This window comes from Microbacterium sp. ZW T5_56, assembly GCF_044987425.1.
Classification (GTDB): Bacteria; Actinomycetota; Actinomycetes; order Actinomycetales; family Microbacteriaceae; genus Microbacterium.
Genome location: NZ_JBJDRI010000037.1, coordinates 1 through 42,041, shown reverse-complemented (window position 1 = coordinate 42,041; position 42,041 = coordinate 1). Strand labels below are relative to the sequence as shown.

The following is a 42,041-nucleotide window of genomic DNA, read 5'->3' as shown; positions in this document are numbered from 1 at the left end:
CGCCCGTCGCGCCCGGCCGCGCCCGCCCGTCGCCGAGAAACCCAAGCAAGTCCGAGAAACCCCGCAATGCAGGGTTTCTCGGACTTGCTTGGGTTTCTCGCGGGGGGCGGGTACGACGTGGGGAATGTTCTCACAGGAGTTGACAAAAGCTGACAGCATATAACATGCTGTTCTCACCCTGACACAAAGGAGTGGAGCATGATGGTGACCGCACTGCCTGTCGGCCGCGGCACGGACAACGACGGGCGCAGCAGATGAGCGCTTCCGCCGGCATCGATGTCCGTCTCAGCGACATCACGAAGGAATATCCCGGCGTGGTCGCGCTCGGTGGCGTTTCGCTGGAGCTGCGCTCGGGCGAGGTGCATGCCATCGTCGGTGAGAACGGCGCGGGAAAGTCCACGCTGATCAAGGTGCTCGCCGGCGCCGTGCCCGCGACATCGGGCTCCATCACAGTGGAGGGCCAGGAGTTCACCAAGCTCACCCCGGCATTGGCCCAGAGCCTCGGCATCGCGGTGATCTATCAGGAGTTCACACTCGTGCCCAGCCTCACGGCGGCTGAGAACGTGTTCCTCGGGCACTTCCTCAAGCGCGGCGCGGTGCTGGATCGCAAGAACATGGATCGCATCGCAGCCGAGCAGTTCGCCCGTCTCGGCGTCCGCATCGACCCGCGAGTCCAGGTCGGGGAGCTGACCACCGGATATCAGCAGATCGTCGAGATCGCCAAGGCGCTCTCACGCAACGCTCGCCTCCTGATCATGGACGAGCCCTCCGCACCGCTGACCGCTGCCGAGGTGGAGGCGATGTACGGCGTGGTCGACGCGCTCAAGGCGCAGGGGATGACGATCGTCTACATCTCGCACCGCATGGACGAGATCTTCCGCCTGGCCGATCGTGTTTCGGTGCTGCGCGACGGTCAGTACGTCGCCACCCGCGACATCACCGACACCACGCGCCGAGAGCTCATCAACCTCATGGTCGGTCGTGAGCTGTCCGACGGCTACCCGCAGCGCGAGTCGGCGCCGGGTGAGGTGTCGCTGAGCGTCAGCGGTCTCACCGGCAACGGCGTTCACGACATCGGCTTCGAAGCGCACGCCGGTGAGATCCTCGGATTCGGCGGACTCATCGGTGCCGGGCGCACCGAACTCGCCGAGCTGCTGTTCGGAGCCAAGCCCCTGGAAGCGGGCGAGGTCACCCTCCGCGGCCAGTCCGTCGTGGCGCGATCACCCCGCGCCGCCATCGCCCACCGTATCGCTCTCGTTCCGGAAGACCGCAAGCGTCACGGCCTCGTGCTGGAGTTCTCCATTCAGGACAACATCACGCTGCCGCACGTTGCGGAATTCGCCAACGCCGGCGTCGTCGATCGCAAGGCCGAGCGGGCGCTGGCCGACAAGTACATGGCGGATCTGCGCATCAAGGCGCCGAGCCCCAACGAGATCGTCGGCAACCTTAGCGGAGGCAACCAGCAGAAGGTCGTGCTGGCGAAGTGGCTGTCCACCGCACCCGAGGTGCTCATCTTCGATGAGCCCACCCGAGGTATCGATGTCGGCGCCCGCGCCGAGATCTACCGGATCATGAACGCGCTGGCCGAAGAGGGCCGCACCATCCTCATGATCTCCTCCGACATGGAGGAGCTGATCGGCATGTCCGATCGCATCATCGTGCTACGTGAGGGAGTCCAGCAGGGCGTCCTCGCCAAAGAAGAGATCACCCAGGAGTCGGTCTTGGCTCTGGCTGCCGAAGGAGAGATCGTATGAAGTCCATGCTCATGGGCCGGATGAAGGACCTGGGCATCCTGCTCGTCCTCGTGGTCCTCGTCATCGCGTTCAGTGTTCTGAGCCCGAACTTCCTCGACCCGTCCAACATCTTCAACATCATGCGCCAGATCGCCACGCTCGGCATCGTCGCCGTCGGCTTCTCGTTCGTGCTGATCACCGGCGGTATCGACCTGTCGGTGGGCTACCAGATCTCGGTCAACGTGGTGGTCACGGGCATGCTCATGAGCCAGCTCGGGGTGCCGTGGTACCTCGCGGTGATCCTCTCGCTCGTGCTGGGTGTGGTGATCGGCACCATCAACGGCCTCATCGTCACCTTCACCGGAGTCGCGCCGCTGATCGTCACGCTGTCGATGATGATGATCCTCAACGGCATCAGCTACCTGGTGTCCAAGGGGCTGCCGGTGTTCGGCTTCCCGCGGGAGTTCTCCTTCCTCGGTCAGGGTGCTGTGGCTGGCATCCCGATCTCACTGCTCGTGCTGATCGTGGTGTGGGCCATCGGCCTGTTCGTGCTGAACAAGACCCCGCTGGGTCGCTACTTCTACGCGATCGGCAACAACGTCGAGGCTGCACGCCTCTCCGGCGTTCCCACTCGCGCCACGCTCATCACGGTCTATGCGCTGTGCGGTCTGTTCACCGCGATCGGCGCCATCCTGCTGCTGTCGCGCCTCAACTCGGCGCAGTCGGCCACCGGTGCCGGCTTCGAGTTCAGCGTGCTGACAGCTTGTGTGCTCGGCGGCATCAGTGTGATGGGTGGGCGCGGCAGCCTGTTCGGCGCGTTCGTCGGCGTGCTCATCGTAGGTGTGCTCGATAACGGTCTCGTGCTGCTGAACGTCAGCGAGTATGTCCAGCTGGTTATCAAGGGCGTCATCCTGCTCACCGCCGTGATCTACGACGCCACGTCGAAGAACAGCAAGGGACGCCGTAAGCAGATCGGTGGCGTCTCCATCTTCCGTCAGGGCGCGAAAGCCGCAGCCTGAATCCTCAATCCCGCATTCCCGCAATCACATCGACGACGCGATGACGCGTCACCGTCGTCACAACGAAAGGACCCCTCGTGAAGAAAATCGCGATCCTCGCAGCTTCTGCGGTCGCCCTCGCGCTGACGCTGTCCGGGTGCTCGATGCCCGGCGACGCCACCGGCTCTGGCGCCTCCAACACCGGCGGCTCCGACGCCGCCAAGGATGGCGCGTACACGGTTGGCGTCACCTTCTCGGACCTCAGCAACCCGGTGTGGGCCGAACTGGTCCAGGAGGCGCAGACCTACGGTGCCACCAAGGACATGTCGGTCACCTACGTCGACGCCGCCAACGACGCGGCCAAGCAGGTCAGCCAGATCGAGAACTTCATCCAGCAGGGTGTCGACGCGGTCATCATCTGCGCGGTCGAGTCCAACGCCCTCACCGACGTCACCAAGAAGGCGCAGGAGGCCGGCATCAAGGTGGTCGGCTACACGCAGGTGCTCACCAACTATGACGCCCAGTACCTTGTCGATGCCTACAACACCGGCTATGCCAACGGCGAGGCTGCGGCGAAGTGGATCAACGCGAACTTCGACAAGTCCGAGACGGTCGAGTGGGGCCTGATGGACCTGCCGCGCTTCCCGGAGATCATCGATCGCGCCAACGGCATCAAGGAGGCGATCGCCGAGCTCGCCCCGAACGCGAAGCTCGTCGCCACGGCTCCGGCGCTGACCGCGGAAGACGGTGTCGCCAACGCGGAGAACTTCCTGCAGGCGAACCCCAACATGAAGGTCATCGCCACGATCGGCGGCGGCGGTGCCGTCGGCGGCAACGAGGGCGTCAAGTCCGCGGGCATCACCGACTACTCGAAGTTCGGCTTGTTCGGCATCGATGCGACGGAGAACGAGATCCAGAACATCATTGATGGCGACCCGGAGAAGTCGACCGTCAGCCTCGGTGGTGGCAAGGCTCACGGCGATGCGCTGATCGACATCACGGCCGACCTGCTGGCTGGCAAGACCGTTGAGAAGGACCAGTACATGCCGATCAAGGTCATCGACAAGTCGAACGCCGAGGAGTACTACGCCGAGGTCTTCGGCAAGAAGTAACCACTCACCGGTCCCGCGGCAGCGCCGCGGGACCGGCTGTGGCACCCGGCGTCTGAGACCCGTGGTGCCGAGGATCGACAGCTGTATCGGGACGAGTCATCGGACCCGGTTGAAAGGACACCCCCATGACTCGCGTGTTGGCCGCCGGCGACCGCTTCATTCGCGCCTCCCTGTTCCGCGACGCTGTCGCCGCAGCGGTGCCCGAGCCCGTCGAGATCCGCGAACTGGAGTTCGCGTGGCCGGACGAGCCGTTCGGCCGCGTGGCCGAGGTCGATGAGGCTTCGGGTGACGAGGACCAGGTGATCGCCGCCCTCGAGGGCGCGACCGCCATCGTCACGCAGCTCGCCCCGATGACAGAGCGCGTCATGGCCGCCAGCCCCGAGCTCCGCCTGATCGCGGTGTCCCGTGGCGGCCCCACCAACGTCAACCTCGACGCCGCGCGTCGGCTCGGAATCCGCGTGGCGAACGTTCCCGGTCGTAACGGGATCGCGACGGCGGAGATGACCATCGGTCTCAGCCTCGCGCTGCTGCGTCGTATCCCGCTGGCTCAGGCCAGCATGCTGCGTCACGAATGGCGCGGCGACCTGTACCGTTCGGATGCCGTTGGCGGGGAGGTGTCGGGCGCTGTGATCGGTCTGCTGGGCGCCGGAGCGGTCGGCGGTCACGTCGCCCGGGTGCTCGCCGCCATGGGCGCACAGGTGCTGGTGTTCGACCCCTATCTTCCTGCGGGCGTGCTTGACGGCGTCATCGAGCGGGTCGCCGATGCCGATGAGCTGTTCCGGCGAGCCGACCTCGTGTCGGTGCACGCGAGGCTCACGCCCGAGACGCGCCACATCGTGGGGACCGAGGCGATCGCGCGGATGAAGCCGGGTGCGATGCTGGTCAACGCCGCCCGTGGCGGACTGGTGGACTACGACGCGGTCGCCGCGGCAATTGACGCCGGTCACCTCGGTGGTGCGGCATTCGACGTCTATCCGGATGAGCCGGTCGATTTCTCGCACCGGTTGTTCGCGCAGGCCGCAGAGGGCAAGGATGTGGTTGTGACCCCGCACATCGCCGGTGCCAGCCGCCAGACTGCCGAGCGCGCCGCCCACGGCGTGGCTGAAGAGGTGCGCCGCTACCTCGCGGGCGAGCCCGCGCTGAATCCGCTCGTCGATGGCGAGCGCTGACGTGACGATCGCCTTCCTCGGCCTGGACGTCGGTACGAGCTCGGCGAAAGTCGTGGCTGTCGATCGTGATGGCCGCCGCATCGCCGATGCCTCGACTCCGTATCCGACGCATGTGGACGAAGCGGCCGCCGAGCAGGACGCCCGGCAGTGGTGGGAGGCCGTGGTGGCTTCGGCTCAACGGGTGACGGCGGGGCTTGACATCCGTGCGATCGCCGTCACGTCTCAAGCGCCCACGCTCGTGGCCATCGACGCCGGCGGGAACCCCACGGGTCCTGCGCTGACCTGGCTCGATCGTCGTGCGACGGCGGAAGCGCATCGCATCGCCGAGATCGTGCCGGACTCGCGAAACGGCGCGGACGCCTTCTTCGGTACCGCGAAGCTGCTGTGGCTGGCGGAGCACCGCCCCGAGGCGCTGGAGCGTGCATCGGCCATCGTGTCGACGAATGGCGCGATCGTGCGTCGGCTCACGGGCGTCGCGGTCCTCGATGACACCACCGCGTCCCTGATGCAGGGCTTCGACGAGACCCTCGGCGACTTCCCGCCCGCGCTCCGTGCCGCTGTTCCGGCGCTCGGGCTGCTGCCGCCGATCGTGCCTGCCGACCATGTGGTGGGGGAGCTGCTTGCGGCTCCGGCCGCGGAGCTCGGTGTCTCACCGGGGATCCCCGTGGTGGCGGGTGGCATCGATGCGATCGGTTCGGCGCTGGAGGCCGGTGCGCTCGCGCCCGGCGATCCGCTGGTGGAGATGACCGGCTTCAGCAGTGTGACGATGCTGGCCGTTCCGCGCGGCACCGCGGTGCCCGGGTTCATCCACTCCCGACACTGCCTTCCCGACACCGACCTGCTCATCACCGCGCAGGTCTCGGCGGGTGCCGCCATCGACTGGGTCAACGGGCTGGATCCGACGCACGACCATCGCGACGCCGCCGAGATCCTGCGCCGTCCGCGGCCGGGTCGCGTGACGATGGTGCCGAGCCATGCGGGTGAGCGCACCCCGACCTGGAACGCCTCCGCACGCGGCGTGATCAGCGGGATCGATCTCGCCACCGACGTCACCGACCTGATGCTGGCGGTCATGGAGGGCAACTCCTTCGCCCTCGCGCGCGACCTGGACGCGATGCGGGACGCCGGCTTCGCGGTCGATCATCTGCTCTCGACGGGTGGCGGGGCGTCCTCCGACGCCTGGCTGCAGATCAAGGCCGACGTGCTGGGGATCCCGGTGATCCGTCCCGCCGCCGGCCACGGCGCGGCGCAGGGTGTGGCGTATCTCGCAGCGCGCGCGATCGGCGAGTTCGGTGGTGTGGAAGACCTTCGTGCGCTGGCGGGCGGTGTCGAGGCGGAGTTCCAGCCCGACCCCCGCCGGCATGAGCTGTATCGCGCTGCCGCGGAGCGCTTCGCTGCCGCCACCGCACTCAACGCCCCGCGCTGATCGAGCCTCGGGAGTTCGCCCACCCCAGGTACTGAGTCTCCCCGGTGTCCGGTGCCCGGCGTCTGGCCCCCGGTGCCCGTGCCCGGTTTCTGGTGCGCGGTGTGCGGTGCCCGGTGCCGGTGCCGGTGCCCGTGCCCGTGCCCGTGCCCCGTGCCCCGTGCCCGGTGTGTGGCGTCTGGCGTCAATGCGTCCGGCGCCTGACTGCCACCTGCCAGGTGTCGGGCTGCTGCGTGGAGCTGAGTGGTCTCCGTTGCCGCTGCTGCGGCGCAGACTTTCGACATCTTTTGAGAGCAGCGGTCGGGTCGGTCTCAGTTCGAGTCCCGATTGGCATCGCCCCCCTACAGCTTCTGAGACCAACCGTCAGGCCGACGTGGGTCGGAGGTCGGGATGACGAAGAGCCGGAGACCGGGATGACTGAGGTGGGGAAGGCGGAGGGTGCGCCGGAGGCCCCGGGCGACGAAGGGTCGGGCCTGAGGTGGGCACGACGCATGGGTGGTCTCAGTTGGGGTGTCGGCTGGTGCCGCCGCAGCCAGCTTCTGAAACCGACCGTCGGGCCGGAGCCTGGGGGCGACGACGGTGGGGCGAGGCTGCGGCCGCGGGCGACTAAGGGGCGGGCCGGAGGGGGAAGGACGTATGGGTGGTCTCGGTTGGTGTCCCAGCTGGTGTCGCTGTCGACAGTTTCTGAGACCAAACGTCAAGCCAGGGTTGGGATGGTGATGGTGGTCTCGGTTGGTGTCTTGCCTGGTGTCGCCGTCGACAGTTTGTGAGACCAACGGTCGGTCCGGGGTCGGGATGGCGAGGGGGTGGTCTCAGTTGGTGTCTTGCCTGGTGTCGCCGTCGACTGCTTCTGAGACCAAGCGGCGGGCGGCAGCCCGGAAACGACGGAGGGTGGGGCCGGAACACCGGCCCCACACTCCGTGGGAACTTACGCGCCCCAACCGGCCTGCTGGCCGCCGACGCGATCGGCCTCGATCTGCTCCTGGTACCCCGACGTGGCGAAGGCGGCCATCGGGTCGCGGGGGAGGCCGCGAGCCTCCCGCCAGTCGGCGAGAGCGGGGCGGACGTCGGTGTAGAAGGCGTCCATGAAGACGGCGTTGGCGCCGAGCACGTCGCCGGACACCTGCGCCGCACGCAGTGCGTCGGTGTCCACGGACAGAGCGCGGGCGGTCATCTCCTGCACGTTCAGCACCGAGCGGATCTGGCCGGCGATCTTGTTCTCCACGTTGTGGCACTGGTCGAGCATGAAGGCGACGTCGGGGTTGTTCAGCGCGCCGCCACGGATCACCTCGAACAGGATGCGGAACAGCTGGAACGGGTCGGCGGCACCCACGATGAGGTCGTCATCCGCGTAGAAGCGGGAGTTGAAGTCGAACGAACCGAGCTTTCCGAGACGCGCCAGCTGCATCACGATGAACTCGATGTTGGTGCCCGGTGCGTGGTGACCGGTGTCGAGGCAGACCATCGCACGGTCGCCGAGGGCCGCCACCTGCGCGTACGACGTTCCCCAGTCCGGAACATCGGTGTGGTAGAACGCCGGCTCGAAGAACTTGTACTCCAGCACCAGGCGCTGCTCACCCGTCAGGCGGTCGTAGATCTTCTGCAGCGACTCCTGCAGGCGATCCTGGCGACCACGCAGGTCGGCCTGACCGGGGTAGTTCGAGCCCTCGGCCAGCCAGATCTTGAGGTCGCGGGAGCCGGTGGCGTCCATCACGTCGATGCACTCGAGGTGGTGGTCGATCGCCTTCTGACGGATGCGCGGATCCTCGTGCGTGAGGGCGCCGAACTTGTAGTCGTCGTCCTGGAACGTGTTCGAGTTGATCGTGCCGAGGCTCACGCCGAGGTCCTCCGCGTGACGACGCAGCACGCTGAAGTCGTCGACCAGATCCCACGGAATGTGCAGCGCCACGGACGGTGCCAGCGCGGTGAGTCGGTTGACCTCGGCGGCGTCAGCGATCTTCTCGAACGGGTCACGCGGAGTGCCGGCGGTCCCGAACACCTTGAAGCGGGTGCCGGAGTTTCCGAACGCCCACGACGGCAGCTCGATCGACTGCTTCTCCAGTGCGGAGAGGGTTTCCGGGGTGAGGGACGACATCAGTTCTCGCTTTCGGTGGGGATGGCCCGGAGTTGATCCTCCAGGTTGAAGACTTCAGTGAGGGGGGTCGCGGCCTGATCCGCGCGCCCTTCCAGCCCGATGAAGAACGGCGCCATGTCCGCCTCCCATCGACCTGCGACCTCGGATGCGGCCAGGTAGTCGCGCGCGGCGGTCTCGTCGTCGCACTCGTAACTGCCGAACAGGGCGCTGCGCTCGCGGTCGAGGAAGATCGAGTAGTTCCGTCGTCCGGCGGCGGCGATCTCGGTGAGCATCTCCGGCCAGACCGGGCTGTGTCGGGCGACGTACTCGTCGAGCATTTCGGGCCTCACCTGCAGGATGAAGGCGTAGCGGGACATGGCACTCCTTTGTGTGAGCCGCGAGGGACGACGGGGCGCTGGACAAATCTGAATCGTTTCACGACGATAGTCTGAGTGTCCGGGGCCGTCAAGCGCCCCCGAGGAGGAACGGTCGCCGTGACGGTCAGCGTGAAGGATGTCGCCCAGGCGGCGTCGGTGTCGGTCGGTACCGTCTCGAACGTGCTCAATCGCCCACACAAGGTCGCTGCGACCACCGTCGAGCGAGTGCAGGCTGCGATCGAGGAGCTCGGTTTCGTGCGCAACGATGCAGCACGCCAGCTGCGCGCCGGGCGCAGCCGCTCCATCGGACTCGTCGTGCTCGACAGCGCGAACCCGTTCTTCGCGCAGGTCGCCCGCGGCGCCGAGGATCGAGCCGCCGCCGAGGGCATGGCCGTGCTGCTCGGCAACAGCGATCAGAGCGACATCCGAGAGGCCGCGTATGTCGACCTGTTCCGCGAACAGCGCGTGAACGGTGTGCTCCTCACGCCCACCGCGGACGACACGACCGCCGTCGTGCGGCTGGCCGAGGCGAACATCCCGCTCGTGCTCGTGGATGCCGAGCTGCCCGACACCCCGGTGCCGTCGGTATCGGTCGACGACCTGGAGGGCGGTCACCTCGCCGCCTCGCACCTGCTGTCGCTCGGTCGGCGGCGCATCGCGTTCGTCGGCGGACCGCTGTCGATCCGCCAGGTCTCCGATCGTCTCTCCGGTGCGCGCCGTGCGCTCGAGGAGTTCCCCGACGCCGTGCTCGAGGTGATCGAGCAGGATGCCATGACGGTGCTCGCCGGCCGAGCAGCGGGGGAGGCCATTGCACATCGACCCGCGAACGAGCGCCCCGACGCGGTGTTCTGTGCGAACGACCTGCTCGCCGTCGGTGTCATGCAGGGCGCTTCGCTCCTGGGTGACATCCGCATCCCCGACGATCTCGCGCTGATCGGCTACGACGACATCGACTTCGCGCAGTCCACCGTGGTGCCGCTCAGCTCGGTGCGCCAGCCCGCGCACGAGATGGGGGCGGTGGCGGTGGAGCTGCTGCTGGAGGCCGTGGCGTCGCCGAACGAGCCGCCGCGTCGAGTCCGCTTCCGTCCCGAGCTTGTCGTCCGGGCCTCCACGCGCGGGTAACGCGCTTCGCCCCGGTGGGGCGGTCATCGCATTGGAGAGAGTGCTTCGCCCTGGATCGGGCGGTCATCGCATTGGGGAGAGTGCTTCGCTCCGGTGGGGCGGTCATCGCGCTGGCGAGAGTGCTTCGCCCTGGATCGGGCGGCCACCGTGCCGGGTCCGCTTCCGAACTGAGCTTTCGTCCCGCGCCGCCAGACGCGGGTGGCGCGCGTCGCCCGCTCCACCCGCCACCGCGCGGGGGAGGGTTTCCCCCGGTGGAGCGGTCAGGGCGCAGGTTCGCTTCCGCCCGGAGCTTGTCATCCCGGCCCCAGCGAAGGCAGGGCGCTTCGCCGAGGAGAACGGTCACCGCGATGGGTTCGCCCCGTGGACCGGTCAACGCCCCGGGCCCGCTTCCGTCCTGACTCGTCGCCGGCCCCCACACGGACCACGCCCCACTTCCGCCCACTCACCTCACAGCACGTCCCCGCCCGCAGCCGATATGGCTTCGCCCCTCACTTTCATGGACGTGTCGAGCGTTGCCGATTTGTGATTTGACCGGGCCGATAGCCCATGCACTACAGTGAGCATGACTCGAACATGAATCGATTCAGATTCATGTGATACCTCATCGTGGAGGAAGCCGTGCAGACCAGCGACGCAGCTGTGCCAGGGAGCGACGCTCCCGTCGTTCTTGAGCTCTCCAACGTGGCCAAGTCGTTCGGCGCGGTGCTGGCACTGCGCTCCGGAACGCTGCGCGTGCAGGCGGGATCCATTCACGCCCTCATCGGCGAGAACGGGGCCGGCAAGTCCACGCTCGTCAAGATCGTGGCCGGCCTGTACCGCCGTGACAGCGGGGAGCTTCGCCTGGACGGCGAAGACGTCGACTTCGCGACGACCGCGCAGGCGAAAGCCGCCGGCGTCGCCGTGATCTATCAGGAGCCGACGCTGTTTCCCGACCTCTCGGTCACGGAGAACATCTTCATGGGGCGTCAGCTGACAGGCCGCTTCGGCAAGATCGACCGTCGGGCCATGCGCCACGAGGTCGAGCGCCTGTTCACCCGCCTCGGTGTGGCGATCGACCCCGACCGCCCAGCGGAGGGCCTCTCGATCGCCGATCAGCAGGTCATCGAGATCGCGAAGGCCGTCTCTCTCGACGCGAAGCTCCTCGTGATGGACGAGCCGACGGCCGCCCTGTCGGGCGTGGAGGTCGAGCGGCTGTTCAGCATCGCGCGGAGCCTGCGCGACGAGGGACGCGGACTCATCTTCATCTCCCACCGCTTCGACGAGGTCTTTGCGCTGTGCGACACGGTCACCGTGATGCGCGATGGTGCCTACATCTCCACCATGGCGATCGCGGAGACCACGCCAGCTGAGCTGGTGCGCCAGATGGTGGGGCGCGACGTCACCGAGCTCTTCCCGAAGATCGAGGCGGCCATCGGCGAACCCCTGCTGGAGGTGGCGAACCTCACCAGCCAGGGTGTCTTCCACGACATCAGCTTCACCGTGCACGCGGGGGAGATCGTGGGGCTGGCGGGCCTGGTCGGTGCGGGACGCAGCGAGGTCGCGCGCGCCGTGTTTGGCGTGGACGGCTACCAGGAGGGCAGCGTCAGCATGCGGGGCACTCCGGTGCGGCGCGGCAGACCGGTGGACGCGATGCGCGCCGGCATCGCGCTGGTACCGGAGGACCGCCGCAAGCAGGGACTCGTCGTCGACTCCGGCGTGGGGCGCAACATCACGATGGCGATCCGTCGCGGGCTCGCGCGCTTCGGGCTGATCACCACCGGCATGGAGAACAACGCCGCGCGCGTCTGGGCGAGCCGGCTCGAGGTGAAAGCGCACGCGCTCGACACCGTGGCAGCGACGCTCTCCGGCGGCAACCAGCAGAAGGTGGTGCTGGCCAAGTGGTTGGCGACCGAGCCCGAGGTGCTCATCATCGACGAGCCCACCCGCGGCATCGACATCGGAACCAAGTCCGAGGTGCACCGTCTGCTGTCCGAGCTCGCGGGCCGAGGCATGGGCATCCTCATGATCTCCTCGGAGCTGCCCGAGGTGCTCGGCATGGCGGACCGCGTCCTGGTGATGCGCGAGGGTCGCATCACGGCAGAGATCGACCGGGCTCAGGCCACCAGCGAGAACGTGATGTTCGCCGCCACACACGCATCGGAGCAGCACGCATGACCGCCCCGTCTACCACCCGAATCCCGGTCTCCGGTCTCACCAAGAACATCGGGGCGCTCGGCAAGGCGCGCGAGTTCGGCATCCTTATCGCGCTGGCGGTCGTGGTGGCCGCAGCCACCGCCAAGAACCCCAGCTTCCTGCTCAGCGCCGACGGCTGGCGCGATCTGCTGCTGACCCCGTCGATCCTCGTGCTCGTGGCGATCGGACAGGCGATCGTGATCATCACCCGCAACGTCGACCTCTCGGTCGGCTCGGTGATGGGACTGTCGGCCTACCTCGCCGGACGCCTGTTCATCGACGCTCCCGCGCTGCCCGTGCCGGTGGTGGTGATCTTGGCGGTCGCGTTCGGCGGTGTGCTGGGATTGATCAACGGTGCGCTGGTCGCGTACGCCCGCGTCCCCGCCATGGTGATCACGCTCGGCACGCTCTACGCCTATCGCGGCATCAACGTGATGTGGGCGGGCTCCACCCGCGTGAACGCCTCCGACATCCCGAAGGACTTCCTCGCCGTCGGCACCGGGCAGCTGCTGACGATCCCGATCCTCGCGATCGTGGCGGTGATCCTGCTCGTCATCGCAGCCTGGTACATGCGCAACACCCGAGGCGGGCGCGAGTACTACGCCATCGGATCCGACCCCGCCGCCGCCGAGCTCTACGGCCTCAAGGTCACGCGTCGCGTGCTCACCGCCTTCGTGCTGTCCGGCGCTCTGGCCGGCCTCGCCGGTGTGTTCTACGTCGCCCGCTACGGCACGGTCAGCTCGCAGGCCGGAGCCGGATGGGAGCTGGATGCCGTGGGCGCTGCCGTCATCGGCGGCGTCGCCATCACCGGCGGCGTCGGAACCGTGTGGGGCGCGGCCATCGGCGCGATGCTGCTGATGACCATCAACCGGGCGCTGCCGATCCTGGGCATCCCCGACTTCTGGCAGCGCGCCGTGGTGGGCGCTCTCATCATCGGTGCGATCGTGCTGGACCGCTGGCTCGCGGTGCGGCAGAGGCAGCGGCTCATCGAAGCAAGGGATCAGTCATGACCATCGCCAACACCGCATCCCCGTCGACCAACCGCGTCTCACACGACTTCGAGAAGCCGCTCTGGCGGCGCATCCTGATCTCGCGAGAGAGCGGCATCGTCGCCCTGCTGATCCTCGTCACGCTGTACGCGATCGTGGCTGTTCGCGGGTTCGGCCAGCCCATCACGCTGAACTACCTGCTGCTGGACGTCGCCCCGATCCTACTGATCGCGCTGCCGATGACCCTCATCATGATCACCGGAGAGATCGATCTGTCCGTGGGCAGCATGGTGGGACTCGCCAGTGTCGTGACCGGCGCCGGCATTCAGGCCGGGTTGCCGTTCGAGGTGGCTGCCATCCTCGCGCTGGTCGTCGGTGCCATCGGCGGCGCGGTCAACGGATTCCTGGTGACCGTGGTGGGGCTGCCCTCGCTGGCCGTGACCATCGGCACGCTGGCGCTGTTTCGCGGACTCGCGGTGGGTGTGCTCGGCACCACGGCCGTCACCGACTTCCCCGAACTGTGGAGCGCGCTGGCGAAGGCCAAGATCGCCGGCACCACCATCCCGTACATCATGGTGCCGTTCGTGATCCTGCTCGTGGTGTTCGTGATCATGCTGCACTTCACCCCCTTCGGGCGCGGGATCTACGCCATCGGCCTGTCCAAGGACGCGGCGCGCTTCTCCGGCATCCACGTCGAGCGCACCAAGTTCGTGCTGTTCATGCTCTCCGGCCTCGTCGCCGCCTTCGCCGGCATCTTCTTCACGCTGCGCTTCGGCAGCGCGCGAGGGGACAACGCGACGGGCCTGGAACTGCAGGTCATCGCGGCCGTCGTGCTCGGCGGGGTCTCGGTGTTCGGCGGGCGCGGACAGCTCTACAGTGTGGTCGCCGCGGTGCTCCTGATCGGTGTGCTCTCCAGCGCACTGCGCCTGGCAAACGTGACCTCCGACGTCATCAACGTGATCACGGGTGCGCTGCTGGTGCTCTCCGTGGTCGGTGCCAGCCTGCTGGCCTGGGTGCAGAAAGCCCGACGACGGCCCGGCCGTCTCCCACGCGTCGCAGCATCCACAGCATCCTGATGCTGCGCCCCGGTCGCCGGCACCTGCGACGACCGTCCGCACGACCCGAAAAAGGAAGAGAACAATGAAGTTTGCACGCAAGCGTGTCGCCGCCGTCGCGGCTGTCGTGGTCGCCGCGGCGCTCGCCCTCAGCGGTTGCGCCGACACCGGTACCCCGGCCGGCGAATCGACCGGCTCCGCAGGCAGCGGTGGCGGATCGAGCGAGAACCTGTCCATCACGTTCCTGCCGAAGAGCCTCGGCAACCCGTACTTCGACACCTCCAGCAAGGGCGGCAAGGCCGCCGTGGAGGAGCTCGGCGGCACGTTCGCCGAGGTCGGCCCCGCCGAGTCCACCCCGGACGCTCAGGTGAGCTACATCAACACCGCAACGCAGCAGGGCGTCGGTGCCCTGGTGGTCTCGGCCAACGACCCGAAGGCGATCTGTGACGCCCTCGACGAGGCGCGCGGCGCCGGCGTCAAGGTGGTTACCTTCGACTCCGACACCAACCCCGAGTGCCGCGACCTGTTCGTCAACCAGGCCACGGCCGAGGGCATCGCGAAGGCGCAGATCGACCTGATCGCCGAGCAGATCGGTGACGCGGGCGAGATCGCCATCGTGTCCTCGACCGCGAACGCAACGAACCAGAACGCGTGGATCGACATCATGAAGACGCTCCTCGCGTCGGACCACCCGAACATCAAGCTGGTGGATGTGGTCTACGGTGACGACGACGAGCAGGTCTCGTTCGACAAGACCGCTGCCGTGCTGCAGTCTCACCCGGACCTCAAGGGCATCATCTCGCCGACGACCATCGGCATCTCGGCTGCTGCCCGTTACCTCTCCACCTCGAACTACAAGGGCAAGGTGGCGCTCACGGGCCTCGGCACGCCGAACCAGATGCGCGAGTACGTGAAGGACGGCACCGTCACGGCCTTCGCGCTGTGGAACCCGGAGGACCTCGGCTACCTCTCCGCATACGCGGCGGACGCGCTGATCGCCGGCACCATCACCGGCAAGGAGGGCGACAGCTTCGAGGCGGGCAAGCTCGGATCCTTCACGGTGGGCGCCGACGCCACGGTGCTGCTCGGTGACCCGTACGTCTTCAACGCCGACAACATCGACGACTTCGACTTCTGATCGTCGACAAACGAGACATCGCCCTGGCCGCTCGGCCAGGGCGATGTCTCGTTTGCGTTCAGGAGGTGAGGGAGGCCACCCAGGCGGCGAGATGCGCCAGCAGCGGCTCGGCGGCCTCGGTATCCAGATCGCGGGGGTCGGCTCCGAAGACGCCGTGCAGCGGATGGGCGGTGTCATGACGGCCCGAACCGTAGGGATCCTCGCCCGCGGGAACAGGAAAGGCGACCGGATCCGGAAGCCGATCGACGCGCACCAGGGCGGGGTCGATCGCGTGCAGCAGCAGCGACTCGAAGCGACCGGCATGATCGGGCCGCACCGGAGGCTCCGGGACCTGCCCGATCGTGCGGGCGACGGCACGCAGCACACGGCCCTCAGCGTTCCACCCCTCGGCGATGCGGGTGACGAGATCCCGCTGCTCATCGGCGAAGTGCCCGCTCAGGATCACGGCGTGACGTACGCCGAGCTCATCGAGTCGGTCCAGCGTCTCCGCGAGCAGGGTCTCGATCGCCTCCGGACGCTCGCTCATGAGGGTCCACGGGTAGCGGCTGTGTTCGCCGCCCACGCCCTGATAGAAGGGCGGCAGCACGATCCCGCCGGCGAGTTCGGCAGCACGCAGGCAGATGCCGTGCGCCGTGAGCGCGTCGAGTCCGACCGGCAGGTGCGGTCCGTGGAATTCGAGGGAGCCGAGGGGCAGGTACGCCACCGAGGTCGTCGCGAGGCGATCCTCGATCTCGGCGGGGCTCAGCCGTTCGATGGCCGATGATCCGGTGCTCATACGTAGTAGTTCCTCTCCCATCCGAAGCCCGTGAGTCTGTCGCGCAGACCGGGCGCGAGACCTGTCCCGTCGCCGAATGACAGGTTGCGTGCGAGGCGCTTCGGCGTGGTCATGCCGACGATCGTCGTCGACACGGCGGGGGCGTCTAGCACGAACCGCACCGCCGCCTCGTCCAATCCCTCGTAGACGGGCGCGGTGACCTCCCGCACGGCGGCGATCCGCTCCAGAGTCTCGGCGAAGCGCTCCCCGCGGAACATCGTCTTCAGCTGTGAGCCCTCCGGCCAGGAGTCGTAGGTGTCGGCCGTCCAGGTGCCGCCGAGTGAGCCCGAATCGAGGGCGACGCGCGCGATGATCGCCGTCTCGGAGGCCAGGGCCGCGGGGAACAGCTCGGCGTCCGGCTGCTGCTCGAAGATGTTGTAGATCACCTGGATCGAATCCACGAGTCCCGAGCGTGCGAGCTCGACCCCCTCATCGGCGCGATAGTCGCGCAGCGAGACGCCGATCCGCTCGATCTTTCCCTCCGTCTGCAGCTCGCGCAGGGTGTGCAGCCACTCCTGATCCCGCATCCCGCCGGGCATCCAGCAGTGCAGCTGGTAGAGGTCGATCCGCTCCACACCGAGGCGTCGCAGCGACTGCTCGACCTGGTCGCGCAGGTACTCCGGGCGATACGCCGCCGCGATGTCCGGATCGTCCACGGACGGGTGGGGCCAGGCCGGCGGCTGCACCTTGGTGGCCACGTGGATCCGCTCGCCCCGCCACTCCCGAAGCGATCGCCCCACCACCTCCTCGCTGTGGCCGGTGCCGTACATCTGCGCAGTGTCGACGAAGTTGACTCCCCGCTCGTACGCCTCCAGCAGCGTGCGCACCGACTGATCATCGTCGACCGGTCCCCACTGCCCGCCCAGCTGCCAGGCGCCGAACGATACCTCGCTGATCTCCCAACCGGTTCGCCCGAACGGGCGTCGATGCACTGTCATGGGCGGGCACGCTCCTTCACGTCTTCGCACAGCCGATCTGCGCGAGATCGCAGTCAACTCTAGGTATCGCGCAGCCGGAGGGCAGGATGCAGGAGCGCGGATACATGGACCCGACGATCACTCGCTCAAACGTTCAGGGACGCAGCGTGGCGCGCGCGAACTGGCTGGGCGCGACGCCGAACGCCCGTCGGAACGCCCGCGAGAAGTAGAGCGGATCCACGTATCCCACCAGCTGGGCGACCTCACTGACCCGCAGCCCCGTGGTGCGAAGCAGCCGCGCCGCCTCCTGCAGACGCACGTGGCGGATCCACGACTGCAGCGACTCGCCGGTGTGGCGGGGGAAGAGTCGCTGTGCCGTGGTCTCGCTGCATTTCGCCGCCTCGGCCACGCGCTTCACGGTCAGCGGCTCGGCGATGTGGTGACGAATGAAGGTCATCATCAGCTCCAATGATCCCGGCACGACGGCGTGCTGGGCGTGATCCGAGGTCCACGCTGCATTATCGATCATGATCAGACGCCCGAGCGCTCGGAAGTAGTCCTCGTCGAACCCGCCCTCGGCCAGTCGCTCGATGGCGATGGCACCGTACTGGGTGATCCGCCGCGCCGCGCCCGCGTGCATGGACGAGACGCCCGGGGCGAACTGCGTCGGGTCGCCGTGGCGGGCGGGGTCGGCGAGCAGCGGGTCGCCCGGAAGGAAGGCGACCCGCGGCGTCACCGGAACGCTGGTGTCGTGGCGGGGGACCACGTGCAACGTGCCGATGTGAAACGGGGAGCGCGTGTTGGCGCGGTACTCGACGCGGTGATGCCAGGGCAGTCGGAGAACGTGCTGTGCGTCCACGACGAAGCGCTGGCCGCCGGCATGGATCTCGCCGCCGCCGCTGATGATCCAGACGAAAGAGACGCTCATCACGTGCTCGTTGACGATGCGCTCGCCCGACGCGAACCGGTACCAGTTCGCGCCGACCACTACGGGATCGTCTGCTGTCACAAGGATGATGCTAGTGCTGGCTCTCCTCTAGGACGCCCTGCCGTCCAGGCTCGCGATCACCGCTCCCGCCTCGTACACGGCCACGGGATGGGCGAAGGGCTGCGGTCGCAGCTGCTCGGCGTCCACCAGGGTGAGGTTCGGGAAAGCCGCCAGCAGCGCGGTGATGGCCGTGCGGATCTCCACACGGGCGACCTGCTGACCGATGCAGCCGTGGATGCCGTAGCCGAAGCCGAGGTGGCCGAACGCGTCACGTGCGACGTCGAACTCCTCGGGATTCTCCGCGCCCCAGTGGTGCGGGTCGCGGTTCGCGGACACGGGCGAGACCGCGACCGACGTGCCCGCGGGAATCGTCACGCCCTCGATCTCCACGTCCTCGGCGGCGGTTCGGGCAAACAGCGTCACGAACATGGCGCCCACGCGCATGAACTCCTCCACGGCGGGGCGGATCTGCTCCGGATCCCGACGCAGCGCGGCGAGCTGTTCCGGATGGGTGAGCAGCGCCACCGACGCGGTCGCGATCAGATAGGCGACGGAGTCGCGTCCCGCGCCCATGAGCAGCCGCAGCACACCCTCCACCTCGATCCGATCCAGATCCGGATGGGCCAGCAGATCGGTGATCACGTCCTCGCCCGGGTTGTCTGCGCGCTCGGCCAGCAGCGCGCGGATGAAGTCGTACTTCTGCTGCGCCGTGGAGGGCTCCACGAACAGGGCGACGAAGGTGGGGTAGTGGTGCTCGGGCACGCCGAGAACGTGGCAGTGCGTGCGAGCCGAGATGTGCATCGCGTAGTCGCGCCAGAGATCGACGGTGGGGCCGAGAGAGCGCAGGTGCTCGATCTGCTCGTCCGCCATCGTGCGGATCCACTCCTCGCGAGCGCGCGCCTGGCGCACCGAGAACCGGGGCATCACGGAGCGACGGAGCTTGGCGTGCTCGTCGCCGTCCAGGTTCAGCAGGTTGAGAGCGTCGGACGCCTGTCCCGCTTCATCCAGAGCTCCCGGCAGCTCGAGGGGTACCGCCTCGGCCTCGGCGCGCTCGCCGTGCGCGGAGCCGCCCGCCTCCGCGTCGCCGGGACCGAGCGGCATGCGACTCGGGCGCATGCTGAAGCGCGGATCCTGCAGCACGGCGACCGCGGCGTCGTAGCGCGTGGCGACGAGTCCCTCGTGCCCGTCCTGGAAATCCAGCGGGACGAAGGCCCCCTCCTCTCGCCATGCCGCGAGCTGCGGTGACGGGGTCAGCGGCGTGCCATCACCGGGCAGCGAGCGGGCGTGGAACGGGCATTCGGCGGGGATCGACATGGTCAGACTCCTTCGGGAACAGGGATGGAATGGGGCGCGGTCACGACAGCGGCGCGCGCCGCGCGGAACGCGCGGGGGGTGGCGTTCCAGCCGATGACGCCGCGGAGATCGCCGCGGTCATCGCGACTGCCGTAGACACGACGCTCGGGGGTCTCCTCGGCGGGAGTGTCATCGGTGAGGCGGTGCGTGGGGTCGAACCAGCCGTACGCGTTGATGCGCACCCCGTGGATCTCCGACCAGAACAGCGGAACCGGCGGCGTGCTGTCACGTCCATGCTGGAGGCGCAGCGCCACCGCGATGGCCTGCTCGATCGCGTAGCTCTGATGCTCCACGCGGCGCGGCCGGCCGGAGATCGGATCGGTCCACGCGGCGACATCGCCCACCGCGGAGATTCCGGGCGCCGCTTCGCCGACGATGTCGCAGGCCACACCGTCGGACACGTCCAGTCCCGAGGAGCGGAGCCATCGGGTCTGGGGCGTTCCGCCGATCATCGCGACGGCGAGATCGACCTCGTGCGAGCTGCCATCGCGGAAGGTCAGGACGGTGGCTCCGGAGGCGGTCACGGTGCTCGAGACGATCTCGGTGCCGAGGGACAGGTCGACACCGTGGTCTCGGTGCAGGGCGATCAGCTGGTCGGAGAGCAGGGCGCCGACGCCGCCGAATCCCAGCGAGGCGGAGCGGCCGATCAGCAGCGTGGCCGCTTCGTGCTTGCGCGCGGCGCTCGCGATCTCCGATCCCAGGATTCCCGAGCCGATCACGGCGACGCGGCGAGCCGATCGGAGGCGGCGGCGAAGCTGCATCGCATCGTCCAGAGTGCGCAGGGTGAGCGCCGATGGCACGGCGGCATGGGCGCGTGGCGCGGTGCCGGTGGCGATGATCAGCTGGTCGAACGCCACGTCGCCCTGCTCGGTGTGCAGCACCCGTCCGTTCACATCCAGACCCGTTGCGCGGCATCCGGTGCGCACCCGGATGTCGAGTTCGGCGAGCTCTGTCTCCGTGCGGATGACGGCGTCGTCACCCTCCCAGTCCCCAAGCAGGATCTGCTTCGACAGCGGCGGGCGGTTGTAGGGGAGGTGTGCTTCGGAGCCGATCAGCACGATCTCGCCGGCGTAACCCTCCTGTCGCAGGGTCTCCGCGGCCGTGAGTCCGCCGATCGAGGCGCCGACGACCACGACGCGATCGCTCATGAGGAGGTGAGGCTGATGGCGCGCGCGGGGCAGAGTCGCACGGCACGCGTCGCGGCATCGAGATCCGCGCCCTCCGGGTCAGGCTCCAGCAGCAGCACGATGCCGTCGTCATCCTGGTCGAAAACGTCCGGGGCCACCAGGGCGCACTGTCCCGCGCCCACGCAGGCATTCGTCTGAACCACAACGCTCATCGGTACTCCTTCGTTGGATGAAACGATGCGGTCAATTCAAGTCGGCGCCTCGCCGCCCGCCCAGGGCGGCCGCACTCAGAACATGGACTGGACGAGCGCGAGGTCGCGACAGCTCCCGCGTTCGGGGACCTCGACGATGCTCAGACCCTCAGTCCGCTTCCCGGTGACGCGGATCGTGATGTGTCGTCCTTCTTCGCCGTCCAGGTTTTGACTTCCACCCGTGAATCGATTCAGAATCGGGGTGACGCCGCGACGCAGCGCGTTCGAAAGGATCGGCATGATCGCCCCCCACTCCGTGATCGACTCCGCCACTCGGCTCACTCTCGTGCGCAGTCAGCACGGTGCGGGCCTGCTCGGGGTTCCCGCACGCGGCACCCGATTGAGCTGGCAGGCGTCCTCCAGCACACCAGGTGCCGAGCAGGTGGCGTACCAGATCGCCACCGGGACGGACGCCGGCGCGCTCGTGCCCGGAGACGTGATCGAATCGCCCGCCGCAGTCGGGGTTCTCGTTCCCGATCCGCAGCCGGGTACCTCGCTGACGTACGCCGTACGGATTGCGACGCAGCAGGGGTGGACCGCATGGAGCGAGCCGATCACGGTGGAGGCGGGCCTGCCCGGATCGGCCCTCCAGGCGCGCGTCATCGGAATCCCCAGCCCGGTCGAGGGGCCGGTGCAGGTGCTGCGCCGGGTCTTCTCGCTGCCCGATGTGCCCCCGACAGCGCGGCTGCGCCTCAGCGCGCTGGGGCTCGTGGATGCGTGGATCAACGGGCGGCGCGTCGGGGACGCCTACCTCACGCCTGGATGGACGTCGTATCAGCAGCGCATCCTCGTCGACACCCACGACGTGACCGAGCTGCTCGTGGCGGGGGGGAACGTCATCGTCCTCGAGGTGGGCGATGGCTGGTACCGCGGCCGGATGGGCTTCGCCTGGCGCACCGAGATCTACGGGGAACGCTCCGGGGCCATTGCTCAGCTCGACGGGCCGGACGGCGTCATCGTCGCGACGGACGCGAGCTGGCGCGGCGGGTTCGGTGCCGTTCGCGGCGCGAGCATCTATGACGGCACCGAGGTCGACTTCACGCGAGCCCTCGCCGCCGTGCACACCCCGGCGTTCGATGACAGCGCCTGGGCGGGTGTCGACGTGATCGACCACGACCCGGAGGTCTTCGAACCGCGATCCGCCCCGCCCATCCGAGTGGTGGCGGAACTGCCCATGCGCCGGCTGGAACGCCGAGACGGCAAGGAAGCCGCGCGCTTCGACGCGGGGCAGAACGTGGCCGGCTGGGTGCGCCTGGTCGTGCGCGGGCGCGCCGGCGATGTCGTGCGGGTGCGGCACGCGGAGATCCTGGAGCCGTCAGGTGACCTCCACACCGCCGCGCTGCGATCCGCGGAGGCGACGGACACCTACGTGCTGGATCGAGACGGAGAGCACGTCCTGGAGCCGCAGTTCACCTTCCACGGCTTCCAGTTCGCCGACGTGGCCGGTGCGGAGGTGGTGTCCGCCACCGCACGCGCGATCTCCTCCGACCTCCCGCAGCGCGGCGAATTCCATTCCTCCCATCCCGCGTTGGACCGGTTCCACGAGAACGTTCGCTGGTCGCAGCGCGACAACTTCGTCTCGGTGCCCACCGACTGCCCGCAGCGGGACGAACGCCTCGGCTGGACCGGCGACGCGCAGGCCTTCGCCGCCACTGCGAGCACCATCATGGACACGGAGGCGTTCTGGCGCACCTGGCTCCACGACCTCACCGCCGATCAGGGTGCCGACGGCGCCGTCGCCAGCATCGTCCCCGACATCATCCGCTTTGAGGACATGCGGATGGGCGAGGGCCCGGTCGACAACATGGGCCGCGCCGGCTGGGCCGACGCCGCCACCATCGTGCCGTGGGCGGCGTACGAGGCCTCGGGCAGCGACGAGGTTCTGGTGCAGCAGCTGGGCAGCATGCGCGCCTGGGTGGAGCACCTGCGTCGGCGTGCGGGTGAAGGTCTCGTGTTGCCCACAGAGCCGTTCCAGTACGGAGACTGGCTGGACCCGGACGCCCCGGGTGACCGGCCGTGGCTGGCGAAGGTGTCCAGCGACTATGTCGCCAACGCCTTCTACGTCCGGTCCGCGCGACTGCTGGCGCGGGCGGAGCGGCTGGTGGGAGATCTCGCCCGTGGCGACCAGTACGACGCGCTCGCGGATCGCGTCGCGGACGCCACCTGGCGCCGCTGGGGCGCGGACGCGGCCACCACCCAGACCGGGGCGGCGCTGGCGCTGGAGTTCGAGATCGCCCCCGTCGACGAGCGCTCGACGATCGCCGATGCGCTCGCGGCGGATGTCCGCGCGATCGACGGTCGGATCTCCACCGGATTCCTCGGCACGCCGCTGGTGCTGTTCGCGCTCTCGAACAACGGCCACCTCGCCGAGGCCTACCGGATGCTGCTGCGTCGTGAGGCGCCGAGCTGGCTCTATCAGGTGGATCGCGGGGCGACCACGGTGTGGGAGCGGTGGGACGCCATCCTGCCGGACGGCAGCATCAACCCCGGCGACATGGACGCGGGAGCAAGCTCCGAGGGCGGCAGCATGCTGTCCTTCAACCACTACGCCTACGGGGCCATGATCGACTGGGTGTATCGCACGGTCGCCGGCATCGCTCCGGCCGCGCCCGGGTACCGCGTCGCGCGCATCGCCCCGCGCCCCGGTGGGGGCATCGACCACGCCCGAGCCGCGATCGAGACGTCCTACGGGCGGTTGGCGATCGCCTGGGAGCTCACCGGCGAGGAGCTGACGGTCACGCTGGAGGTGCCGTTCGGTGTGACCGCGCAGCTGGATCTGCCGGTGACGGCCGCATCGGAGGTCTCGGTGAATGAGGGCCCCGCAGCCGCCGCCCTCGGTCATGGCGTCCATCGCATCACGGTGACGGCGGTCGCGATCGGATAGGAGTCGGATAGAGTGGGTGTGGAAGTCAATTCATTGAGGAATGGATATTCATGTCGCACGCAGACTCGATTCCCGCACTCGGCACGCTGGCCTTCGGCGCGTCGTGGATCGGTGCAGACCCGGCTCGACGCGAGCGGGACGAAGATGCCGTGCGGGCGATGCTGCGCTCGGTGGACAGCTTCCTCGACACGTCCAACAACTACGCCGGCGGCCGGAGCGAGGCGATCATCGGTGATGTGCTGGCTACGCTCTCGCCGACCGAGCGGGCGGACGCTGCCGCCCGCCTGATCACCAAGGTGGATGCGGACCCGGTCACCGGCGTCTTCGATGGGGATCGCGTGCGACGTTCCGTGGAAGAGAGCCTCACGCGTCTCGGCATCGACCGCGTTCCGGTGCTGCATCTGCACGATCCGTACACGATCACGTTCGCGCAGGCTACCGCTGCGGATGGGGCGGTGGCGGCGCTGGTGGCGCTGCGGGATGAGGGCGTCGCCGGAGCGATCGGGATCGCTGCCGGGCCTGTTCCGCTGGTGCAGGCGTACGTGGAGACCGGGGCGTTCGATGCCGTGCTCGTGCACAACCGGTTCACGCTCGTGGACGACTCCGCTGCCTCTCTGTTCGCGCAGGCGCGCGAGCGCGGACTGCGCGTCTTCAACGCCGCGGTGTTCGGCGGCGGGCTGCTGGCGACGGGTCCGACGGCGGGTGCCAGCTATCAGTACCGTCCCGCCGACGCGGATCTTCTCGCCTGGACGCGCGACGTGCAGCAGCTCTGCGCAACCCACGGGGTGCCGCTGGCGGCGATCGCCCTTCAGTTCTCCACGCGCTCACCCCTGGTCGATCACACCGTCATCGGCACCACCTCCGCACACCGACTCGCGGAGGTGCGCGAGCTCGCCGAGGTGGATATCCCCGCCGAACTCGTTGCCGCCCTCGCCTCGATGGGCCCCGCGCCGACACCGGTGGACGACGCGGCATACCGGACGGGTCAGAGCGGCGCCGCGTGATGATGCCCGACACTCGATCCCCGCGGGACGCGTACTGGGAGAGCACGGCCCCCGGCAGCGGGCGGCGAGCCGCGCGTGCCGACGCCCTCTCGGACGCGCGTGTGCTGAGCCTGAACGGAACGTGGCGGTTCCGTCTGAGCCCGACCGCCGACGGCACCGGTCCGGCTTTCATCCGCGACGATTTCGACGACTCGTCGTGGGACCCGATGGCGGTGCCCGCGCACTGGGTCCTCGAAGAGTTCACGCCGCTTGCGGGCGGCGACCGGCGACGCATGCTGGGTACGGAAGAAGGACCGCTCTACACCAACACCGCCTATCCGATCCCGCTGGACCCGCCCCGGATCCCCGCCGAGAACCCCACCGGGGACTACCGGCTGACCTTCGACGTCCCCGCCGATTTCGGTGCCGCCGTGCTGCGATTCCAGGGCGTCGACTCCTGCGCGAAGGTGTGGCTGAACGGCGAGGAGCTGGGCTGGTCCACCGGTTCGCGGCTGCCCTTCGAATTCGATGTCATCTTGCGGCCCGGCCCGAACGTGCTCGCCGTCCGCGTGCATCGATGGTCGGCGGGCACCTACCTCGAAGACCAGGACATGTGGTGGCTGCCGGGCATCTTCCGCGACGTCGAGCTCATCCACCGGCCCGCGGGCGCCATCGATGACCACTTCGTGCATGCCGACTACGACCACCTCACCGGCCTCGGCACCCTGCGCGTCGATGCGACCGTGCCCGCTCTCGTGGACGTCCCCGAGCTGGGGATCACCGGGCTGCGCACCGGCGAGAGCGTCCGAATCCCCGTTGATCCCTGGAGCGCGGAGAGCCCGCGGCTGTACCGCGGCGCGCTGCGCTCCACGGGCGAGAGCATCGCCCTCGCGATCGGCTTTCGTCGCGTCGAGGTGGTCGATGGGGTGTTCTGCGTCAACGGACGCGCGGTCACCTTCCGCGGGGTCAACCGTCATGAGCACCATCCGCGCACCGGGCGCACCCTTGACCGCGAGACGATGATCCGCGACATCGAGCTGATGAAACGCGCGAACATCGACGCCGTTCGCACCAGCCACTACCCGCCGCACCCGGATTTCATCCGGCTCTGCGACGAGTACGGACTGTGGGTGGTGGTGGAGGTCGACCTGGAGACCCACGGCTTCATCTACGAGGGGTGGGAGCACAACCCGCCCGCACAGCCTGAATGGCACGACGCGATCATGGATCGTCTCGTGCGCACGGTGGAGCGGGACAAGAACAGCCCCAGCGTGGTGGTGTGGTCCCTCGCGAACGAGAGCATGACGGGAAGCGCCTTCACTGACATGCGACGCTGGCTCGACCAGCGCGACCCCTCGCGTGCCGTGCTGTACGAGCGCGACCCGCGCTACCGTGACTCGGACTTCTACTCCCTCATGTACCCGTCGCTGGAGCTGTTGGAGCGGATCGGTCGACGCGAGGAACCCCGCGGTGGCCGGCTCAGCATGCACGGCATGGTGTTCGACGCCGACGATGACGCTCCTGACGGCATCACGGACGCCGATGACGAGCGCCGCCGTGGGCTGCCGTTCCTGCTGGTCGAGTACGCGCACGCGATGGGCAACGGCCCCGGCGGGCTGCAGGACTACTGGCGGATCATCCGCGCGCACGAGCGGCTGTGCGGCGCGTTCGTCTGGGAGTGGATCGACCACGGCTTCGCGGATCGGCTTCCCGACGGCACCGAGGTCATCCTGCACGGCGACGACATCGAGTACGAGCCGCGCGGCGGTCGGTTCGGGCTGCACGGACTGGTGTTCAGCGACCGGACGCCCACGCCGGGCCTCATCGAGCTGGCCAAGGCGCATGAGACGGTGCACATCGACGTCGGGGCCGCAGAGGTCCGCATCGTGAGCGAGCGTCACAGCACATCGACGGCCGATCTGGAGCTGCGTTGGCAGGCGGAGGTGGACGGTGTGATCACGGCGTCCGGGCTGCTCGACGCACCGGTGCTGGAGCCGGGGGACGCGTGCATCGTCACCCTGCCCCCGGCGGCGCAGGTGTCCGGGCCCGACGCCGTGGTTACGGTGGAGGCGGTGCTCGCGACCGACACCCGCTGGGCGCCAGCGGGGCACGTGGTGTCCTGGGGTCAGTGTGTCGCCGCGGACACGGGCGCGGACGATGCTGGAACTCGCGGACCCGTTCCGGACGTGCGGCGACAGGACTCGGCCGACCCGAGCCGACACCGCGTCGGGCCGGCGCGCTTCGATCTGCGCACCGGACGGCTGCATGGCCTCGGCGACCTGATCATCGCGGGGCCGGTGCTCGACCTGTACCGCGCGCCCACCGAGAACGACCGCGGCCAGGGTGACACGAACAATGTCGCGGCCGTGTGGCACAAGACGATGCTGGACCGGCTGCTGCACCGTGTCGACGAGGTGCACGCTGAGTCCGGTCGCCTCCGGGTACGCGGCCAGACCGCGCCGCGCACCCATCCGCACGGCGTCAAGTGGGAGTTCGCCTGGGAGGCGGACGGCGACGGGGTGCTGCTGCACGTGGCCGTGGACTTCGTCGGAGCGTGGACGAACACGCCCTATCTGAATCGGGACATCCTGGTGCCGCGTCTCGGGCTGCGGTTCGAGCTGTCGGCCGAGCAGGATCGGGTGACCTGGTTCGGGCGCGGGCCGGGGGAGACCTACGTCGATTCCTTCGCGGGTTCTCGGATCGGTCGCTTCGCGGCCAGCGTCGATGACCTGCAGGTGGCGTATCCCGTGCCGCAGGAGAACGGCAACCACGTCCAGACGCGCTGGCTGGAGATGGCAGGGAGCACGGGTGCTGTGCTGCGCGTGGAGGGCGCGGAGACGTTCGATTTCACCGCGCGACGGTGGACCTCGCACGACCTGGCACGTGCCGACAAGCCGCACCAGCTGCGCGACTCGGGAAGCGTGTGGCTCAACATCGACCACGCGCAGCAGGGCCTCGGCTCCGCTTCCGTGGGTCCCGCCCTCCCCGAGCAGTACCGCATCCCCCGGGATCGGACGACCTGGACCGTGCGCCTCTCGACGTCCTCCAGTCTCTGAACGAGCGGGAGCGATTCAGGCGAGGAGGGAGGTCAGGAGGGAATCGGCGCCGACCTGACCGCCCTTCAGTAACAGCTCCAGACCGTCGATCGCGGGGATAACGGAGTGGGCCGTGAGCAGCACCACGTTGTCCGTGGGGTTGGCGGCGATCGAGACGGAGTCCACGCCGAGGAGGCGAGTCACGCGTCCGGAGGTATCGCCCCCGGCGACCACAATGCGACGCGTCACGCCGGCCTCCGCCGCGGTGCGCACGGCCCGGGCCGCCGCGGCGGCGATCGCCACCAGCGGCTGCACGTCGTCGGGGAGCACCGCGTCATCGGCCGTCAGGACCACGCTCCGACCGGCTGACAGCGCCGCGAGCACGCGGGGGAGCTGGACGGCGTCGTCATCGAACGGCAGCACCAGCCACCCGGCGTCTGCGGCGGCCTGTGCCTGGCGGCGGGTGGCGGCCGATCGTGAACCTGAGACCGCGAGGATCGGTCCGGTCGCGGTACCCGTGCGGGGGATGCCCGCCCCGGATCGCGAATCGGTCGAGCCGATCGCCCAGCTCAGTCCTCCGGAGCCGATCACGAGGCGTGGTCCCGAGAGCTCGACCATCGCCCGACCGACCGCGCGTAGATCGCCCTCGTCGAGGCCATCGAGCACCACCGCGGCCGCTGATGACGCGTCGATCCGGGAGGCGAGATCGTCGAAGTCCGTGCGAGCGATGCCGCCGATGGGCAGATCGGTCTGCGCGGAGAAGTGCCGCGCGAGGTCCGCCTCGTGCATCGGGGTGGAGGGATGATTCGACATGGTCGGCTGTCGATCCAGGCGATGGACGACGCCGTTCTCCGCAGCGAAATGCTGGCCGAAGACGGTGTAGCGACCGAAATCGGGCTGGGCGAACAGCATCGGCACCACCGCGGTGCCGACGACCTCGCGACCGATCTCGATCACCCGTCCGATGCTGCCCACCTCGGGCGCGGAATCGGCCGTCGAGCACGCCTTGTACTGGATCAGCGGAGCACCGGTGCGCAGGAGCTGGGCCAGGCGCGGTGTCACCTCCGCGGTGAGCGCGGCGGAGTCGAGGGAGCGAGAGATCCCGGCGATGCCGATGACCTCTACGCCCTCCGCGACCGCCCGTGCGAGCAGCGCGTCGTCGGGGTCTGCCGTGAAGAGCCGGCCCGACCACCCGTGACGCGCGAACTGCAGCAGCACGTCCACGCTCCCGGTGAAGTCGTCGCCGTAGTAGGCGACGCGCGCAGCGGTGCCGGTCTCAGACACGCACGGGTCCGAACAGCTCGGAGGCGCGACGCAGGGACTCGGATGACGCCAGGGCGTCCTCGGCGCTCTCACCAGCCTGCGCCGACGCCCACGCTTCGCGCAGGCTGCGCACTCCGGCCTGTGCTCCGTCCGGGTGGCCGTGGATTCCCCCGCCGGCGAGCATCAGCAGGTCCGTCGTGCCCACGGCGCGGTAGGTGGCGTGAGCGAGACCCGCCCACTGCCCGCTGGAGAGCACCGGCACCGTGGGCGTGATCCCGAGCAGCGGCTCACGCACCGCGCTGATGGATGCGAGCACTTCCTCGTCCGTCTCGTAGAACTTGTTGCTGATGCCGTTGGTGTGCAGGTGATCCGCGCCGCTCAGGCGGGCGATCTTCTGCCAGACACGGTAGCTCATGCCCAGCTGCTCGGATCGGATCAGGGAACCGATCATCGTCCGGTGCCCGTGGATCGGGACCTCGGTGTGCCGACTCAGGAACTCCAGGCCGGCGAATCCCACGAGGTTCACGCACGCCATCACGCAGGTGCCCCCGGCCGCGACCACCAGATCGTGATTGGCCTCCAGGCGACCGATGTCATCCGTGATGTTGAACGCGTACATCGGCATGACGCCGGTGCGGTCCGCGTGGCGCTTCAGCACGGGCATCACGGCGGCGACGCGAGCGGCGAGCGGGGCTGCCGGACCGTTGCCCTGCAGCTCGTCGTCCTTGATGAAGTCCACCCCGGCGGTGGCCAGCTCACCCACCAGGTCGGCGAGATCCTCCGGGCTGAGGCCGATGGACGGCTTCACGATGGTGCCCAGCATGGCGCCCGTGGGGCGCCCCATGAGCTGGCGCGTGCCGGCCACGCCGAAGCGCGGGCCCGGGTACCGCTCGGCGAACGGCGCGGGCAGCTCCAGATCCACCAGCTTGATCGCGGCGAGCTCCTTCAGCTCGTACAGGTTGCCGGCGACGGCCGCGAGCAGGTTGGGCAGCGAGGGGCCGAAGTTCGACAGCGGGAAACGCAGACGGATGAGACCGCGGCGGCGCTGGGACGGATCGCCCGATGAGCCGGGCAGTGCGCTCGCGCCGGTGAGCGGGAGTTCCTGCACCTCGACCACCTGAGCGGCGAAGCGTGCGCGCAGGTCGTCGGATTCGCGCTCCACCCGTACGAACGTGCCGGTTGACTGCTCGCCGGCGAGCACCTCGGCGGCATGCTGCAGAGCGAAGGACGTCTCGATGGCGTAGGTGGCGATGACGGCGTCGGTGTTCATCGGGATCACCATGCGATCGGCAGCCAGACGGACATCTCGCCGACCCCGCGATTGCCCCACGTGAAGTAGGGGACCAGGCGGGCGGACGTGCTCGCCAGCGGAGCATCGTCGAGCTCGCCGTAGAGTGCGTCGGGGGTGGCGGGCAGGACGGCGAACTCGGCCTCCAGCGCGATGACGCGCGTTCCGGCGATCTCCGTCTCCACCGGGGTGAAGACGGTGCCGCGGCGGATCGCCACCTGCTCGAGCAGGACGCTCGCGGGAAGATCGGCGCTCTCCAGCGCGTAGACCACCGGTCCGCGGCGGATCGCGACCTGGTTGGTGACCTCTTCCGCGAGCCGGTTGCCGCGGAGCACAGTGACGGGCATCGGCAGATCCAGGATGATCTCATCGCCCACGGCCCACGTGCGCTCGATGCGCGTGTAGCTGCCCGGAGCGGACACCGCGTGCGCCTCCCCCGCGACGATCAGAGTGGCGCCGGCGACCCAGCCGGGGATGCGCAGGTGCAACGGCAGAGCACCGGTCGCGGCGGTGACGGTGAACACGAGGCGACCGCTCCACGGGTAGTCGCTGTCCTCGCGGAGGCTCAGCGATGCGTCCTCGTTCTCGACGCTCAGCTCACTGCCGCCGTACTGGTGCACGAACAGGCCCTCAGCAGACAGCGACGCGGCGCGCTCATGGAAGCGCGCGAGCGTGCGCACCGTGTTCGGCGGGCAGCAGAAGCAGCTGAGGTAACTCTCGCGCAGGCGTGCGTCGGACGCAGGGGGAGCGGGGACGGGGTGCTGGCCGGTGTCGCCGGGACGACGAAGCGCGTAGGGCAGATCACGCACCTGGCGCAGCGCGTTGGTGTAGAAGTACTCGCGGCCGTCGAGGCTGATCCCGGCGAGGAGGCTGTTGTAGGCGATCTGCTCGATGACGTCGGCGTAGCGGGCGTCGCCCGTCGCCGCCAGCATCCGCTCGCTCCAGAGGATCATGCCGATGTTGGCGCAGGATTCGTTGTGCGCTGTGGTGTTGGGCAGCTGGAAGGCGCGCCCGTACGACTGGTGCACGCGGCTGATGTCCTGCTGCCACGGGGAGGCGTCCGGGGAGGCTCCGTCGTAGAGCGCACCGCAGCCGCCGGTGATGTAGAGCTTCGTGTCGATGACGTCGTCCCAGAGGTTCGACAGCACGGCGGTCAGCTCCTCATCACCCGTCTCCGCGACGAGGTCGGCGAGGCCCGCGTAAAGGTAGTTGGCGCGCACCGCGTGGCCGGCCACCACCTTCTGCTCGCGCACCGGGATGCGGTCCTGGTTGTCGTCGCCGCCCTCCTCGAAGTCGTCGCGCACCGTGAGGAACGCCTCCGAGAGGCGCAGATAACGCTCTTCCCCGGTGGCACGGTAGAGCTCGAGCACGGCCATGTAGTGGCTGGGGCAGATGGCGCTGCGAGCCAGCTCCACCGGCTTGTTGGTGGCCAGATCCTCCAGGAACGACGCGGCACCGCGAGCGGTGTTCAGGAGCACCTCGCTGCCGGTCACCTCGTAGTGGCGCACGCCCATCGTGATCAGGTGACCGAGGTTGTAGGTCTCGAAGTGGAAGCGATCTGCGAGGGCGACGGCGGCCTCTTCGCCGGTGGCCGCGCTCGCGGTGCGCTCGGAGATCAGGGTGGGGGTGTGCAGGTAGCCGTCCTCGCGCTGCACCGACGCGATCAGGTGCGCGAGCTCGTCGATGCGCGCGGCGAGCTCGGGGTCGGGTGCCACCTCCAGGCGCGCGATCGCCGCCTCCAGCCACTTGTAGAAGTCGCCGTCCATGAACGGCGGGCCGTCATGCTGGCCGGGCTCGAGCCCGGCCGCCACCTGGAAGTTGCGCAGACCGGGGCTCACGGCCGGATCGCTGAGCGACTCCCACATCGCCTCGATGGAGGTGTGGAAGGTGTGCTGCTGCACGGTGCCCCAGAAGCCGCTCGCCCACCGGGCGTGGGACGCGCCGAGTGGCCGAAGCGGAGCGTGTGGCGATGTCGTCGTCATGGGTGACGTCCTCCTGCGCGGACGGGTGAGGTCCGCAGTCGTGCGTGGATTCGCGGGGGCGACGGGCGGCGGAAAGGCGCCGTCGCCCGTTCGCGCAGGGCCTCGTCGGCACTGCCCGGATTTGCAGTATAACCACGATCCACGTCGAAATGAATAGAATTTCAGCACTGAGTGTTGACACGCACCCCGAATCTTCGTACTGTCGAATCGGTAACAGACACCGCATGGCCGTCGTCAAGGAGGACGCCCTATGAACACCCGCCGCACCCCCCGTGCCCTGCTCGGTGCCGGCCTCGTCGCCCTCACCGTCGGCGCGCTCGCCGCCTGCTCCGCTGGGGGCTCCAGCACCGGCGAGAGCACCGCCGGCGGCGATGCCGGCGCCGCCACCGGCACCGACGCCAAGAGCTTCACCGTCCTCACGGCGAACGAGAACCCGACCCTGGCCAAGGAGCTGGACGCGCTCGCGGCCGGTGCCTGCAAGGCCGAGAACGACGCACTGCCGCTCGAGCACCAGACCGTCGCCCAAGCTGACGTCGTGCAGAAGGTCACCCTGCTGGCCAGCCAGGACGCGCTGCCGAGCCACTTCATCGCGGGCACCGCGATGGTGCGCCCCGATGGCGACCTCGGCAAGGCCGGACTGCTCCTGGACTACGACAAGGCGCTCACCGACCTGGGCGTGCGCGACCAGGTGCTGCCCGCCGCGTCCTCCACGATCGAGAACGTGTACGGCCAGTTCGTCTCGCTGCCGTACCAGTACAACCTTGAGGGCATCTTCTACAACAAGAAGATCTTCGCGGACCTCGGCATCACGGAGCCGCAGACGTGGGATGACCTGCTCGCCGCCAACAAGAAGATCACCGCTGCCGGCATCACGCCGCTGGCTGTGTCGGGTGCCGCCATGTGGCCGGTCACCCGCCTGATCGGCATGTACGCGTTCCGTGAGCTCGGCACCACCGCCATGACCGACATCCGTGACGGCAAGGCCAAGCTGACCGACGAAGCCTACGTCGATGCGGCACAGGCCGTCGCAGACCTCGCGAAGTCCGGCGCTTTCGGTGACGGATTCATCTCCAAGGACCCGGCGGCCGCCACGAACGACTTCCTCACCGGCACCGCCGCCATGAAGTTCGACGGCACCTGGCTGCTCAGCAACATCAATGACCCCGAGCAGAACAAGATCGGCGAGGAGAACGTGGGCTTCATGCCGTTCCCCGCCGTCGACGGCGGCAAGGGCTCGATCGATCAGTGGCCGGCGAACGCCGGTACCGCGTTCGCGATGAACCCGAAGAGCTTCGGCCCGAAGACGGCGGACTGGCTCTCCTGCATCGCCGAGAACTACGGCGCGCAGGCCCTCCAGGACGCCGGCGTGATCTCGGGCTTCAAGGTCAACCAGGAGGTCACCGATCTGCCGGTGATGACCGAGACCGTGCAGCAGAAGGTTGCGGAGGTCACCGAGACGGTGCTGTGGTTCGAGGCACTGATGGATGCCAAGTCCACCAGCCTCGCGCAGTCCAACATGTCGCTGCTCGTCAACGGCCAGCTCTCCGCAGCCGACTACATGTCGCAGCTGCAGCAGAGTATCGATCAGAACAAGTAATTCCGGTCCTCTCGGACTCTGATGACACAGGTCGGCCCGCCGCCGCAGGGCAGCGGGCCGACCGCCTCATGAAAGCCGCACGCCTATGAACCGCGTCTTCGGTGATCGCAAGACGATCATCATCCTCCTCGGGCCCACCCTCGTCCTGTACACGCTGCTCAAGCTCGTGCCGGTGGCGTGGTCGCTCGGCCTGTCGTTCTTCGAGGGCAACAACCTGCGCGGCTTCGAGTTCGTGGGGCTCGACAACTTCGCGAAGTTCGTGAACGACCCGGCGGCGATCCAGTCGCTGTGGGTCAGCGTGATCTTCGCCGTACTCGCCACGGCGGGGCAGATCGTGCTGGGTTACCTGCTCGCACTGCTCTACGTGTTCGTGCTGCGCAAGGGCTCGGCCTTCATCCGCACCGCGGTGTTCTTCCCCATGGTGCTGCCCACCGTGGCCGTCGCGCTGCTCTTCCGCTCGTTCGTCGCGGTGGGGGACAACCAGGGTCCGGTCAATGAGCTGCTGAACTTCTTCGGCATCCCCAGCCAGGAGTTCCTCGCCAGCACCGTCGGCACGATGGGCGTCGCTCTGGCGATGACGTGGTGGAGCTCGATGGGCTTCTACGCCGTGCTCATGTTCACCGGTCTGCTGGACATCCCCGACGAGGTCATCGAGTCCGCTCGCATCGACGGCGCCAACGGGCTGCGCCTGGTCCGCCACATCGTGCTCCCGCTGTCGGCCCCGATCCTGATCTCCTCGATCATCTTCAGCTTCAACTCCACCCTCAAGGTCTTCGACAGCCTGCTCGCGCTGAACAGCGGCGGGCCGGGAACCACCACCGCACCGCTCACGCTGTACATGTATCGCACGGCGTTCGACTACGCCGAATACGGCTACGGCAGCACGATCGCGCTGGTGCTGACGCTTCTGTGCCTCGTGTTCACCCTTGCGGTGTTCCGCACCTCGGCCAAGCAGACGAAGGAATCCTGACGTGACCGCCACCCAGACCCTCATCCAGGCCGACGCCGTCGCGCGCAAGGTCGCTCCGCGCCGCCCGCTCTCCCGCTCCGTCGTGCGCGTGCTGCGTCGGCTCCCGGTATGGATCATCGTCGCGATCCTGCTGATCGTGGTGCTGTACCCGCAGGTGTGGATCATCCTCGGCTCGTTCAAGACGCAGACCGAGTTTCTCTCCAACCCCACCTGGGCGCTGCCGGAGGCGTTCAACCTCGACAACTATGTGCAGGCGCTCACGCGTGGCAACGTGGCGACCAACTATCGCAACAGCCTCCTGGTGACACTGCCCTCGGTCGCGCTGATCGTGCTGCTGGGCGTGGCCGCGGGCTACGCGCTCGAGGTGATGATCTGGAAGGGCCGCAACGCGACGCTGCTGCTGATCCTCGCGGGCATCATGGTGCCCGGCCAGATGATCCTCGTGCCGCTGTTCACGGTCTACTTCAAGATCGGCATCACCAACTCGCTCTGGCCGTTGATCATCACCTACACGGTGATGGGTCTGCCACTCACGACGTTCCTGATGGCGACCTATTTCCGCGCGATCCCCCGCGAGATCTTCGAGGCGGCGACGATGGACGGCTGCAGCCCGCTGCGCTCGTTCTTCGTGATCGCGATGCCACTGATGAAGAACGCCATCCTCACGGTGTCGCTGGTGCAGTTCTTCAGCGTCTGGAACGACCTGCTGATCGCCCTCACCTTCACCACCAATCCGGATCTGGCCACCATTCAGGTCGGCCTTCTCAGCATGAACGACGAGTATGGTTCCACCCAGTTCGGACCGCTGTTCGCGGCGATCAGCATCAACATCGTGGCGCTGCTCATCGTGTTCGTGTTCCTCAACAAGAAGATCATGACCGGCCTGGCGGCCGGTTCCGTGAAGGGATGACAGCATGACCACCGAGCGCATCGCGTTCCTGCACACCGGTGCCGTCGTCATCGGCCCCGTCGCCGAACTCACCTCGCGCATCCTCCCGGGTGTGGAGAGCGTCAACTACCTCGACGACAAGATCGTGAAGGACCTCGGCGACGCCGAGCGCGCATCATCGGTGGAGGGTAGGCTCGAGGACCTGGTGCGGGCGGCGCGCGACGCGCAGGCGTCCGTCGTGATGCTCACCTGCTCCTCGATCTCCGAGTTCGCGGCACCGCTGTCCGAGCGGCTGGGCATCCCGGTGCTGCGCATCGACGAGGCCATGGCTGACCGTGCCGTGGCACAGGGCTCCCGGATCGCCGTGATCGCGACGTTGTCCACCACGCTCGCTCCGACCACCCGGTTGATCGCCGAACGCGCCGCCGTTGCGGGCGTGGCGCCGAGCATCGTGAGCGAGGTGGTGGAGGGAGCCTTCGCTGCCGTGTCCGGCGGCGACCGCGGCGAGCACGACCGCCTCGTCGGTGCCGCGATCGAGCGGCTCGCCGCCACGGCGGATGTCGTCGTGCTGGCGCAGGCGTCCATGGCATCGGCGGCCGACGCCGTCTCGGTCGGCGTGCCGGTGCTGACCAGTCTCGAGCCCGGTATCGAACGGCTCCGCGACACCCTCGCCGCCGCCTGAGGAGACCCTCGGTATCCGCCCCGCGACCCGATCGCCGCTGGTAGCGTCGATCGGGTCGACGCGATGCGGCCCCTGCTGCATCCGAGCAGAGGAGACCGGATGGGCACGTGGGGAAGCAAGCCGTGGGACAGCGACGGAGCCTCGGATTGGTTCAGCAGCTTCTTCGATGGGATTGACGTGGATGCGCGGATCGAGGCCGCCTTCGCCACCGACGACGACTACGACCAGATCCGTGCCGCCTCTTATCTGCTCGCCGTGCTCGGCCGTTCGTACATCTGGCCCGGTGACCTCGATCGACTCGATGCGCACCTCGAGCGCGGCATCGCGCTGCTCACGCAGATGGTCGAACCGGAGTCCGACTTCCGCGATCTCTACGACGACGATCTGCGGGTGGTCGCTGCGGTGCGGGCGGAGATCGCCGAGCTCGAGGCGCGTCTCGACGGTGACGCTGATGATGACGATGACGATGACGACGACGATGAGGCTGTCGACGACGACGAGTGAGCCGCAGCGGCGTCCCCGCCGCTGATTCGTTCGGTTGAGCCGGAGCCTCAGGCCAGCAGCGCCTGGGCGGTGGTGAGGTCGGTGACGATCGCGTTGACCCATTTACCGGCCAGCGCACCGCGGATCGCCTCCACCTTGTGAGGGCCGCCTGCCACGCCGACGCGGCGCGGGACGCGCAGCAGGTCATCGATCGGAATCGCCACCACGCGCTCGTCGAGCTCTCCCAGCACGGGCGTGCCGTCGGGGCGGAACGTACGGTGACAGATGTCGCCGATCGCGCCGTCCGCGAGCAGCTGAGCGCGTTCGGTGGAGGTGAACGCGTTGCCGCTCGTGATCAGCACATCGCTCGGCTCGATGTTTCCGATGCCGAGCACGGTCAGCGTCAGCCGCTCCCAGTGGCGGGCGAGCTGCTGGAGCGCGTCATCGGCCAGCAGCGAGTCTCGGATCTCGCGATTGGCGACGATGCCGGGTGCCTGCACGTAGACGGGTTCGGCACCGAGCAGACGAGCGAACTCGCCGAGCAGTCGGTGACTGTGCCCCTGCACCTCGGGTGCGCCGTTGCCGCCCAGCAGCTGGACGACTTCGGTGGCGCCGCGAGCGGTGAACGGTCGCATGCGGTCAACGACGGCGAGCAGGGTCTGGCTCCAGGAGGAGATGCCGATGCGGTCGGTTCCGGAGAGCGTCGCCTCCAAGTAGGCCGCAGCGCCGGAACCCAGGGCGGCGATCAGTTCGGCGCCGTCGGCTTCGGGGTCCACGTCCACCACGACAGCGTCTGCGATGCCGTAGCGCTGTTCGAGCTGCTCCTCGATGTCCGCGTGCAGCCCGGGAGCGACGGTGACCGTCGTGCGCACGATGCCGGTCTGTGCCGCACGCTTCAGGAGGCGGGAGACCTTCGCCTGCGAGATGTTCATCGCGTCCGCGATGTCCGCCTGCCGGATGCCGCGCTCGTGGTACATTCGCGCAACCTTGGTCATGAGGCGAACCTGACCGTCCAGGGGACGGTTGTAACTGCTCGTCGGCACCGGTGCTTCCTCTCGGCCGTGTTCTCTCGGCCCCATCCCCAGCCGGTCCCTCCGGCGTGCGCGTTGATGATTCGCTAACGAAACAATATTCATCCTGAGGTCGCGAGGCAACCGTCGCCTCTGCGCTGAGCGGGAGGTACGCCTGTCATACTGGCGTTGGTACGTTTCAATTCAGGGTTGAATAGGAGATCGCATGATCATCGCGGTGACGGGCAGCGGCGGCAAGCTGGGGCGTGCGACGGTGGAGCGCCTGCGCCACCTGGGACACGAGGTGATCGGCTTGGATCTCGCCGGCCCCGCCGGGCCGGGCTTCACCAGGGTGGACCTCGCCGACTACGGGCAGGTGCTGGATGCCCTGCTCGGAGTGACCGCGCGCCACAGCGGGGTGGATGCGCTGGTGCACCTGGCAGCCGTGCCGGTGAACGGCCTGATTCCTGACGCCGCCACGTTCGACAACAACGTCACGGCCTCCTTTCACGTCCTGCACGCGGCTTACCGCGCCGGGATCCGCCGGATCGTCACGGCATCCAGCATCACGGCCACCGGCTTCCCCTTCGAGGTGGCGCCGCCGTCTCTGCCGCTGGATGAGTCCGTCGCCGCCGCCTACAACACCTATGCGCTCGGCAAGATCGCCGAGGAGGCCATCAGCGCCCAGCTTGTGAACTGGGCCGAGGGCACATCGATCACCGCGCTGCGCTTCACCAACGTGGTGGGGGCGGACGAGTATGCCACGTTCGAGCGTGCGGGGGAGCCGGGCTACCGCCGTGATCTGCTGGGGTCCTGGATCGACGCGCGGGACGGAGCGCTGGCCGTCCAGCTCGCCCTCGAGCACGCCGAGCCGGGCTTCGAGGTGTACAACGTCACGCATCCGCAGTCCGGCGTCGCCGATCCCTCTCGCGTGGTCGCAGAACGCTGGTTCCCGGGCACACCGGTCGCCGCGGACCTGGGCGAGTACGAGTCGCTGTTCTCCGCGCGAAAGATCGTCGTGCGCCTGGGCTTCGCCCCGGAGCACGACTGGCGCTGACCCGGGTCACCCCTCGATGCGGATCCAGGAGTCGGCGGGGATGGTCGCGGGGGTGTCGCGGCCGGGGATCCGCACGGTGACGCGTCGATCGACGGATGTCGGGTTCGCGACGAGGATCGTCGTCTTCTCTGCGGTGCGGGCGCCGATCGCCCAGACCTCTGCCGCGGCCGGCTGGTGGAGGAGTTCGGCGCCGGTGAGCGCGGCGAGCGCGGAGATCGCGGCCAGGACCGGTCTGGGGGTGCCGTCTGCTGCACGGATGCCGCGCGGTCCGGTGGTCTCGAAGAACGACACCGACGCGGTGGTCGGAACCGCCAGAGCGGCGGCGGAGGCGATCGTCCAGGCGGCCAGCTCGGGGGTGGCTTGGCGGTCATCGGTCGCGCCGGTGAACGCCGCGCCGTAGCCCTCCGCCAGATCGGTGCGCGTGGGCAGGCGCTCCGGGGAGGTTGCCACGTTGTTGAAGCGGGGGCGCAGCGCGACGGGGCCGACGTGCACCGGGCGACCGGCCGCGTAGCTCGCGGTCTGCGCGGCGATCACCCGCTGCATGGTCAGCGACTCCACCAGCTGCTCGGTGTCCAGGGTGTGGAAGAGCGGCGTCAGGGTGACGGCGTAGCCGTCGACGTCGCGGGAGATGCGCTCGCGTTCCCGGTTCAGCTCGGTGAAGTGCGAGCGGGCGCCGCCGATGACGGTGACGTCCAGACCGACTCGCGCGAGCGCGGCACGCGTGCGCGAGATCACCGCCGCGTCGCTGACGTGTTCGACAGCGTCGAAGGCGGCCACGCGCGTCGAGGGCACCGCGAGTGCCGCCAGTGCCGCCGCCGCCTCGGTGAGCGGCGCGTCAGATGCGGGCACGACGAGGTGCACCACCAGCGGACGCCCGTCGGCGGCCGCACGGTGCAGTGCGGCGCGCCAGGTCGGGGTTCGCAGATCGAGCTCCACCACGCGGAACCCGCCGTCTGCCGACGCGGCCTGCGGTTCGGAGGCCGTCGAAGCCTCGACCCCGATCTCCGGGAAGGTCCCGCCGGCGACCAGCTCGAGCAGCTGCGGGCCGTCGTGCACCGCCGCGGCGGCCTTCACCCGGTCGGCTCGGATCGTGATCGACTGGTCGACCTGCTCGCCGGCCGGCAGATCGTACGGGTACGGCAATGCGAGAGGACGGCTGTAGGTCTTGAATGACGCGTCGGTCCAGTTGCGCTGATCCTCCGTCTCGAACACGTCGCCGGTGAAAGCGAGTTCGAAACGGATCCCATCGCGGATCGCCGTGAGGCGTCGAATGTCCATCAGCGGCTGGTGTGGGCGGATGTCGCGCGGGAATGCGGACTCCTCTCGTGTGCCGTCGGTGTGATCGATGGTGACCGCGGTGCCCGCCCAGCTGGCCGGGTGCAGTGCGACCAGGCCGATGCGGCAGGTGCGGAACGCGTCATGGCTGACGGCCCGCCAGGACACCCGCAGCTCCGGGCCGGAGGTCAGAATGGTCACCGTGCCGGTGACCCGGGCCCCGAGGCCCACCTGCTCCAGGTTCAGCTCGATGCTGTCCGCACCGATGCGCGTCGCGACGACCGTCGTCGGGACGGTGAGCCAGCCGGCGTCCCGCACGGCCGCTCGGATGGCGCGAACCACGACCACTCCGTCGAAGGCGATGTCGGCGATCTCATCGCCGCGCAGGTCGAGGGTCCAGGCGCCGCTGTGCCAGGGGCGAGCGTCATCGCGCCACCAAGAGGGTGTCTTCTCCACCTCACGAACATAACCGGTTGACCAGTTTTCGGCCATCGTGGCCGGCTTCATGTCGCCCCTCCGTCACGAAGCTAAGCGGTTTACCGGTCGGCCTGTATCGTCGGGTTCATCCAATGACGGCTCGCACGAAGGACGGACATGCCGCAGAACTGGGCACAGAACTACACCTACGCATCTCCGCGGATCGTGACGGCGAGCAGCGTGGACGACATCCGCGCCGCGCTCGCCGAACCGGGACCGGTGCATGCGCTCGGCACGCGCCACTCCTTCACCGACGTGCCCGACACCACGGGCACGCTGATCGACGTGACCGGACTGGAGGCGCCGGCGATCGTCGACGCGGCGGCCGGCACCGCTCGGGTCACCGCCGGTACTCGGTATGCGGTGGTCGCCGAGCAGCTGCACCGCGCCGGATTCGCGCTGCACAACATGGGTTCCCTCCCGCACATCAACGTGGGCGGGGCCACGCAGACCGCCACCCACGGTTCGGGTGACGCCCGCGGCGTGCTGAGCACGGCCGTGCGCTCACTGCGCTACCTCGACGCATCGGGCGAGCTGCGCGAGGTCTCCCGGGGCGACGCCGACTTCCCGGCTCTCGTGGTCGGTGTCGGTGCCTTCGGGATCGTCGTGGACCTGGACCTCGAGATCGAAGCGGACTACCTGGTGCGCCAGGACGTGTATCACGGGCTGACCTGGGACACCCTGCTGGCGAATCTCGATGCCGTCACCGGTGCTGGCGACAGCGTGTCGCTGTTCAGCCGGTGGGACGAGGTTGCCGGCCCCCTCTGGGTGAAGCGTCGGGTGGCCGACGCCGAGGTCGTTGCGGCCGCCGCCGTCCTGGACGCCGCGCTCTCGCCCGAGAACATCTCGCCGCTGGGGATGGGCGACAACATCACCGAACTCGGAACCGCGGGGCCCTGGTACCTGCGCCTGCCACACTTCCGCGCCGACAGTGAACCGAGCCGCGGCGACGAGATCCAGTCCGAGTACTTCGTGGATCGTGCGAACGGCGCCGCGGCGCTCGCGGCGGTGCGGGAGATCGCCGACGGGTTCCGCGAGCACCTGATCGTGACCGAGGTGCGCACGGCGGCTGCCGACGAGCTGTGGCTCAGTCCGGCGTATCAGCGCGACAGCGTGATCATCCACTTCACCTGGGAGAACCGCGACGCGGAGGTGCGGGCCGCGCTCGTCGACATCGAGGCCGCCCTTGCGCCCTTCGAGGCCCGGCCGCACTGGGGCAAGCTGCACCTGTTCGATCGGGAACGGCTCGAGGCGGTCGTGCCGCGACTGGCCGACGCCCGTGCCGTCTACGAGCGCATCGACCCCGATGGCCGATTCGTGAACGACCACCTCGTCCGCGTCGGCCTCCGCGACC

Annotated in this window: 34 protein-coding genes; 20 read left to right on the top strand and 14 right to left on the bottom strand. The window is 68.6% G+C overall.

Going from position 1 to position 42,041, the window contains the following annotated elements; genetic code table 11:
- Window positions 1–254 precede the first annotated feature (254 nt).
- The 5 genes from ACI3KU_RS15830 (at window position 255) to ACI3KU_RS15810 (ending at window position 6,438) form a co-directional block, all read left to right on the top strand.
- On the top strand, window positions 255–1,754 hold the full coding sequence (locus tag ACI3KU_RS15830; RefSeq protein WP_404923280.1) for a sugar ABC transporter ATP-binding protein: 1,500 nt from the start codon (window positions 255–257) through the stop codon (window positions 1,752–1,754).
- Window positions 1,751–2,752, top strand: a complete 1,002-nt coding sequence (locus tag ACI3KU_RS15825) for an ABC transporter permease (RefSeq protein ID WP_404923279.1) — start codon at window positions 1,751–1,753, stop codon at window positions 2,750–2,752. Before ACI3KU_RS15830 ends, ACI3KU_RS15825 begins: the two co-directional genes overlap by 4 nt.
- 77 nt (window positions 2,753–2,829) lie before the next feature.
- On the top strand, window positions 2,830–3,843 hold the full coding sequence (locus ACI3KU_RS15820; protein ID WP_404923278.1) for a sugar ABC transporter substrate-binding protein: 1,014 nt from the start codon (window positions 2,830–2,832) through the stop codon (window positions 3,841–3,843).
- 125 nt (window positions 3,844–3,968) lie between these two features.
- A complete protein-coding gene (locus tag ACI3KU_RS15815; RefSeq protein WP_404923277.1) occupies window positions 3,969–5,012 on the top strand; it encodes an NAD(P)-dependent oxidoreductase in 1,044 nt (347 codons plus the stop codon).
- Window positions 4,999–6,438 carry an FGGY-family carbohydrate kinase gene (locus tag ACI3KU_RS15810; RefSeq protein WP_404923276.1) on the top strand — a complete coding sequence of 480 codons (1,440 nt, stop codon included), beginning with the start codon at window positions 4,999–5,001 and terminating at the stop codon, window positions 6,436–6,438. Before ACI3KU_RS15815 ends, ACI3KU_RS15810 begins: the two co-directional genes overlap by 14 nt.
- Before the next feature lie 925 nt (window positions 6,439–7,363).
- Here the strand turns inward: ACI3KU_RS15810 and rhaI are convergent.
- A complete protein-coding gene (gene rhaI / locus ACI3KU_RS15805) occupies window positions 7,364–8,530 on the bottom strand; it encodes an L-rhamnose isomerase (RefSeq protein WP_404923275.1) in 1,167 nt (388 codons plus the stop codon).
- The gene (locus tag ACI3KU_RS15800) at window positions 8,530–8,886 is read right to left on the bottom strand and encodes an L-rhamnose mutarotase (RefSeq protein ID WP_404923274.1); all 357 of its coding nucleotides are present in this window, start codon (window positions 8,884–8,886) and stop codon (window positions 8,530–8,532) included. Before ACI3KU_RS15800 ends, rhaI begins: the two co-directional genes overlap by 1 nt.
- 117 nt (window positions 8,887–9,003) lie before the next feature.
- On the opposite strand from ACI3KU_RS15800, the gene ACI3KU_RS15795 reads away from it, so the two are divergent.
- The 5 genes from ACI3KU_RS15795 to rhaS all read left to right on the top strand — a co-directional run bounded on the left by ACI3KU_RS15795 (window position 9,004) and on the right by rhaS (window position 15,362).
- Window positions 9,004–10,008, top strand: a complete 1,005-nt coding sequence (locus ACI3KU_RS15795) for a LacI family DNA-binding transcriptional regulator (RefSeq protein WP_404923273.1) — start codon at window positions 9,004–9,006, stop codon at window positions 10,006–10,008.
- A gap of 618 nt (window positions 10,009–10,626) precedes the next feature.
- Window positions 10,627–12,162: a sugar ABC transporter ATP-binding protein gene (locus ACI3KU_RS15790; protein WP_404923272.1), complete on the top strand. Its 1,536-nt coding sequence runs from the start codon at window positions 10,627–10,629 to the stop codon at window positions 12,160–12,162.
- Window positions 12,159–13,190, top strand: a complete 1,032-nt coding sequence (locus tag ACI3KU_RS15785; protein WP_404923271.1) for an ABC transporter permease — start codon at window positions 12,159–12,161, stop codon at window positions 13,188–13,190. The genes ACI3KU_RS15790 and ACI3KU_RS15785 overlap by 4 nt, the downstream gene beginning before the upstream one ends.
- On the top strand, window positions 13,187–14,245 hold the full coding sequence (locus ACI3KU_RS15780; RefSeq protein WP_404923270.1) for an ABC transporter permease: 1,059 nt from the start codon (window positions 13,187–13,189) through the stop codon (window positions 14,243–14,245). The genes ACI3KU_RS15785 and ACI3KU_RS15780 overlap by 4 nt, the downstream gene beginning before the upstream one ends.
- A gap of 64 nt (window positions 14,246–14,309) precedes the next feature.
- The gene (gene rhaS, locus ACI3KU_RS15775) at window positions 14,310–15,362 is read left to right on the top strand and encodes a rhamnose ABC transporter substrate-binding protein (protein ID WP_404923269.1); all 1,053 of its coding nucleotides are present in this window, start codon (window positions 14,310–14,312) and stop codon (window positions 15,360–15,362) included.
- Between the two features lie 58 nt (window positions 15,363–15,420).
- On the opposite strand, the gene ACI3KU_RS15770 is transcribed toward rhaS, so the two are convergent.
- The 7 genes from ACI3KU_RS15770 to ACI3KU_RS15740 all read right to left on the bottom strand — a co-directional run bounded on the left by ACI3KU_RS15770 (window position 15,421) and on the right by ACI3KU_RS15740 (window position 21,052).
- On the bottom strand, window positions 15,421–16,137 hold the full coding sequence (locus ACI3KU_RS15770) for a creatininase family protein (RefSeq protein WP_404923268.1): 717 nt from the start codon (window positions 16,135–16,137) through the stop codon (window positions 15,421–15,423).
- On the bottom strand, window positions 16,134–17,114 hold the full coding sequence (locus tag ACI3KU_RS15765) for an aldo/keto reductase (RefSeq protein WP_404923267.1): 981 nt from the start codon (window positions 17,112–17,114) through the stop codon (window positions 16,134–16,136). The genes ACI3KU_RS15770 and ACI3KU_RS15765 overlap by 4 nt, the downstream gene beginning before the upstream one ends.
- A 133-nt stretch (window positions 17,115–17,247) precedes the next feature.
- Complete coding sequence (locus ACI3KU_RS15760; RefSeq protein ID WP_404923266.1) at window positions 17,248–18,102, bottom strand: helix-turn-helix transcriptional regulator; 855 nt, start codon at window positions 18,100–18,102, stop codon at window positions 17,248–17,250.
- Between the two features lie 27 nt (window positions 18,103–18,129).
- Window positions 18,130–19,395 (bottom strand): cytochrome P450, encoded by a 1,266-nt coding sequence (locus ACI3KU_RS15755; RefSeq protein WP_404923265.1) that lies wholly within the window; start codon window positions 19,393–19,395, stop codon window positions 18,130–18,132.
- 2 nt (window positions 19,396–19,397) lie between these two features.
- On the bottom strand, window positions 19,398–20,582 hold the full coding sequence (locus ACI3KU_RS15750) for an NAD(P)/FAD-dependent oxidoreductase (RefSeq protein ID WP_404923264.1): 1,185 nt from the start codon (window positions 20,580–20,582) through the stop codon (window positions 19,398–19,400).
- A complete protein-coding gene (locus ACI3KU_RS15745; protein ID WP_404923263.1) occupies window positions 20,579–20,773 on the bottom strand; it encodes a ferredoxin in 195 nt (64 codons plus the stop codon). Before ACI3KU_RS15745 ends, ACI3KU_RS15750 begins: the two co-directional genes overlap by 4 nt.
- 75 nt (window positions 20,774–20,848) lie before the next feature.
- Window positions 20,849–21,052: a hypothetical protein gene (locus ACI3KU_RS15740; protein ID WP_404923262.1), complete on the bottom strand. Its 204-nt coding sequence runs from the start codon at window positions 21,050–21,052 to the stop codon at window positions 20,849–20,851.
- Between ACI3KU_RS15740 and ACI3KU_RS15735 the strand changes: the two genes are divergently transcribed.
- The 3 genes from ACI3KU_RS15735 to ACI3KU_RS15725 are packed head-to-tail and all read left to right on the top strand — an operon-like array spanning window position 21,051 to window position 27,735.
- Window positions 21,051–23,696, top strand: coding sequence for a family 78 glycoside hydrolase catalytic domain (locus ACI3KU_RS15735; protein ID WP_404923260.1), 2,646 nt, complete (start codon window positions 21,051–21,053; stop codon window positions 23,694–23,696). The two genes, ACI3KU_RS15740 and ACI3KU_RS15735, sit on opposite strands and share 2 nt — an antisense overlap.
- A 50-nt stretch (window positions 23,697–23,746) precedes the next feature.
- Window positions 23,747–24,700 carry an aldo/keto reductase gene (locus ACI3KU_RS15730; protein WP_404923259.1) on the top strand — a complete coding sequence of 318 codons (954 nt, stop codon included), beginning with the start codon at window positions 23,747–23,749 and terminating at the stop codon, window positions 24,698–24,700.
- On the top strand, window positions 24,700–27,735 hold the full coding sequence (locus ACI3KU_RS15725) for a glycoside hydrolase family 2 TIM barrel-domain containing protein (protein WP_404923281.1): 3,036 nt from the start codon (window positions 24,700–24,702) through the stop codon (window positions 27,733–27,735). Before ACI3KU_RS15730 ends, ACI3KU_RS15725 begins: the two co-directional genes overlap by 1 nt.
- Before the next feature lie 15 nt (window positions 27,736–27,750).
- Here ACI3KU_RS15725 and ACI3KU_RS15720 read toward each other — a convergent pair whose 3' ends face one another.
- The 3 genes from ACI3KU_RS15720 to ACI3KU_RS15710 are packed head-to-tail and all read right to left on the bottom strand — an operon-like array spanning window position 27,751 to window position 32,247.
- On the bottom strand, window positions 27,751–28,998 hold the full coding sequence (locus ACI3KU_RS15720; protein ID WP_404923258.1) for a four-carbon acid sugar kinase family protein: 1,248 nt from the start codon (window positions 28,996–28,998) through the stop codon (window positions 27,751–27,753).
- Window positions 28,991–30,247 carry a RuBisCO large subunit C-terminal-like domain-containing protein gene (locus ACI3KU_RS15715; protein ID WP_404923257.1) on the bottom strand — a complete coding sequence of 419 codons (1,257 nt, stop codon included), beginning with the start codon at window positions 30,245–30,247 and terminating at the stop codon, window positions 28,991–28,993. Before ACI3KU_RS15715 ends, ACI3KU_RS15720 begins: the two co-directional genes overlap by 8 nt.
- Window positions 30,248–30,252: 5 nt before the next feature.
- Window positions 30,253–32,247 carry a glycoside hydrolase family 127 protein gene (locus ACI3KU_RS15710; RefSeq protein WP_404923256.1) on the bottom strand — a complete coding sequence of 665 codons (1,995 nt, stop codon included), beginning with the start codon at window positions 32,245–32,247 and terminating at the stop codon, window positions 30,253–30,255.
- Window positions 32,248–32,497: 250 nt separating this feature from the next.
- Between ACI3KU_RS15710 and ACI3KU_RS15705 the strand changes: the two genes are divergently transcribed.
- The 5 genes from ACI3KU_RS15705 (at window position 32,498) to ACI3KU_RS15685 (ending at window position 36,889) form a co-directional block, all read left to right on the top strand.
- Window positions 32,498–33,844: an ABC transporter substrate-binding protein gene (locus ACI3KU_RS15705; RefSeq protein ID WP_404923255.1), complete on the top strand. Its 1,347-nt coding sequence runs from the start codon at window positions 32,498–32,500 to the stop codon at window positions 33,842–33,844.
- An 85-nt stretch (window positions 33,845–33,929) separates the two neighbouring features.
- Window positions 33,930–34,814, top strand: a complete 885-nt coding sequence (locus tag ACI3KU_RS15700; protein WP_404923254.1) for a carbohydrate ABC transporter permease — start codon at window positions 33,930–33,932, stop codon at window positions 34,812–34,814.
- A gap of 1 nt (window position 34,815) precedes the next feature.
- Complete coding sequence (locus ACI3KU_RS15695; RefSeq protein ID WP_404923253.1) at window positions 34,816–35,724, top strand: carbohydrate ABC transporter permease; 909 nt, start codon at window positions 34,816–34,818, stop codon at window positions 35,722–35,724.
- A 4-nt stretch (window positions 35,725–35,728) separates the two neighbouring features.
- Window positions 35,729–36,385, top strand: coding sequence for an aspartate/glutamate racemase family protein (locus ACI3KU_RS15690; protein ID WP_404923252.1), 657 nt, complete (start codon window positions 35,729–35,731; stop codon window positions 36,383–36,385).
- A gap of 99 nt (window positions 36,386–36,484) precedes the next feature.
- On the top strand, window positions 36,485–36,889 hold the full coding sequence (locus tag ACI3KU_RS15685) for a hypothetical protein (protein ID WP_404923251.1): 405 nt from the start codon (window positions 36,485–36,487) through the stop codon (window positions 36,887–36,889).
- A 47-nt stretch (window positions 36,890–36,936) separates the two neighbouring features.
- On the opposite strand, the gene ACI3KU_RS15680 is transcribed toward ACI3KU_RS15685, so the two are convergent.
- A complete protein-coding gene (locus tag ACI3KU_RS15680; protein WP_404923250.1) occupies window positions 36,937–37,911 on the bottom strand; it encodes a sugar-binding transcriptional regulator in 975 nt (324 codons plus the stop codon).
- Between the two features lie 193 nt (window positions 37,912–38,104).
- Between ACI3KU_RS15680 and ACI3KU_RS15675 the strand changes: the two genes are divergently transcribed.
- A complete protein-coding gene (locus ACI3KU_RS15675) occupies window positions 38,105–38,935 on the top strand; it encodes an NAD-dependent epimerase/dehydratase family protein (RefSeq protein WP_404923249.1) in 831 nt (276 codons plus the stop codon).
- Between the two features lie 6 nt (window positions 38,936–38,941).
- Here the strand turns inward: ACI3KU_RS15675 and ACI3KU_RS15670 are convergent, their stop codons facing one another.
- Window positions 38,942–40,717, bottom strand: a complete 1,776-nt coding sequence (locus tag ACI3KU_RS15670) for a hypothetical protein (RefSeq protein ID WP_404923248.1) — start codon at window positions 40,715–40,717, stop codon at window positions 38,942–38,944.
- An 87-nt stretch (window positions 40,718–40,804) separates the two neighbouring features.
- Between ACI3KU_RS15670 and ACI3KU_RS15665 the strand changes: the two genes are divergently transcribed.
- Window positions 40,805–42,041: D-arabinono-1,4-lactone oxidase (locus tag ACI3KU_RS15665; RefSeq protein WP_404923247.1), on the top strand; the 1,237-nt coding region annotated here is incomplete at its 3' end.

Excerpts from the sequence above, each read along its gene's own strand:
- ACI3KU_RS15830 (WP_404923280.1), top strand. The coding sequence starts at position 255 with ATGAGCGCTTCCGCCGGCATCGATGTCCGTCTCAGCGACATCACGAAG.
- ACI3KU_RS15685 (WP_404923251.1), top strand. The coding sequence starts at position 36,485 with ATGGGCACGTGGGGAAGCAAGCCGTGGGACAGCGACGGAGCCTCGGAT.
- rhaI (WP_404923275.1), bottom strand. The coding sequence starts at position 8,530 with ATGTCGTCCCTCACCCCGGAAACCCTCTCCGCACTGGAGAAGCAGTCG.
- ACI3KU_RS15745 (WP_404923263.1), bottom strand. The coding sequence starts at position 20,773 with ATGAGCGTTGTGGTTCAGACGAATGCCTGCGTGGGCGCGGGACAGTGC.
- ACI3KU_RS15700 (WP_404923254.1), top strand. The coding sequence starts at position 33,930 with ATGAACCGCGTCTTCGGTGATCGCAAGACGATCATCATCCTCCTCGGG.
- ACI3KU_RS15730 (WP_404923259.1), top strand. The coding sequence starts at position 23,747 with ATGTCGCACGCAGACTCGATTCCCGCACTCGGCACGCTGGCCTTCGGC.
- ACI3KU_RS15710 (WP_404923256.1), bottom strand. The coding sequence starts at position 32,247 with ATGACGACGACATCGCCACACGCTCCGCTTCGGCCACTCGGCGCGTCC.
- rhaS (WP_404923269.1), top strand. The coding sequence starts at position 14,310 with ATGAAGTTTGCACGCAAGCGTGTCGCCGCCGTCGCGGCTGTCGTGGTC.
- ACI3KU_RS15715 (WP_404923257.1), bottom strand. The coding sequence starts at position 30,247 with ATGAACACCGACGCCGTCATCGCCACCTACGCCATCGAGACGTCCTTC.
- ACI3KU_RS15735 (WP_404923260.1), top strand. The coding sequence starts at position 21,051 with ATGATCGCCCCCCACTCCGTGATCGACTCCGCCACTCGGCTCACTCTC.
- ACI3KU_RS15750 (WP_404923264.1), bottom strand. The coding sequence starts at position 20,582 with ATGAGCGATCGCGTCGTGGTCGTCGGCGCCTCGATCGGCGGACTCACG.
- ACI3KU_RS15755 (WP_404923265.1), bottom strand. The coding sequence starts at position 19,395 with ATGTCGATCCCCGCCGAATGCCCGTTCCACGCCCGCTCGCTGCCCGGT.
- ACI3KU_RS15770 (WP_404923268.1), bottom strand. The coding sequence starts at position 16,137 with ATGAGCACCGGATCATCGGCCATCGAACGGCTGAGCCCCGCCGAGATC.
- ACI3KU_RS15765 (WP_404923267.1), bottom strand. The coding sequence starts at position 17,114 with ATGACAGTGCATCGACGCCCGTTCGGGCGAACCGGTTGGGAGATCAGC.
- ACI3KU_RS15725 (WP_404923281.1), top strand. The coding sequence starts at position 24,700 with ATGATGCCCGACACTCGATCCCCGCGGGACGCGTACTGGGAGAGCACG.
- ACI3KU_RS15785 (WP_404923271.1), top strand. The coding sequence starts at position 12,159 with ATGACCGCCCCGTCTACCACCCGAATCCCGGTCTCCGGTCTCACCAAG.
- ACI3KU_RS15740 (WP_404923262.1), bottom strand. The coding sequence starts at position 21,052 with ATGCCGATCCTTTCGAACGCGCTGCGTCGCGGCGTCACCCCGATTCTG.
- ACI3KU_RS15815 (WP_404923277.1), top strand. The coding sequence starts at position 3,969 with ATGACTCGCGTGTTGGCCGCCGGCGACCGCTTCATTCGCGCCTCCCTG.
- ACI3KU_RS15690 (WP_404923252.1), top strand. The coding sequence starts at position 35,729 with ATGACCACCGAGCGCATCGCGTTCCTGCACACCGGTGCCGTCGTCATC.
- ACI3KU_RS15675 (WP_404923249.1), top strand. The coding sequence starts at position 38,105 with ATGATCATCGCGGTGACGGGCAGCGGCGGCAAGCTGGGGCGTGCGACG.
- ACI3KU_RS15810 (WP_404923276.1), top strand. The coding sequence starts at position 4,999 with ATGGCGAGCGCTGACGTGACGATCGCCTTCCTCGGCCTGGACGTCGGT.
- ACI3KU_RS15800 (WP_404923274.1), bottom strand. The coding sequence starts at position 8,886 with ATGTCCCGCTACGCCTTCATCCTGCAGGTGAGGCCCGAAATGCTCGAC.
- ACI3KU_RS15670 (WP_404923248.1), bottom strand. The coding sequence starts at position 40,717 with ATGAAGCCGGCCACGATGGCCGAAAACTGGTCAACCGGTTATGTTCGT.
- ACI3KU_RS15780 (WP_404923270.1), top strand. The coding sequence starts at position 13,187 with ATGACCATCGCCAACACCGCATCCCCGTCGACCAACCGCGTCTCACAC.
- ACI3KU_RS15705 (WP_404923255.1), top strand. The coding sequence starts at position 32,498 with ATGAACACCCGCCGCACCCCCCGTGCCCTGCTCGGTGCCGGCCTCGTC.
- ACI3KU_RS15825 (WP_404923279.1), top strand. The coding sequence starts at position 1,751 with ATGAAGTCCATGCTCATGGGCCGGATGAAGGACCTGGGCATCCTGCTC.